Annotated in this window: 51 protein-coding genes and 1 tRNA gene (1 of these 52 running past the window's edge); 14 read left to right on the forward strand and 38 right to left on the reverse strand. The window is 72.0% G+C overall.

Features of this window, described 5'->3' with window-relative positions; all coding sequences use genetic code 11:
* Positions 1-84 precede the first annotated feature (84 nt).
* Positions 85-1,026, reverse strand: a complete 942-nt coding sequence (locus AB0K65_RS00910; RefSeq protein ID WP_365712911.1) for an NADP-dependent oxidoreductase — start codon at positions 1,024-1,026, stop codon at positions 85-87.
* A gap of 155 nt (positions 1,027-1,181) precedes the next feature.
* Between AB0K65_RS00910 and AB0K65_RS00915 the strand changes: the two genes are divergently transcribed.
* Together AB0K65_RS00915 and AB0K65_RS00920 are read left to right on the forward strand one after the other, a co-directional pair.
* Positions 1,182-2,705 carry a substrate-binding domain-containing protein gene (locus AB0K65_RS00915; RefSeq protein ID WP_365712913.1) on the forward strand — a complete coding sequence of 508 codons (1,524 nt, stop codon included), beginning with the start codon at positions 1,182-1,184 and terminating at the stop codon, positions 2,703-2,705.
* A gap of 46 nt (positions 2,706-2,751) precedes the next feature.
* Complete coding sequence (locus AB0K65_RS00920) at positions 2,752-4,683, forward strand: serine/threonine-protein kinase (RefSeq protein ID WP_365712915.1); 1,932 nt, start codon at positions 2,752-2,754, stop codon at positions 4,681-4,683.
* 43 nt (positions 4,684-4,726) lie between these two features.
* Here the strand turns inward: AB0K65_RS00920 and AB0K65_RS00925 are convergent, their stop codons facing one another.
* The 3 genes from AB0K65_RS00925 to AB0K65_RS00935 all read right to left on the reverse strand — a co-directional run bounded on the left by AB0K65_RS00925 (position 4,727) and on the right by AB0K65_RS00935 (position 6,729).
* A complete protein-coding gene (locus AB0K65_RS00925) occupies positions 4,727-5,086 on the reverse strand; it encodes a hypothetical protein (RefSeq protein WP_365712917.1) in 360 nt (119 codons plus the stop codon).
* Positions 5,083-5,712: a DUF6232 family protein gene (locus AB0K65_RS00930; RefSeq protein WP_365712919.1), complete on the reverse strand. Its 630-nt coding sequence runs from the start codon at positions 5,710-5,712 to the stop codon at positions 5,083-5,085. Before AB0K65_RS00930 ends, AB0K65_RS00925 begins: the two co-directional genes overlap by 4 nt.
* A 99-nt stretch (positions 5,713-5,811) precedes the next feature.
* On the reverse strand, positions 5,812-6,729 hold the full coding sequence (locus AB0K65_RS00935) for a LysR substrate-binding domain-containing protein (RefSeq protein ID WP_365712921.1): 918 nt from the start codon (positions 6,727-6,729) through the stop codon (positions 5,812-5,814).
* A gap of 103 nt (positions 6,730-6,832) precedes the next feature.
* Between AB0K65_RS00935 and AB0K65_RS00940 the strand changes: the two genes are divergently transcribed.
* Positions 6,833-7,666 (forward strand): oxidoreductase, encoded by an 834-nt coding sequence (locus tag AB0K65_RS00940; protein WP_365712923.1) that lies wholly within the window; start codon positions 6,833-6,835, stop codon positions 7,664-7,666.
* 124 nt (positions 7,667-7,790) lie between these two features.
* Here AB0K65_RS00940 and AB0K65_RS00945 read toward each other — a convergent pair whose 3' ends face one another.
* The gene (locus AB0K65_RS00945; RefSeq protein ID WP_365712926.1) at positions 7,791-9,074 is read right to left on the reverse strand and encodes an adenylosuccinate synthase; all 1,284 of its coding nucleotides are present in this window, start codon (positions 9,072-9,074) and stop codon (positions 7,791-7,793) included.
* A gap of 142 nt (positions 9,075-9,216) precedes the next feature.
* Between AB0K65_RS00945 and AB0K65_RS00950 the strand changes: the two genes are divergently transcribed.
* Entirely contained in the window at positions 9,217-10,047 is an 831-nt protein-coding gene (locus tag AB0K65_RS00950) for a diacylglycerol kinase (protein ID WP_365712928.1), read from the forward strand.
* 174 nt (positions 10,048-10,221) lie between these two features.
* On the opposite strand, the gene AB0K65_RS00955 is transcribed toward AB0K65_RS00950, so the two are convergent.
* From AB0K65_RS00955 to AB0K65_RS01035, 17 genes are all read right to left on the reverse strand, one after another.
* Positions 10,222-11,409, reverse strand: coding sequence for a cytochrome P450 (locus AB0K65_RS00955; RefSeq protein ID WP_365712930.1), 1,188 nt, complete (start codon positions 11,407-11,409; stop codon positions 10,222-10,224).
* A 9-nt stretch (positions 11,410-11,418) separates the two neighbouring features.
* Entirely contained in the window at positions 11,419-12,078 is a 660-nt protein-coding gene (locus AB0K65_RS00960) for a response regulator transcription factor (RefSeq protein ID WP_365712932.1), read from the reverse strand.
* Entirely contained in the window at positions 12,075-13,394 is a 1,320-nt protein-coding gene (locus AB0K65_RS00965) for a histidine kinase (protein ID WP_365713618.1), read from the reverse strand. Before AB0K65_RS00965 ends, AB0K65_RS00960 begins: the two co-directional genes overlap by 4 nt.
* Before the next feature lie 89 nt (positions 13,395-13,483).
* The gene (locus AB0K65_RS00970; RefSeq protein ID WP_365712934.1) at positions 13,484-14,353 is read right to left on the reverse strand and encodes an alpha/beta hydrolase; all 870 of its coding nucleotides are present in this window, start codon (positions 14,351-14,353) and stop codon (positions 13,484-13,486) included.
* A 103-nt stretch (positions 14,354-14,456) separates the two neighbouring features.
* The gene (gene kynU / locus AB0K65_RS00975; protein WP_365712936.1) at positions 14,457-15,743 is read right to left on the reverse strand and encodes a kynureninase; all 1,287 of its coding nucleotides are present in this window, start codon (positions 15,741-15,743) and stop codon (positions 14,457-14,459) included.
* Complete coding sequence (locus AB0K65_RS00980; protein WP_365712938.1) at positions 15,736-16,584, reverse strand: tryptophan 2,3-dioxygenase family protein; 849 nt, start codon at positions 16,582-16,584, stop codon at positions 15,736-15,738. Before AB0K65_RS00980 ends, kynU begins: the two co-directional genes overlap by 8 nt.
* Before the next feature lie 109 nt (positions 16,585-16,693).
* Positions 16,694-17,491: a DUF3152 domain-containing protein gene (locus tag AB0K65_RS00985; RefSeq protein ID WP_365713620.1), complete on the reverse strand. Its 798-nt coding sequence runs from the start codon at positions 17,489-17,491 to the stop codon at positions 16,694-16,696.
* 388 nt (positions 17,492-17,879) lie between these two features.
* Complete coding sequence (locus AB0K65_RS00990; RefSeq protein ID WP_365712940.1) at positions 17,880-18,293, reverse strand: DUF3151 domain-containing protein; 414 nt, start codon at positions 18,291-18,293, stop codon at positions 17,880-17,882.
* A 161-nt stretch (positions 18,294-18,454) separates the two neighbouring features.
* Entirely contained in the window at positions 18,455-19,936 is a 1,482-nt protein-coding gene (locus tag AB0K65_RS00995) for an MFS transporter (protein ID WP_365712942.1), read from the reverse strand.
* A 72-nt stretch (positions 19,937-20,008) separates the two neighbouring features.
* A complete protein-coding gene (locus AB0K65_RS01000; protein ID WP_365712944.1) occupies positions 20,009-21,982 on the reverse strand; it encodes an Ig-like domain-containing protein in 1,974 nt (657 codons plus the stop codon).
* A 118-nt stretch (positions 21,983-22,100) separates the two neighbouring features.
* Positions 22,101-23,261 carry a MalY/PatB family protein gene (locus AB0K65_RS01005; protein ID WP_365712946.1) on the reverse strand — a complete coding sequence of 387 codons (1,161 nt, stop codon included), beginning with the start codon at positions 23,259-23,261 and terminating at the stop codon, positions 22,101-22,103.
* A 74-nt stretch (positions 23,262-23,335) separates the two neighbouring features.
* Entirely contained in the window at positions 23,336-24,358 is a 1,023-nt protein-coding gene (gene fbaA, locus AB0K65_RS01010; protein WP_365712948.1) for a class II fructose-bisphosphate aldolase, read from the reverse strand.
* 213 nt (positions 24,359-24,571) lie between these two features.
* Positions 24,572-25,111: an orotate phosphoribosyltransferase gene (gene pyrE / locus AB0K65_RS01015; protein WP_365712950.1), complete on the reverse strand. Its 540-nt coding sequence runs from the start codon at positions 25,109-25,111 to the stop codon at positions 24,572-24,574.
* A gap of 123 nt (positions 25,112-25,234) precedes the next feature.
* A complete protein-coding gene (locus AB0K65_RS01020; protein WP_365712952.1) occupies positions 25,235-26,026 on the reverse strand; it encodes an aldose 1-epimerase in 792 nt (263 codons plus the stop codon).
* A gap of 19 nt (positions 26,027-26,045) precedes the next feature.
* Positions 26,046-26,966 (reverse strand): SRPBCC family protein, encoded by a 921-nt coding sequence (locus AB0K65_RS01025; protein ID WP_365712954.1) that lies wholly within the window; start codon positions 26,964-26,966, stop codon positions 26,046-26,048.
* 213 nt (positions 26,967-27,179) lie between these two features.
* Positions 27,180-28,817, reverse strand: coding sequence for a polyamine aminopropyltransferase (locus AB0K65_RS01030; RefSeq protein WP_365713622.1), 1,638 nt, complete (start codon positions 28,815-28,817; stop codon positions 27,180-27,182).
* Between the two features lie 96 nt (positions 28,818-28,913).
* On the reverse strand, positions 28,914-29,432 hold the full coding sequence (locus tag AB0K65_RS01035) for a DUF2617 family protein (protein WP_365712956.1): 519 nt from the start codon (positions 29,430-29,432) through the stop codon (positions 28,914-28,916).
* 698 nt (positions 29,433-30,130) lie between these two features.
* On the opposite strand from AB0K65_RS01035, the gene AB0K65_RS01040 reads away from it, so the two are divergent.
* Positions 30,131-31,312: a pyridoxal phosphate-dependent aminotransferase gene (locus AB0K65_RS01040; protein ID WP_365712958.1), complete on the forward strand. Its 1,182-nt coding sequence runs from the start codon at positions 30,131-30,133 to the stop codon at positions 31,310-31,312.
* A 264-nt stretch (positions 31,313-31,576) separates the two neighbouring features.
* On the forward strand, positions 31,577-32,629 hold the full coding sequence (locus AB0K65_RS01045; RefSeq protein WP_365712960.1) for a glycosyltransferase family 39 protein: 1,053 nt from the start codon (positions 31,577-31,579) through the stop codon (positions 32,627-32,629).
* Positions 32,630-32,665: 36 nt separating this feature from the next.
* On the opposite strand, the gene AB0K65_RS01050 is transcribed toward AB0K65_RS01045, so the two are convergent.
* Positions 32,666-33,199: a YbjN domain-containing protein gene (locus AB0K65_RS01050; RefSeq protein ID WP_365712962.1), complete on the reverse strand. Its 534-nt coding sequence runs from the start codon at positions 33,197-33,199 to the stop codon at positions 32,666-32,668.
* A gap of 152 nt (positions 33,200-33,351) precedes the next feature.
* Positions 33,352-35,937: an ATP-dependent chaperone ClpB gene (gene clpB / locus AB0K65_RS01055; protein ID WP_365712964.1), complete on the reverse strand. Its 2,586-nt coding sequence runs from the start codon at positions 35,935-35,937 to the stop codon at positions 33,352-33,354.
* Between the two features lie 97 nt (positions 35,938-36,034).
* Between clpB and AB0K65_RS01060 the strand changes: the two genes are divergently transcribed.
* The gene (locus tag AB0K65_RS01060) at positions 36,035-36,448 is read left to right on the forward strand and encodes a pyridoxamine 5'-phosphate oxidase family protein (protein ID WP_365712966.1); all 414 of its coding nucleotides are present in this window, start codon (positions 36,035-36,037) and stop codon (positions 36,446-36,448) included.
* Positions 36,449-36,632: 184 nt separating this feature from the next.
* Here the strand turns inward: AB0K65_RS01060 and AB0K65_RS01065 are convergent, their stop codons facing one another.
* Together AB0K65_RS01065 and AB0K65_RS01070 are read right to left on the reverse strand one after the other, a co-directional pair.
* Positions 36,633-36,953, reverse strand: coding sequence for a (2Fe-2S)-binding protein (locus AB0K65_RS01065; RefSeq protein ID WP_329118791.1), 321 nt, complete (start codon positions 36,951-36,953; stop codon positions 36,633-36,635).
* On the reverse strand, positions 36,950-37,228 hold the full coding sequence (locus AB0K65_RS01070) for a hypothetical protein (RefSeq protein ID WP_365712968.1): 279 nt from the start codon (positions 37,226-37,228) through the stop codon (positions 36,950-36,952). The genes AB0K65_RS01065 and AB0K65_RS01070 overlap by 4 nt, the downstream gene beginning before the upstream one ends.
* Before the next feature lie 128 nt (positions 37,229-37,356).
* Here AB0K65_RS01070 and AB0K65_RS01075 point away from each other — a divergent pair, with 128 nt between their 5' ends.
* Both AB0K65_RS01075 and AB0K65_RS01080 read left to right on the forward strand, forming a co-directional pair.
* Positions 37,357-38,340, forward strand: coding sequence for a helix-turn-helix transcriptional regulator (locus AB0K65_RS01075; RefSeq protein ID WP_365712970.1), 984 nt, complete (start codon positions 37,357-37,359; stop codon positions 38,338-38,340).
* 2 nt (positions 38,341-38,342) lie between these two features.
* Complete coding sequence (locus AB0K65_RS01080) at positions 38,343-38,816, forward strand: hypothetical protein (RefSeq protein ID WP_365712972.1); 474 nt, start codon at positions 38,343-38,345, stop codon at positions 38,814-38,816.
* Positions 38,817-39,055: 239 nt separating this feature from the next.
* On the opposite strand, the gene AB0K65_RS01085 is transcribed toward AB0K65_RS01080, so the two are convergent.
* The 4 genes from AB0K65_RS01085 to dnaK form a co-directional block, all read right to left on the reverse strand.
* Positions 39,056-39,508 carry a helix-turn-helix domain-containing protein gene (locus AB0K65_RS01085; protein ID WP_365712974.1) on the reverse strand — a complete coding sequence of 151 codons (453 nt, stop codon included), beginning with the start codon at positions 39,506-39,508 and terminating at the stop codon, positions 39,056-39,058.
* A gap of 4 nt (positions 39,509-39,512) precedes the next feature.
* Complete coding sequence (dnaJ, locus tag AB0K65_RS01090) at positions 39,513-40,694, reverse strand: molecular chaperone DnaJ (protein ID WP_365712976.1); 1,182 nt, start codon at positions 40,692-40,694, stop codon at positions 39,513-39,515.
* An 80-nt stretch (positions 40,695-40,774) separates the two neighbouring features.
* On the reverse strand, positions 40,775-41,428 hold the full coding sequence (grpE, locus tag AB0K65_RS01095; RefSeq protein ID WP_365712978.1) for a nucleotide exchange factor GrpE: 654 nt from the start codon (positions 41,426-41,428) through the stop codon (positions 40,775-40,777).
* Entirely contained in the window at positions 41,428-43,272 is a 1,845-nt protein-coding gene (gene dnaK, locus AB0K65_RS01100) for a molecular chaperone DnaK (protein WP_365712979.1), read from the reverse strand. Before dnaK ends, grpE begins: the two co-directional genes overlap by 1 nt.
* Positions 43,273-43,496: 224 nt before the next feature.
* On the opposite strand from dnaK, the gene AB0K65_RS01105 reads away from it, so the two are divergent.
* The 3 genes from AB0K65_RS01105 (at position 43,497) to AB0K65_RS01115 (ending at position 47,516) form a co-directional block, all read left to right on the forward strand.
* On the forward strand, positions 43,497-44,063 hold the full coding sequence (locus AB0K65_RS01105; protein ID WP_365712980.1) for a sugar transferase: 567 nt from the start codon (positions 43,497-43,499) through the stop codon (positions 44,061-44,063).
* A gap of 143 nt (positions 44,064-44,206) precedes the next feature.
* Entirely contained in the window at positions 44,207-46,465 is a 2,259-nt protein-coding gene (locus AB0K65_RS01110) for a (Fe-S)-binding protein (protein ID WP_365712982.1), read from the forward strand.
* A 184-nt stretch (positions 46,466-46,649) separates the two neighbouring features.
* Positions 46,650-47,516: a Yip1 family protein gene (locus tag AB0K65_RS01115; protein ID WP_365712984.1), complete on the forward strand. Its 867-nt coding sequence runs from the start codon at positions 46,650-46,652 to the stop codon at positions 47,514-47,516.
* 97 nt (positions 47,517-47,613) lie between these two features.
* Here AB0K65_RS01115 and AB0K65_RS01120 read toward each other — a convergent pair whose 3' ends face one another.
* The 3 genes from AB0K65_RS01120 to dcd all read right to left on the reverse strand — a co-directional run bounded on the left by AB0K65_RS01120 (position 47,614) and on the right by dcd (position 50,245).
* Positions 47,614-48,993 carry a VWA domain-containing protein gene (locus AB0K65_RS01120; protein WP_365712987.1) on the reverse strand — a complete coding sequence of 460 codons (1,380 nt, stop codon included), beginning with the start codon at positions 48,991-48,993 and terminating at the stop codon, positions 47,614-47,616.
* 165 nt (positions 48,994-49,158) lie between these two features.
* Complete coding sequence (locus tag AB0K65_RS01125; protein WP_365712990.1) at positions 49,159-49,656, reverse strand: phosphoribosyltransferase; 498 nt, start codon at positions 49,654-49,656, stop codon at positions 49,159-49,161.
* Between the two features lie 13 nt (positions 49,657-49,669).
* Positions 49,670-50,245, reverse strand: a complete 576-nt coding sequence (dcd, locus tag AB0K65_RS01130) for a dCTP deaminase (RefSeq protein ID WP_365712993.1) — start codon at positions 50,243-50,245, stop codon at positions 49,670-49,672.
* A 391-nt stretch (positions 50,246-50,636) separates the two neighbouring features.
* Between dcd and AB0K65_RS01135 the strand changes: the two genes are divergently transcribed.
* A tRNA-Gly gene (locus tag AB0K65_RS01135) sits at positions 50,637-50,707 on the forward strand.
* 86 nt (positions 50,708-50,793) lie between these two features.
* On the opposite strand, the gene AB0K65_RS01140 is transcribed toward AB0K65_RS01135, so the two are convergent.
* Positions 50,794-52,068: a M23 family metallopeptidase gene (locus tag AB0K65_RS01140; RefSeq protein WP_365712995.1), complete on the reverse strand. Its 1,275-nt coding sequence runs from the start codon at positions 52,066-52,068 to the stop codon at positions 50,794-50,796.
* A 195-nt stretch (positions 52,069-52,263) separates the two neighbouring features.
* Positions 52,264-53,058: an alpha/beta hydrolase gene (locus AB0K65_RS01145; RefSeq protein WP_365712997.1), complete on the reverse strand. Its 795-nt coding sequence runs from the start codon at positions 53,056-53,058 to the stop codon at positions 52,264-52,266.
* Between the two features lie 139 nt (positions 53,059-53,197).
* Between AB0K65_RS01145 and AB0K65_RS01150 the strand changes: the two genes are divergently transcribed.
* Positions 53,198-53,821 (forward strand): TetR/AcrR family transcriptional regulator, encoded by a 624-nt coding sequence (locus AB0K65_RS01150; RefSeq protein ID WP_365712999.1) that lies wholly within the window; start codon positions 53,198-53,200, stop codon positions 53,819-53,821.
* Positions 53,822-54,123: 302 nt separating this feature from the next.
* Here AB0K65_RS01150 and AB0K65_RS01155 read toward each other — a convergent pair whose 3' ends face one another.
* From AB0K65_RS01155 to AB0K65_RS01165, 3 genes are all read right to left on the reverse strand, one after another.
* A complete protein-coding gene (locus AB0K65_RS01155) occupies positions 54,124-55,113 on the reverse strand; it encodes a LuxR C-terminal-related transcriptional regulator (protein WP_365713002.1) in 990 nt (329 codons plus the stop codon).
* Between the two features lie 430 nt (positions 55,114-55,543).
* Complete coding sequence (locus AB0K65_RS01160; RefSeq protein ID WP_365713004.1) at positions 55,544-55,759, reverse strand: DUF6243 family protein; 216 nt, start codon at positions 55,757-55,759, stop codon at positions 55,544-55,546.
* A gap of 340 nt (positions 55,760-56,099) precedes the next feature.
* Positions 56,100-56,237 carry the end of a LuxR C-terminal-related transcriptional regulator gene (locus tag AB0K65_RS01165; RefSeq protein WP_365713006.1) on the reverse strand. The gene runs 858 nt beyond the window's last position, so 138 of the gene's 996 nt are visible here — the last part of the coding sequence; the start codon falls outside the window, past its right edge; its stop codon occupies positions 56,100-56,102.

The raw sequence follows: 56,237 nt of genomic DNA on the forward strand, positions 1-56,237 counted from the left end.
CCCAAGCCGGGCTCTCACACCAAGAACGCGGGCACCCCAAGCCGGGCTCTCACACCAAGAACGCGGGCACCCCAAGCCGGGCTCTCACACCAGGAGCACCAGGCGACCCGGGCGGTGGCCCGCCTCGACGCGGCGGTGGGCCTCGGCCGCGAGTTCCAGGGGCATCACATCGGCCACCCGCGTGACCAGCTCGCGCGAGGCCACCAGCTCCAGCGTCTCCTTCAGCCGGGCGGCGTCCGGCGTGCCGCGCACCGCCGTCACCGAGATGCCCCGTTCGGGGGTCGGCATCCGCTCGGCCGAGGCCGAGACGAAGACGCCGTCGTCCTTCAGCACCGGCAGCAGGGGGTCGCCGATCAGCGCGGCGTCGAAGACGCCGTCCACACGCTCCGGAGCGGCCGCCAGGAGCTGGGTGATCACGTCTTCGGGCGCCCCGCGGCGCACGGTGTGCTCGGCGCCGAGGACCCGCAGCTCGGCCTCGTCCCCCTCGTTCGCGACGGCGAGCACCCGGTGCCCGGCGGCGGCCGCGTGCTGCACCGCGAACCGGCCCACCACCCCGCCCGCGCCCGTGACCAGCACCACCGAGTTCGACGGGAGGCGGAGCAGATCGACCGCCTGCTGGGCGGTCAGCGAGGAGAGCGGCACCGAGGCCGCGGTGGTGAAGTCGACCTCGTCGGGCACCGGGGCCAGCCAGGCCGGCTCGACCTGGATGATCTCCGCGTAGGTGCCGGCGCCGGTGCGCTCCTCCGCCCAGGGCACGAACCCGGCCACGCGCGTGCCGACGGGCATGCCCGGGGCGGGGTCCATGAGGGTGCCGGCGAAGTCGGAGCCCAGGACGAACGGCGGCGCGAGGTCGCCCAGACCCGCCGCGAACCGTCCGGAGCGGATCTTCAGATCGGTCTGGTTCACCCCCGCGGCCTTCACCCGGACCCGGACCCGCCCAGGGGCGTCGGCGGTCTCCGGCTCGGGCCGGCGGGCCATTCTCAGCACCTCGGGGCCGCCGTAGGCGGTCACTTCGACGACACGCATGGGGTTCCTCTCCGACGGGGCCCCCTCGTGGCCATTACACCCACGCCCCCGGCCCCCAGCAACAGCAGCGCCGCCACCTGAAGGAAGGGAGAACTCCAGGTGGCGGTGGGCGACACCGCCCCCGCGCTCGCACAGACGTCCGTACCGTCCCGGCCATGGAGTGGATTACCGCAGAGAACGTCATCGCCGTGGTCACCGCGCTCATCGGTGTCCTCGTCTCGGCCGGTGTCGTCGCCTACGAGCGCTTCATGCAGCGGGGCCGGCGGCTCGGCTACCGCGTCCAGCTCAACACCCCCCTGCGCGACGGCGACCAGACCGTCGGGGACATGACCGTGCGGGTCGGCGAGGTCGGCGGCACGGACGGCTCGACGCTCGTCCTGCTGAGGATCGAGAACGACGGCCTGAAGGACATCCACCACGCGGACTACGAGCGGTCCGACGGCTTCGAAGGGCTGAGGGTCACCTTCGACGACAAGACCGTGCAGGCCGTCGTCGCCACCGTCCCGCAGCCCTTCGAGCGGATCAGACGGCACCTGGAGGCGGAGCCCCGGCTGCGCAAGGAGGGCAACGCGGTGCTGATGCCCAAGGTGGCGCTCGGCCGCAAGCAGTACTTCAAGCTGCTCGTCCTGCTGTCCGGCCGGGTGGACCTCGACGAGATCGAGCTCACCGGCACGCTCCGGGAGACGGACGTCCACCGCAACCACAGCAGGAGCGTCGACGACCGGACGCCGACGTTCAGTCCGGCGGCCCGCAACATCGCCCTCGTCCTCGCCGCCTGTGTGGTCACCCTCGCCACGATCATCGTGCGCAACGAGACGCCGCCGCCCATCGGCTGCGCCCGGGGCACCCTCACCATCACCGGCTCGACGGCGTTCGCGCCGGTGGTGCGGGAGGCGGCGAAGGCGTACGAGAAGGACTGCGAGGGCGCCACCGTCCTGGTCGACGCCCACGGGTCGACGGCGGGCATCCGGGAGCTGGCGGCGGCCGGGGCCGCGGGCGGGAAGGGCTCCCCGGCCGTCATCGCGCTCTCCGACGGCCCGAAGCCGGGCGGCTATCCACAGCTGCGGGAGAACAGGGTCGCCGTCTCCCTCTTCACTCTCGTCCTCCACGACGGGACGGCGGTCGACGACCTGTCGACCGAGGACGTCCGCCGCCTGTACCGGGGCGAGATCACCGACTGGAGCGTGCTGGACGGAGGCCCGAGCCGGCGGGTCCTGCTGGTCAGCAGGGATGCCAGCTCCGGCACCCGCGAGGTCTTCCAGCGCCGGGTGCTCGGCCGCAACGAGCCGGCGAACTCCTCGCGCGACTGCGAGACCCAGGACGACCCGGAGGCGCGCGTCCTGCGCTGCGAACTCGACAGCACGGAACAGGTGCTCGCCACCGTCGCCCGGCTGCCCGGCGCCATCGGCTACGCAGAGCTGCGCGCCGCCGGCGGGCGCAAGGGCCTGCACCGGATCGCCATCGACGGCCGCCTCCCCTCCGTGGACGAGATCGGCGAGTCGACGTACCCGTACCGGGAGATCGAGTACGCGTACACCTGGGGGCAGCCGGCCGCCGGCTCGCCGGCCTCGAGCTTCCTCACCTATCTGAGCCGCGGCGGAGGCCAGGACGTCGTCCGCGCCCAGGGCCACCTGCCGTGTGCGACGCCCCAGGGCCTGCGGATCTGCGGGGAAGGCTGAGCCGGCCACGAGAACCGTCGGGTGCCGTCTGGCATCCTCTTTCGACGTGGAGCCATTGAACCCGGAAGACCCGGTCGGCATCGGCCCGTTCCGTCTGCTCGGCCGCCTGGGGGTCGGCGGGATGGGACGGGTGTTCCTGGCCCGTTCGGCCGGCGGCCGGACGGTCGCGGTGAAGGTCGTGCACGCGGAGCTGGCCGCGCAGGAGGAGTTCCGGCGCCGGTTCGCCCGCGAGGTCGCCGCCCTGGAGCGGGTCGGAGGCACGGGGACGACCCCGGTGCTGGGTTCGGACACGGCGGCCGAACCGCCGTGGGTGGCCGTCGGCTATGTGCCGGGGCCCTCGCTGCGGGAGGTCGTGGGCGAGGAGCCCGGGCCGCTGCCGGCGGCGAGCGTACGGGCGCTGGCCGCCGGGCTCGCCCGGGCGCTCACCCACGTCCACGCGGCGGGGCTCGTCCACCGCGACCTCAAGCCCTCCAACGTCCTGCTCACCGTCGACGGCCCGCAGATCATCGACTTCGGCATCGCCCGCGCCGTCGACACCGTCACCGACGGCGGGCTGACCAGCACCGGAGCGGTGGTCGGCTCACCCGGCTTCATGTCGCCGGAGCAGGTGCGGGGCGAGAAGCTGACGCCGGCCTCGGACATCTTCTCCCTCGGCTCGGTCCTCGCCTACGCGGCCACGGGCCGTTCCCCGTTCGGTACGGCGGACAGCGGCGTCCACGCCACCATGTTCCGCATCGCCCACGACGAACCCGACCTGACGGGGCTGCCGCCCGAACTGGCCGGGCTGGTACGGGCGTGCCTCGACAAGGACCCCTCCGGCCGTCCCGAGGCGTCCGAACTGGCCGGGACTATCACGGTCGCCGACCCCTGGCTCCCCGCCGACCTGCTGGCCCGCCTCGGCCGGCACGCTGCCCGGCTCCTGGAGGCGGAGACGGCGGCGGAGACGACCGCGGGGGCGCGCACCGACGGCGCCCCGGTGCCGGGTGGGGCGCTCACGCGCGGCGGCCCGACCCGCCATGTCCCCTCCGGACGGGGTTCCGGCGACGAGCCGACCCCCCTGCCCGCTCCCGGGCCGCCGCGTCGCCGCGGCAGGGCCATGGTCGCGGCCGCGACCGCGCTCGCCGCCGTCGCCGCGGCGGCCGGCCTCGCGTACGTCTTCCGGCCGGATCCGTCCACCGGGTCGGAGGAGCAGAAGAACCGGGCCCGCGGCGAGACCGGCAGCGTGGCGGCCCGCCCGGCCGGCATCGTGCCGGCCGCCTTCCTCGGTGCGTGGGAGGGCGTGATGCGCGGCTCCGCCGACCATCCCAGGGAGACCGCCCGGATCGAGATCACGCAGGGCGCGGCGGGGGCGAAGAGCGTCGTGTACGTCCAGGTCACCGACGAGCGGCTGTGCATGGGGCGCTCGCGGCTCGTCTCCGCCGACGAGGACAAGGTCGTCCTGGGCGAGTCCGACGTGACCACCAGCGTTCCCGCCCAGCGCTGCGCCGCCGCCGCCCATCAGACCCTCAGCCTGCGCTCGCCCGAGGTCCTCGAGTGGACCTCGGGCACCGCGCGGGCCACCTTCCGCAAGGCGCGGACCGGCACGGACATCGTCCCCGCGCGGTTCGTGGGGGCCTGGAAGACCGAACCGGACCCGCTCGTCTTCGGCCCGGACGCCGACCGCTACTCCGACGAGCTGACCATCACCCAGGGCCCCGTGGGGGCGCCGCTCTTCCGCTTCCAGCGCGGATTCCCCCGCCTGGACGACGAGGGCGATCCCACGCCGGATTCGGTCGACTGCTCCTCCACGGCGCTCCTGGCCGGCGCCGGCACCCCCCTGATCATGGGCCCGCACACCTCCGACCCGGACTCCTCGGACCGTGACTGCGAGCACGACGGCACGGCCGGCTATGTGGCCATGGACCGCTTCAAGGGCCGCGACCGGCTGCTCGTGTACCCCATGCTCGACGGCGAGCCGAACGAGTACTACCGCCGCTGAGGGCTGCCACGGGAGCGGCCGGGACGGCCGCGGTCGGCGGTGCTCACGCTCCGATGAGTTCCAGGACGGCCCGGACGGAGTCCAGGACGGGCTGGCCGATGGCCCCCGCCGTCGCCGCGATGCCCGCGACGGTCATGAGGGCGCGACGCCGGTCCTCCGGCGGTGTGTCGGACACGGGAGCGGTGAGGGCCGGAAGCGCCTCGTCGATGGACTGCGCCGTCGCGGACGGTACGTTGCCGCGCAGTTCCCGGACGAGCTGGAGCAGCTCCGCCACGGCCGCCTCGAGGGCGGGAGAGGATGCCTGCGCGCCGACCGTGCCCGACTGGTGGTTGACCATGCCGGTGTTGTTCGTCCCGCCGTGCATGTTGACGGTGTTGCCGTAGTAATAGTTGTTCTCGCTCATGCGCCGGCCATCCCCACGTTGCCCGTTCCGCCGTACATGTTGACGTTGTCGCCGAAGTAGTAGTTGCTCGGGCTGATCGTCAGCGTCTCCACCCGCACCTGGAACTCCGTCTCCGGGTTCTCGATCGCGTGCGCGATGGAGTGGACGAGCCGGCGCAGGTGGTCGGGGTCGTGCGCCGTGACCAGAGCGGTCGACGGCCCGGACGTCTCCACGGCCAGGACGAAGTGGGACTGGGCGGACAGCACGGTGATCATGTCCACCAGGGCGTAGACCAAGACGCCGAAGGCCAGGAGCCAGACCCAGGTGAGGACCGTCTCGGCCCCCTCGCTGCCCATGGTCGCCAGCCCGCCGAGCAGGGTGAGCACGGCCGCCACCGAGAGCGTGAGCGCCACCCGCTTCAGGAAGCGCAGGACGGCCTCCTTGCGGCGGGGGTGCAGGGTGAAGGTGTAGACGCGGGCGATGTTCTGGAGCGGATAGGCCGCGCCGCCCACCCATAAGAGCCGCTTGCTGATGCTCAGATCGATGCCGTTCCCCGGCATCGCCGCCGGGAAGGGCGGGTGCTGCGGCGCGTGCCGGGGCGGAGGCGGTGACGGTGGTTTCGGCGGCGGTGCCCCGGTGGTGTCCATGGTTCCCCCTGAGGGTGGACCCGTTGCGTCGGGTCCGGTCGTCGGCTGAAGCCCCCATTAAGTACCCGACATGATCTCCGCACAAGGTGGATTTCCGCCTCAGGGCCGCTGACCTGCGGGCATGTTGACGCCCGCGGCCGCCGCGCGGGCGTAGTCGCGGACGAGGGTCCGGGGGTCGTCGGCACGCCAGGCGAGGGCGAAGCGGGTCGGGGCCACGCCGTGGACGGGAAGGGTGACGACACCGCCGCGGGTGAGCAGGGGCGCGTTGCCGGCGGCCACCAGGCAGATGCCGAGACCGTCGACGAGGGCCTCGTAGGTCTCGTCCGTACTGGCGATCTCACCGCCGACGACCGGCGGGCGCCCTTCGCGGGCGTCCAGGGCGAGCCAGTGGGCGCGCAGTTCGGGAGCGTGCGCGGGGAGGGCGAGGAAGGGCTCGTCGAGCAGCTCGGCGAAGTCGACGCTTTCGCGGCCGGCGAGCGGATGCGTCTCGGGAAGGGCCACCAGTCGCGGCTCGGAGGCCACCACGACCCAGCGGAAGCGCTCCGGCGCGGCGAGCGGCAGCCAGACGAAGGCCACGTCACTCGTGCCGTCGGCGAGGCCGGCCGTCGGGTCGTCCCAGCCGACCTGCCGGAGCCTCAGCCGCGCCCGCGGGTGCGTCGCGGTGAAGCGGGAGCGGATGGCGGGCAGCAGGCCGCCCCGGCCGGGGCTGGTGCTCATCCCCACGACGAGCGTGGCGTCCGCGGCCTCCTTGGCGCGCCGGGTCGCCGCCCACGCCTCGTCCCAGGAGGCGAGCACCGCGCGGGCGTGCGGGAGCAGGGCCGCGCCGACGGACGTGAGCCGCACCCCCTGCCGGCTCCGGTCGAAGAGGGGGGCGCCGAGCTGTCGTTCCAGGGCCCGTATCTGCTTGCTCAGCGCGGGCTGCGAGACGAAGAGCCGTTCGGCGGCCCGGGTGAAGTGGAGCTCCTCGGCGACCGCGACGAAGTACCGCAGCTCCCGCCCGTGCACGTCCGTGGTCATGCCCATGGGTTATCACGACGGATCTTGGACGGGCAACAGCCTCCGGCCGCAGGCTTGTTGGCGACCGGACATCCGGCGAGGACACGGACGAGGGAGTACGGACATGAGCAAGGTCTGGCTGATCACCGGCGCCAACAGCGGCTTCGGGCGCGCCTTCGCCGAGGCCGCGGTCGCCGCCGGCGACGTCGTGGTCGCCGCGGCCCGTCGCGCCGGCACGCTGGACGACCTGGTCGCCGCCCACCCCGACCAGGTCGACGCGGTCACCCTGGACGTCACGGACACCGCCGCGATCGAGACGGTCGTCCGCGACGTCGTCGAGCGGCACGGGCGCGTCGACGTGCTCGTGAACAACGCGGGACGCACGCACGTGGGGTCGGTCGAGGAGACCGGCGACGCCGATCTGCGCTCCCTCTTCGACCTGCACGTCTTCGGCCCGGCGGCGCTGACCCGCGCGGTGCTGCCCTCCATGCGGGCGCGCCGCTCGGGCGCGATCGTGCAGCTCAGCAGCGTCGGCGGCCAGATGTCGATGGCCGGCTTCGGTGCCTACAGCGCGACCAAGTTCGCCCTGGAGGGGATGTCCGAGGCGCTGGCCGACGAGGTGCGCCCGCTGGGCATCGACGTCCTGATCGTGGAGCCGGGCGCCTTCCGCACGGCCCTGTTCGGCAGCCACACGCTCAGCGGGGACGACATCCCCGACTACGCGGCGACGGTGGGGGCGACCCGGCGGTACGTGGAGACCGGCGGCGGTACGCAGGCCGGTGACCCGGCGAAGGCCGCGGCGGCGGTCCTCAAGGCCCTCGACGCGGAGCGCACCCCGCTGCGGCTGGCCCTCGGCGACGACGCGATCGACACCATCCTGGGCCACCTCGACCAGGTGCGGGGGGACCTGGAGGCATGGGACGAGGTGGGCCGGGACACCCGGCTGGAGGAGCGCTGACGGTGGCGCGAGGACCCGGCGAGCGGTGACGGACGGGCGAGGCCCGGAAACCGGGGCCGGACGCGCGAGGGCCCGCACCCCGGGGATCGGGGTGCGGGCCCTCGCGTACGTGCTCCCGCGCGTCCTACAGGAACGAGTTGATCTCGATCGTCTCGGTGCGGCCGGGGCCGACGCCGATCGCGGAGATCGGGGCGCCCGACATCTCCTCCAGGGCCTTCACGTACGCCTGCGCGTTCTTCGGCAGGTCGGCGAAGGTCTTGGCCTTGCTGATGTCCTCGGACCAGCCCGGCAGCATCTCGTAGACCGGCTTCGCGTGGTGGAAGTCGGTCTGCGAGTACGGCAGCTCCTCGACGCGCTTGCCGTCGATCTCGTAGGCGACGCAGACCGGGATCTGCTCCCAGCCCGTCAGCACGTCGAGCTTGGTGAGGAAGAAGTCGGTCAGGCCGTTGACGCGGGTGGCGTACCGGGCGATGACCGCGTCGAACCAGCCGCAGCGACGGTCGCGGCCGGTGGTGACACCGCGCTCGCCGCCGATGCGGCGCAGCGCCTCGCCGTCCTCGTCGAACAGCTCGGTCGGGAACGGGCCGGCGCCGACACGCGTCGTGTAGGCCTTGAGGATGCCGATGACCCGGCTGATCTTCGTCGGGCCCACGCCGGCGCCGGTGCAGGCGCCGCCGGCGGTCGGGTTCGAGGAGGTGACGAAGGGGTACGTGCCGTGGTCGACGTCCAGGAGAGTGCCCTGGCCGCCCTCGAAGAGCACGACCTTGTCGTCGTCCAGCGCCTGGTTGAGGATCAGGGTGGTATCGGCGACGAAGGGCCTGATCTGCTCCGCGTACTGGAGCATCTCCTCGACGATCTGCGCGGCGTCGATGGCGCGGCGGTTGTAGAGCTTGGCGAGGAGCTGGTTCTTGCCCTCGAGCGCCGCCTCGACCTTCTGGGTGAGGATCGACTCGTCGTAGAGGTCCTGGACCCGGATGCCGACGCGGTTGATCTTGTCGGCGTAGGTCGGGCCGATGCCCCGGCCGGTGGTGCCGATCTTGCGCTTCCCGAGGAACCGTTCCGTCACCTTGTCGAGGGTGACGTTGTACGGCGTGATGAGATGCGCGTTACCACTGATGAGGAGCTTGGACGTATCGACGCCACGCTCGTTCAGCCCGCTCAGCTCGGAGAGCAGGACCGCCGGGTCGACGACGACACCGTTTCCGATCACCGGGGTGCACCCCGGGGAGAGGATTCCGGAAGGGAGAAGATGCAGCGCGTACTTCTGGTCGCCTACGACGACGGTGTGGCCGGCATTGTTGCCGCCCTGGTAACGCACCACATAGTCAACGGATCCACCGAGGAGGTCGGTGGCCTTTCCCTTGCCCTCGTCACCCCACTGAGCACCGAGCAGCACAAGTGCGGGCACAGGCGTACACCCCTTCCGGGCGGGGCATGTCAAGGTCAGCGGGCGTCCGCCGCCTCACCGGTGTGCCCCGGAATAGACGAAGCCCCTGGCGCAATAGCGCAAGGGGCTCTTGCACAAAGATGCTACCCGAGGAAGGACCGAGGTGTCGGCTCACGACCAGCTGCTGGTGGTCATCGACCCGGTCGCCCGCCGAAGTGACGGCGAGTCCGTACGGATCGCGAAAGATGTCCTGTGTGCGGGAGCGGAAGCGAAGATCTGCCTCCCGAACAGCCCGGAGGAGTTCTCCCGGGCCCTGGCGCGGCGGGGGTCGCGCCGCCCCGTGGTGGTCGGGGACGACCGCACCCTGCTACGCACGGTGACCCTGCTGCACCGGGAGCGTGAGCTCGCGCACGGGGAGCTCTCGTTCGTTCCGATCGGCGCTCCGGGTTCCCTCGAAGTGACGCACGCCCTCGGCGTGCCGCAGAGCGCGGTGGCGGCGGCCCGCGCGGTCCTGGACGGGGCCGTGCGCCGCCTGGACCTCCTGGTGGACGACAGTGACGGGGTCGTCCTGGGCGATCTGCGCGTCCCGGCGGTGCCCGGCGACGCCCTGGGTCTCGCCCCGCCGACCGTCTGGGGCACCTGCCGCTCACTGGTCCGCACCCTGGTGCGGCCCTCTCCCGCCCATCCGGTGGTCCGCACGTACCGGCTCCGGGTGGAGGCGGACGGCGTCCTGCTCAGCGACGTGAACGCGCCGGTGGAGGGGTTGACGGTCCGCTCCCTGGGCGGGATGGCCGACGTCACGGTGCTTCTCCCGTCCGCGCCGGCCTTCCACACCACCGCGCACGTCCTCACGGTGTCCGGCCCGGACTTCCGCTACCAGGCCGACTCCGTGGTGGCGGGCCCCGTGCGCCGCCGGACCTGGACGGTGCTGCCGGGGGCCTGGGGCCTGACGCTGCCGAAGGAGGCGAGGAAGCCGCAGGACGCGAGGAGCTAGCCCTCCCCCGGAGCGGCTCGGGGGTGCCGGGGCGGCCCCGAGCCGCCCCGGGAGGCACACCGGCCCGGCTCGGTACCCGGCCGTCACGGCGGCCCCGGCCGGCCCGGAGGCTCTGGCCCCGGCCCGGCTCCGTACCCCCGCTCCGTACCCCGGCCCGGCTCCGTGCCCCCGGCGTCACACCTCCACGAGCAGTTCGTCGAAGCCGCGGATCACGTAGCCCGGCTTCCACGTCGGCTCCGCGGCGAGGCGCAGCCCCGGTGCCCGGCGCAGCAGCTCGCCGAAGACCGCCGTCAGTTCCAGCCGGGCCAGCGGGGCGCCCAGGCAGTAGTGGATGCCGGCGCCGAAGGTGATGTGCGGGTTGTCGGCGCGGGAGAGGTCCAGGACGTCCGCCGTCGGGCCGAAGCGGGCGGGGTCCCGGTTGGCCGAGCCGAAGAGGAGGGCGACCTCCGAGCCGCGCGGGATCACCTGACCGCCGATCTCGATGTCGTCGAGGACCCAGCGCTCGAACATCTGGAGCGGGGTGTCGTACCGCAGAAGTTCTTCCACAGCTGTGGACAACTTTCCGGGTTCCGGACGGGCGTCCTGGCGGAGCAGCGTCCACCAGCCGTTGACCGTGGTGTTCACCGTCGCCTCGTGGCCGGCGTTCAGGAGCAGGACACAGGTGGAGATCATCTCCTGTTCCGTGAGCTCCTCCACCCCGATGAGCGCGGAGATCAGATCGCCGCCCGGGGCCCTCCGCCGCCGGGCGATCAGCTCCCGCAGATAGTCCGAGAACTCGATCGACGCCCGTACCGCCCGCTCCGCCGTCTCCGGGGACGGGTTCAGCTCGAACATCCCGCAGATGTCGGCCGACCAGGGCCGGAGCCGGTTCCGCTCCTCGTCCTCCTCAGGGATCCCCAGCATCTCGGCGATCACGGCGACGGGCAGCGGCTCGGCCACCTCGGCGAGCAGGTCCCCGCCTCCCCGGGAGACGAGGCCCCCGACCAGATCCCCGGCGAGCCGCCCCACCATCGGCGCCAGGTTCTCCACCGTCCGCGGCGTGAACGCCTTGGAGACGAGCCGCCGGATCCGCGTGTGGTCCCCGCCCTCCAGGTCGAGGAGACCCTGGTCGTTGAGGGTGTGGAACGGTTCGTGCGCGGCCGGGGGCGCCTCGCGGCCGAACTCCTCGTGGGTGAAGCGGTGGGTGTAGGTGCGGCCGAGCCGCCGGTCCCGCAGCAGCGCCGACACGTCCGCGTGGTGCGGGATCAGCCACTGCCGGGTCGGCGCGAACCAGTGCGCCCTGCCACGGGCCCGCAGCTCGGCGTACGCGGGATAGGGATCGGCGACGAACTCGGGCGACCACGGGTCGAAGGCAAGGTCCATGGCCGGACGCTACCCGCCCACCCGCACCAGCCTCGCCTCGTACGCGAAGACCGCCGCCTGCGTCCGGTCGCGCAGCCCCAGCTTCACCAGGATCCGGCTCACATGCGTCTTGATCGTCGACTCGGCCACCACCAGGTGGTCCGCGATCTCCGCGTTGGAGAGCCCTTGCGCGATCAGCACGAGGACCCCCGTCTCCCGCTCGGTCAACTCCCCCACCTGCGACAGCGCCGGCTGCCTGGGCGACTCGACCGCCTTCGCGAACTCGGTGATCAGCCGTTTGGTGACCGTCGGGGCCAGCAGCGCCTCCCCCGCGGCCACCACCCGTACCCCGTCCGCGAGCTGCCGCGCCGAAGCGTCCTTGAGGAGGAAGCCCGAGGCCCCGGCGCGCAGCGCCTGGTAGACGTACTCGTCGAGGTCGAAGGTCGTCAGGACCAGCACCTTGGCGTCGGCGTCCGCGGCCACGATCTCGCGGGTCGCCTCGATGCCGTTCATCTCCGGCATGCGGATGTCCATGAGGACCACGTCCGGGCGCAGCGCCGCGACCTGCGCGACCGCCTCGCGGCCGTTGACGGCCTCGCCGACCACCTCGATGTCCGGCATCGCCCCGAGCAGCACCGAGAAACCCTCGCGGACCATCATCTGGTCGTCGACGATCAGTACACGGATCACTGCTCGGCCTCCTCGCGCGCCACCGGGACGAACGCCGTGACCTCGTAGCCGCCGTCCTCGGTGGGCTCGGCCGTCATCTCGCCGTTCAGCATGGTGACACGTTCCCGCATGCCGGTGATCCCGTGGCCCGCCCCGGGGGAGGGCCGGGAGACGCCGCGTCCGGGTCCGTTGACGATCCGCAGCCCGAGCCCGCCGAGGACGTAGGCGACCTCGACCCTCGCCCCGGCGCCCGGCGCGTGCCGCAGCACGTTGCTCAGCGCCTCCTGGACGATCCGGTACGCGGACAGCTCGACCCCCTGGGGCAGCTCGCGGACGGCGCCGGTCACCGTCTTCTCCACGTCGAGCCCGGCGTCGCGCACGTTGGCGACCAGCCCGTCCAGGTCCGCGAGGGTGGGCTGCGGGGCGTCGGGCGCCTCGTAGTCCTCCGCGCGCACGACCCCGAGGACGCGCCGCAGCTCCGTCAGGGCCGCCACCGCGTTCTCGCGGATCGTGACGAACGCCTGCTCCAGCTCCGGCGGCGGGTTCTCCACCCGGTAGGGAGCCGCCTCCGCCTGGATGGCGACCACCGACATGTGGTGCGCGACCACGTCGTGCAGCTCGCGGGCGATGGTGGTGCGCTCCTCCAGGAGGGTGCGGCGGGAGCGCTCGTGCGCGGTCACGGTCTGCTGGGCGGTGACCTCCTGATCGGCCTGCCGGCGGACCTGGACGACGGTGACGACGAGGAGCGCGAGGGCGGCGACGAAGAGGAGCGGCGCAGCGTCGGTGGTGTCACCGCCCATCCCCAGGAAGAACTCGGCGAAGACCGCGTATCCGCAGGTCATCAGCCACATCCAGGCGGCGGTACGGGGCCGGGTGCGGGCGGCGACCACCGTCATGACGATGACGTGCGCGGCGAACATGTTCGGCGACCAGGGCCAGCCGTCCCCGAAGCCGCCGACGAACCCCAGGAACGGGGTGGCGGCCAGCGACGCCCAGAAGGCGAGCACCGGGCGGACGAGGGTCATCAGCACGATCAGCGCGGGCCCGAAGGCGTAGACCGCCATCAGCGGAGGCGCCGAGCCCTCGGCGGCGGCGGCGCCGATCAGGAAGACGAGGAAGGCGCAGCCGGCGACCACCGCGTGCGGGGTCCATCCGGCCCGGGCGCGTATCCGGTCCGGGAGCCGCCTCGCGATCCGCCCGTCCAGTGCCGCCATCGGCAGCGGGCGGTAGGCGAAGGCGTTGCGGAAGAGGTCCTTGCGCAGCCCTCCGAGCGCGCCCTGGGCCAGGCGGAACTCGGGGCTGCGGCTCTGTTCACGGGTCTGGGTCACGCCGTCCACGGTAGGCGGGCCGGGGGGCGCGGTCGTCACCAGGAATATGGATCCTTCCGCCTCCCCCCTGAGTACTACCGGGGATGACGCGCCGAGGGTCAGAACGCGAGCTGGGCGATCTCCTCCGCCACCACCGCGCACGCGTCCGCCGCCGGGTCGATCAGCGGGAAGTGGCCGACGTCCTGCAGGAGCGTGAACCCGACCGTCTCCCCCGCCTTGGCCGCCGCGTCCACGTACGCCTCCGCCACGGCCTGCGGGACGACGACGTCGTCGCGGCCCTGGACGATCGTGGTCGCGATCCCGGTCGGCAGCAGCAGCGCCGGATCCGCGCATCGCGCACGTACGTCGAACTCCCCTTCACCGCCCAGGAGTTGAGTCACCGCGCCACCGCAGACGGCCAGCTCGACCGCCCGGTCGAAGTGGGCGATGGGGGCCAGGGCGACGACCCCGCGCAGCGAGGGCGGGGCCGGCAGCCGCCAGGGCGAGTCCGCCGGGACGACGTGCCGGGAGGCGGCCCACAGGGCGAGGTGGCCGCCCGCGGAGTGGCCGGTGAGCACGATCCGCCGCGGGTCGGCCTGCGGCAGGTGCTCGGCGGCCAGCCCCGGGACGGCGTCGAGCGCGGCGGCGACGTCGTCGAAGGTCTCCGGCCAGCGTCCGGCGACCGGGGCCGTACCGCCCTGCCGGGGGATGTCGCTGCCGCGCCGGTACTCGACGTTGGCGACGGCGAAGCCGCGACGGGCCAGGAAGTCCACGAAAGGAGTCAGATGCCACCGGTCGTACGGGGCCCGCCACGCGCCGCCGTGCAGCGCGACGACGAGCGGAGCCCGCTGCCGGCCGTCCCGCGGCGCGTAGAAGTCGACGATCTGGTCGGGGTGTTCGCCGTAGGCGGCGGACGCGTCGGGGGCGACGGCCGGGTGCGAGAAGGCCGATGCCTCTTCGGCTGCGTCGCGCGCGGCGGGGTCCGGCATGCTGTTCCAACCTCTCGGGGACGGGGCCGAATTGGCCTGACCTGCGGGGACCGTACCAGGACCGGGGCCCCCGCAGATCGAGCGATCATCGGACCTTCGGCCCTCAGTCGGAGACCGCCTCCGAGAGGACCCCCGCACCCGCCTTCCCGCGCCCGTCGGCGGGAGCGTCGGCGCGCGCCTCCGGCGAGCCGTGCGGCGGCACGTCCGCCAGGACCTCGGCGAGGACCCGGGCGGCCCGTTCCACGTCCGCGAAGCCGACGTAGAGCGGGGTGAATCCGAACCGCAGCACGTCCGGGCGGCGCAGGTCGCCGACCACCCCGCGCCGGATCGTCTCGGCCATGACGGCGGGCGCCTCCGCGCAGCGCAGCGCCACCTGGCTGCCGCGCTCACCGTGCTCCGCGGGGGTGAGGGACTCGACCCGGTCCGCCGGCGCGTACTCCCGTACGCACTCCAGGAAGAAGTCCGTCAGGGCGAGCGACTTGGCCCGCACGGCGTCGAGGGAGACGTCCTCCCACACGTCCAGCGCCGCTTCGAGCGCCAGCATGGAGAGGATGTCCGGGGTGCCGACGCGGCCGCGCCGCGCGCCCTCGGCCGGGCGGAAGCCGGACGTCATGCCGAACGGGTCGGCGTGCGAGTTCCAGCCGGGGAGCGGCGAGTCGAAGGCGGCCTGGTGGCGTTCGGCGACGTACAGGTAGGCCGGCGAACCGGGCCCGCCGTTCAGGTACTTGTACGTGCAGCCGACCGCCAGGTCGACGCCGTGGACGTCCAGGCCGACGGGCAGCGCGCCCGCGCTGTGGCACAGGTCCCAGACGGCGAGCGCGCCCGCCGCGTGCAGCGCCGCCGTGATGCCGGGCAGGTCCTGGAGGCGGCCGGTGCGGTAGTCGACGTGGTTGACGAGTGCGCAGCTCGTGCGGGGGCCCACCGCGGCCGGGATGCCGGCCGGGTCGACGGGCACCAGCCGGCGGCCGGTCATCCGGGCCGCCGACTCGGCGATGTACCCGTCGGTGGGGAACGTCGTCGCGTCGACGAGGATCTCGTCCCGGTCGTCGCCGGCCAGCCGGACGGCGCCCACCACGGCCTTGAAGACGTTCACGCTGGTCGAGTCGCCGACGACGACCTGGCCCGGGGCGGCGCCGACGAGCGGGGCGAGCCGGTCGCCGATCCGCTCGGGCGCGGTCCACCAGCCGCTCTCGTCCCAGGACCGGATGCGCAGCTCGCCCCACTCGCGGGTGAGGACGTCCGCCATCCGGCCGGGGACGTGGGCGGGCAGGGCCCCGAGCGAGTTCCCGTCGAGATAGACGACCTCGTCGAGGGCGAACTTCTCGCGCAGCTTGCCGAGATCGTCCTCGGCGTCGCGCCGCAGCGCCTTCTCGCGCAAGGACTCAGACATGGCTGCGGGCCGTCCACAGCTCGGGGAACACGTTCTTCTGGGCCCGCTTCTCCAGCCAGGCCACGCCCGCGGAACCGCCCGTGCCCGTCTTGGAACCCATGGCACGCCGGGTCGCCACCAGGTGGTCGTTGCGCCAGCGCCAGACCAGCTCGGCGACATCGCTCAACGCCTCGCCGAGGCGTACCAGTTCGCCGTTCTGGTCGGGGTCGGCGTAGATCCCGGCCCAGACCCGCTCGATCTCGGGCGACGCCTCGTACCTCTTCGACAGGTCGCGGCCGAGGACGGCGGCCGGCACGGGCAGACCGCGCCGGGCCAGCAGCCCGAGCACCTCGTCGTAGAGGCTCGGCTCCTGGATCGCCTTCTCCAGCTCCGCGTGGACCCGGGGCGCGCCGCGGTGCGGCACCAGCATCGACGCGGACTTCTCGCCGAGCAGGAACTCCATCCGGCGGTACATCGCCGACTGGAAGCCGGAACCCTCGCCGAGGGCCCCGCGGTAGGCGTTGAACTGGGCCGGGGTGAGCTGGGCGAGCGGCCGCCAGGAGTGGTTCAGGGCCTCCAGCTCGCGCACGGAGCGCTTCAGCGCGTCCATCGCCACGGGGACGCGGTCCTCGCGCAGCGCGCGGCCGGCGGTCTCCCACTCGTGGACGATGACGGTGAACCACAGCTCCATGACCTGGGTGGTGACCAGGAAGACCATCTCGCCCGGATCGTCGGAGCGCAGGTGCTGGAGGTGGGTGAGGACGTCCGCCTGGACGTAGTCCTCGTACGGCGTCGTGCCCGCGAAGTCGAGGTTCGGGTCATCGACCGAACCGGCTCCAGAGGCATCGGGGAAGGTGGACATTTCTGTCTCCTCGATACGTATTACCGGGTAGCGGTCCGCTCCTTCCGTGTGGCAGTGGAGCCCCGGTCCCCTCGGGTGCGCGAGCTGCGTCGCACGCGTCCCCTCCGCATCATGACACGATCGGACCGCTGATGTAGCTACCGTCTTCGTCATACGGAAACGCGTTCGACTTGCATCCGTGGAGGCCCTTGATCTGCTGCATCATCACGGGCGCGAGCTTCCCCTCGCCGGGACAGCCCATGTGCGTGCGGATGCCGATCTCGTGGCCGACCTCGTGGTTGATGATCAGGTGGCGGTACGCGGAGGGCGGGCCGGCGAAGGTCGGGGAGCCCAGCATCCAGCGCCGGAGGTTCACCACGACACCGCTCGTGGTCTCGCAGTTCAGCTCGCCGCGGGTGTTGAGGCCGTTGGCGAGGCAGAGCCTGTCGGCGGTGTCCGGGGTGGCGATCCGGATGACGAAGTCGGCGTTCCCGGTGACCAGCTGAAACCGGCCACGGCCGTGGGCCGCCCAGCCCTGGGGGTGGGCGAGGATCCGCTCGATCTCGGCGGCGGCCTCACGTGCGGAGAGGGCGATGCCGTCCTCGACCTGGACGCGGTAGCGGCGCAGCGAGCCTCCTGTGCCGACGGGGGCGCCGGAGGCCCGGGCGGTGGTGAAGGTCCCGGCTCCGCTGGTGGGGACCGTCGGATGACCGGGCTTCGGCGTCGGCTTCGGCTGGGGCTTCGGGGAGGTCGTCGGCTTGGGCGGGGGCGTGGGCGCCGGCGGCGTGGGGCGGGGCGCGGTGGTCGTGGCCACCGGGTCCGGCGGCGGGGCGGCCGCGGCGCCGGCGCTCCGGTCGTCCTGGAGGTGGGCGAGGGCGGCGCCGCCGCCGAGGGACAGGGCGACCAGGCCGAGCACGAGGAGGAACAGCCGCGCCACGGGGCGCCGTCCGGCCCGGCCTCGTCCTCGGCGGCGGTCCGGCGCTCGTCGCCGTCCAGCGGGTGCGGCCGCGCGCTTGCCCAAGACAGAATTCTCCCCTGCGTGTGCCGGGATGGGGGAGAGGGTGGGGCCTCTGCGCCGGCGGCTCGGTCCAACGGTCCGAAGGATCGTAACCGCCCTTTCGAACGCGCTTCGAACGACCGCCGGACTATGACCGGTTTTGACGGGCGGGGGGTCCGGGAGGCGGCGCCGACGCGGCGGGCCCCGGAGCGGCGGGGCGCGGCCCGCGGGTGGGGCTCGGGTCCGGCGGAGACGTGTCACCCCGGGCGCGCGGTGTCGCTCGCCCGGGGCGGGTGCCGTCTCGTACGGAAGCGCGGGCTCAGCCGAGGGTGTCGGCCGCCGTCTGGGAGGAGTCGCGCAGGAAGGTCGAGCAGCGCTCGTACTCGTCCTTCTCGCCGATGTCGCCCGCCGCCCGCGCCAGCGCGTGCAGGGCCCGCAGGAAGCCGCGGTTCGGCTCGTGCTCCCACGGGACAGGGCCGTGGCCCTTCCAGCCGCTGCGGCGCAGCGCGTCGAGGCCCCGGTGGTATCCGGTACGGGCGTAGGCGTACGACTCGATGACCCGGCCGCCGTCGTAGGCCTCGTCGGCGAGCTGGGCCCAGGCGAGCGAGGAGGTCGGGTACTTCGCGGCGACGTCCGCCGGCGCCGTGCCGCTCGCGAGCAGTTCGCGCGGCTCGGGATCGTCGGGCAGGTGGGTGGGGGGCGGTCCGCCCAGCAGGTTCTCGTGGAGTGCCATGGCCCCAGTCTGCCTCAGCGCCGCCGCCCGGTGGTCGCCGGATTCGCCGCCGCCCGGCCCCGGCACGCCCCGCCCGGCGATCGCCGCGTCCCCCGGCGCCCCCCCGTCCGGCTCAACGGTCGCCGCCCGGACGATCGCCGGACCGGCCCTGCCCGCCCGGCTCACCGATCGCCGGAGCGCCCCCGCCCGTCCTGCTCGCCGGACCGGCCCCGCTCCCCCGGCTCCAGCGGCGGCGCGGTCACCCCGCAGTGCACCCGGCACCCCGGATGGCATTCCGCGGCCGCCTTCGGGTTCCGGACCGTCGCCCACGCCAGCACCGCGCCGGCCACCAGCAGCCCCGCGCACATCGGCATGGCCCGCCGGAAGGTCTCCCCGAACTCCTCCGCCGAGCGGTACGCCTCCGGGCCCATGCCCGCCAGCGTCGGCAGCGCCGCCACCGCGAGCAGCCCCGCCGCCCTCGCGGCCGCGTTGTTGATCCCGCTCGCCAGACCCGCCCGGGAGACGTCCACGGACGACAGGACGGTCGCGGTCAGGGGCGCGACCAGGGCGGTCATCCCGAGGCCCAGCACGAGCAGCGCCGGCAGCACGTCGCTCACGTAGGAGGCGTCCTCCCCCACCCGCAGCATCAGCAGCATCCCGCAGGCGCAGAGCAGCGGCCCCACGGTCAGCGGGATCCGCGGTCCGATCCTCTCCCCCAGCTCACCCGACTTCGCCGACAGCAGCAGCATGAGGACGGTCGTCGGCAGCAGCGCCGTGCCCGCGCCGAGCGCGGTGTAGCCGGACACCACCTGGAGCTGGAGCGCGGCCAGGAAGAAGAAGCCGCCGAACGCCGCGTACACGCACAGCGTGACCAGATTGACGACCGTGAACTGCCGGGACGCGAAGATCGAGGGAGGCACCATCGGCTCCTCCCGCCGCCGCTCGAGGGCCACGAACCCGGCTCCGACCGCGAGTCCCAGCGCTCCCGCCCACCACGCTTCGGCGATCAGCGCATAGGTGACGAAGGCGAGCGCCGCCGCACCGAGCACGGCACCGGCGACGTCGAAGCGGCCGTGGGCGCTCTCGTCCCGCGATTCGGGGACGTGCCGCAGGGCCACCGGCACGCACAGCAGGGCCAGGGGCACGTTCAGCAGGAAGACCCACCGCCAGCCGGGCCCGTCGACCAGCCAGCCGCCCACGAACGGGCCGACGGCCGCTCCCACGCCGCCGAACCCCGACCACAGCCCGACCGCCCGTGCCCGGTCGTCCTTGTGGAAGCTGGCCTGGATCAGGGCGAGGGAACCGGGGGTGAGCAGCGCGCCGCCGATGCCCTGGAGGGCGCGGGCGGCGATCAGGATCCCGGCGTTCGGGGCGAGCCCGCACAGCAGCGACGCGGCCGCGAACCACACCACGCCGACGACGAACACCTTCCGCCGCCCGTACCGGTCGCCGAGGGCGCCACCGAGCAGGATCAGGGCGGCGAGCGTCAGCATGTAGGCGTTGACGGTCCACTGGAGGTCGGCCATGTCCGCGCCGAAGTCCTCGCCGATGTGGGGCAGGGCGACGTTGACGACCGTGGAGTCGAGCAACGCCATCCCGGAGCCGAGGACGGTGGTGAGCATGATCCATCGCCCGGTTCGCGAGGCGAGCCTGATGTCCTCCATGCCTGCATGCTGCCCCGAACGCGAAGGCCCCGCCCGCCGGACGGCGGACGGGGCCTGGAACGGCCGGACGGCTCAGCGCGTGAAGTTGAAGTACTTCCACGGGCCGTAGACCGTGGCGTTCACGTTGTCGCCTGCGGCGCCGTCGATGTACGCCGAGCGGACGCGGAAGCTCATGCCGGCCGCCCCGTCGCCGTCGAGCGTCACGTACGACTTGCCGTCGGACGCGAGCCGGAAGTACTCCGACCCCCCGTCACGCCAGGCACCGGCGTAGTAGTACTGCAGGTCGAGGCGGGTGTGGCGGTCCGGATAGGCGTTGTGCCACGTCGTGATCAGCGCGTCGGCCGACTGGCGGTAGGTCTGGTGCCAGACGTTGCCCAGCTTGGTCCACTTGTAGTGGCGCGAGAGCGCCGTCGTGACGCCGGCCCGGGTGTAGACACCGGACTTGGCCGAGGCGTACGCGTTGCGCGCGTCGCCCGTGAAGACCGCCGTCACCGTGGTGTCGCGGCTCATCCACATCGTCGCGGACAGCTTGCCCACCGAATTGACCGTGCCGCGCTTGAGCAGCCGCTTGGGCTCGGGGCCCCACGGGTCGGCCCAGATCTCCACGGTGCGGTTCTTGTACGTCGGGCCGAGGGTGGCCGTGTACGTCACGTTGGTGCCGTAGTTGACCGTCAGGCCGTTCCGGTCCAGCGTCAGCGCCGTCTTGACGTGCGACACCTTGACGAGGGCCGTTCCCGAGGCCGCGGCGTGCGCGGTGCCCCCGGCGTACGTCACCTTGTAGGTGACGTTCCCGGCCGCGGTCGGGGTGTCGGTGAGCGAGAACGCCCCTCCGGCCGAGAGCGTCGTGGTGCCGAGCGCCTTGCCCTGCGGCGCCTCGACGTCGTACCGGGTCACGGCGACGGTCGTCCCGGCCGGCAGCGGCCGGGTGGCGGTGACCGTGCCGGTCACCGTCAGCGGCTTGGCACGGGCCGCGGTCGCCGGTGCCTTGACCGTGATGACCGGCAGCGCCTTGGTGGAGTCGTCGTACACGCGCAGGGTGCGCACGCCGTAGCTGTTCTCCGAGACCGCGAACAGCTTGGCGGCGTCGGGAGCCCAGGCCAGGGCGCCCGGCAGCAGGGTGTCGGCGCCGCTGTTGCCGCCGGTGTTCGGGAAGTCGTACTGCCGCACCGGCTTCGCCGTGCCCGGCTCGAAGACGTGGATGTCCGGGTCGTACCAGGAGAACGTGCCGCCCGCGATGCTTCCGTTCGGCGCGATGGCCACGGAGTTCGGGTAGGGGTTGCTGGTGTACTGGATCTGCTCGGACAGGTCCGCGGTGGAGAACGCCGGGTGGTGGTACGGCGCGCCGCTGGACGTGATGACCTGCTGCCCGTCCGGCGTGACGTCCAGCTCCTGGAGGCTGCCGTTGACCGACTTGCTCGCCTTCACGGCGGGGACGCCGGCCGAGACGTCGTAGACGGCCAGGGTCGTCGGCGACGAGTCCCTGTCCCCGACGGCCAGCACGTGCGGCGCCGCGGGGTCCGAGCCGAGCAGCAGCGTGGCACCGCTGGACCACAGACCACCCTCGACCTGGTCGAGGGCGACGACCGGCTCGCCGCCGGTCAGGTCGAGCGAGCCGACCTCGGCCCCGGCGTAAGCGAACCAGAGCTTGCCGCCGGCCTGGGCGAGAGCGCCCTGCACGTCGGCGCCCACGGCGTACGACACGGCCTGAGCGGTCTGGGTGTCGACCTCGACGATCGCGTCCTTGCCGGCCACGGCCGCGTAGACGCGGGAGGAGTCGGCGGAGAGTTCCAGGCTCTTCACGCCGGGCAGGTCCACGACGGTCGTCAGGACCGTGCCCGCGTAGTCGGTGACGACCAGCTTGCCGCCGGTCGGGTCGCTGATGAAGACCTTCTGGTGGACGCCGTCGACCACCATGTCGCCCACGGACGACACCGGCAGGACCTTGCTGCCGTCGGCAGCGGCGGAGCCCGCCGAACCCGCGACGAGCGCCGCGGAGCTGAAGAGAACCGCGAGCGACGTCGCGGCGGAAAGAGTGCGCTTGCGCACGATGATGTGACCCCCCAATGGTCCCCGGCCCCGTTACGTCAGGGGCCGGTGAGCGAAGAGTAGATCACCGCGCGGACAGCCCGCCTCCCGGTATCCGGTGAGCGCTCTCCCCCTACGGTCAGCGGGACCGCAGCCTGCTCGCCGCTCTCACCAGGGCGTCCACGCCCCGTTCCGCCTTCGCCCGGGGGCAGCCCACGTTGAGCCGGACGAAGCCCGGGGTTCCGTACACCCCGCCCGGCATGATCGCGACCTTCTCCGTCTCGATCAGCTCGCGCTGGAGCGCGCTCTCGTCGATGCCGAGCGGTCGCAGATCGATCCATGCCAGATAGCCGGCCTCCGGCGGCGACCACTGCACCCCCGGCAGGCCCTCGGACAGCCGCCCGGCGAGCATCCGCATCGTGCCGGCCAGATACGCCCGCAGTTCGTCCAGCCAGGGCCCGCCCCGCCGGTACGCGGCGATGTGTGCGGTCAGGGAGAGCACGGCCGGAGAGGCGAGCCCCTCGCCGGTCTCCATGCGCCGGATGAAGGTCTCGCGCTCGCCGGGGTCGCCGATGATGCCGTACGAACCGGTCAGCCCGGGGAAGTTGAACGACTTCGTCCCGGACGTCACCACGGCCCACCGCCGGCCGCGCCCCGCCTCGGCGAAGCGCGTCCAGGGCAGATGGCGCCGGCCCTCGGCCACCATGTCCGCGTGGATCTCGTCGCTGACGACCGCGACGCCGTGCCGCTCGGCGAGGGCGGCGAACCCCGCCAGTTCGTCCTCCCGCCACACCCGGCCCGTGGGGTTGTGCGGCGAGCAGAGCAGCAGCATTCGGGTGCCGGGCCGGGCCAGCTCCGCCTCCAGCGCCTCCTCGTCACCGATCGCCACGCCCCGCAGCTCCCGGCCGAGGCCGGTGACGGCCTTACGGAAGCCGTCGTAGGTGGGGGTGTGCACGGCGACGCCGTCCCCGGGCTCGGTCCACATCCGCAGGAGCTGCGAGAGCTGGTTGAGCACGGAGGGGGCGTAGACCAGCGCCTCCGGGTCGATCTCGGTGTCGTACCGCGTCGCGTACCACTCGCGTACGGCTTCCCGGAACTCCCCGAGACGCCAGTCGGTGTAGCCGAAGACCCCGTGGTCCACGCGCGCGCGCAGCGCGTCGAGGACGGCGGGCGGGGAGGCGAAGTCCATGTCGGAGATGGTGAAGGGCAGCAGCTCGGGGACGCCGAAGCGGTCCGCTATGCCGTCCCACTGGACGGACCAGGTACCGCGCCGGTCCGTCTCCCGGTCGAAATCGAACACCACGCCTCACTTCCGGATACGACGACGGGCCCGGCACCACTCTCGTGGTGCCGGGCCCGGTCGCACAACAGCGGTTACTTCAGCTTCGTACCGGTCGAGCGCAGCGCCGCGCACGCCTCGGTCACGCGCTTGGCCATACCCGCCTCGGCCAGCTTGCCCCAGGTCCGCGGGTCGTAGGTGGACTTCGTGCCCACCTCGCCGTCGACCTTGAGCACACCGTCGTAGTTCTTCAGCATGTGGTCGGCGACCGGACGCGTGAAGGCGTACTGGGTGTCGGTGTCCAGGTTCATCTTCACGACGCCGTTCTCCAGCGCGGTGGCGATCTCCTCGGCCGTGGAGCCGGAGCCGCCGTGGAAGACGAAGTCGAACGGGGCCGCCTTGCCGAACTTCTCGGCGACGCCCGCCTGGAGGTCCTTCAGCAGCTCGGGACGGAGCACGACGTTGCCCGGCTTGTAGACACCGTGGACGTTGCCGAAGGAGGCGGCCAGCAGGTAGCGGCCCTTCTCGCCCAGGCCCAGGGCCTCGGCGGTACGGATGGCGTCCTCGACGGTGGTGTACAGCTCGTCGTTGATCTCGTGGGTGACGCCGTCCTCCTCGCCGCCGGTCGGGGTGATCTCGACCTCAAGGATGATCTTGGCGGCGACGGCCTTGGCCAGCAGTTCCTGACCGATGGCCAGGTTGTCGGCGAGGGTCTCGGCGGAGCCGTCCCACATGTGCGACTGGAACAGCGGGTTGCGACCGGCCTTGACGCGCTCGGCGGAGATGTCGAGCAGCGGGCGGACATAGCCGTCCAGCTTGTCCTTCGGGCAGTGGTCGGTGTGCAGCGCGACCGTGATGTCGTACTTCGCGGCGACGATGTGCGCGAACTCGGCCAGGGCGACGGCGCCCGTGACCATGTCCTTCTTGTACTGGCCACCCAGGAACTCGGCGCCGCCGGTCGAAATCTGGATGATGCCGTCGCTCTCGGCCTCCGCGAAGCCGCGCAGCGCAGCGTGCAAGGTCTGGGACGAGGTCACGTTGATGGCCGGGTAGGCGAACTTGCCTGCCTTCGCCCGGTCGAGCATCTCGTTGTAGACCTCGGGGGTTGCGATGGGCATTCGTCCGCTCCTTGTGATGTGCGGTGTGTGCGTGGCGTGCTTGACCCTGACCTGGGGCGACGTCATCGTCGGGGCCCATCTTTCCAGACTCTCGTCCGGAGACCACGACGAAGGGGTGGAGTGTTTCACGTGAAACACTCCACCCCTTCGAAAAACCCCAGGTCAGAGGCGGTACAGAGGCGCCCCCGGGGCTACGTCACGACTTCGCGTCGGTCAGACGAGCCCGAGGTCGCTCAGCTGGTATCCGGTGAGGTACGGCAGCCCCGCCTCGGCGATCGCGCCGGCCGCGCCCCGGTCCACGATCGTGGCCACGGCGACGACCTCACCGCCCGCCTCGCGCACGGCCTCCACCGCGGTCAGCGGCGAGCCGCCGGTGGTGGAGGTGTCCTCGACGACCAGGCAGCGCTTGCCCTTGACCTCCGTGCCCTCGATGCGGCGCTGCATGCCGTGCGCCTTCTGCGCCTTGCGGACGACGAAAGCGTCCAGACGCTGACCGCGCGCGGCGGAGGCGTGCAGCATGGAGGTGGCCACCGGGTCGGCGCCCAGCGTCAGCCCGCCGACGCAGTCGAAGTCGAGCTCCGCGGTGAGGTCGAGCATGACCTGACCGACCATCGGCGCGGCCTCGCCGTCCAGAGTGATCCGGCGCAGATCGATGTAGTAGTCGGCTTCCCGCCCCGAGGAGAGGGTCACCTTGCCGTGCACCACGGCCTTGTCCTTGATCTGCTGGAGCAGGTCAGCACGTACGTCAGTCATGACCACGAGCTTAGGGGGTGACCTGTCGGTCGGGCCGGTCGAGATCCCCCGCTCGGACCCTCCGGGCCTCGCGGCGGGTGCCCAGCCGGCGCCGGCCCGCCGCCGCGATGTCGTCGGGGCCGCTCAGAGCCGCCGCCAGGCGAAGGTCGCCGAGATCTCCAGGGGATCGATGGGGGTCACGTAGCGCGGGTGGGTGTTGAGGCCGTTGGGCGGCCCTGACTGCGGCTCCACGCAGACCGCCTCCTTCGGCTCGTCGTAGACGACGACCCAGGGGGACCGGCTGGTCACCTTCAGCTCCAGCTGCTCCGGCCAGGTGAGGGTGACGTCGACGCCGTCGGGCATGCCGAAGCAGTCGTCCCAGGGGCCGGGGAGGGGGTCGGTCCTCCGGCCGGTGGGGAGGTGGTCCGCACCCCGCTCCTCCTGCCAGGCAGCGGTGAAGTCGATCCGCACGTCCTGGCCGTCGCCGCCCAGATTCCGCAGGAACCATGGGTGCCAGCCGGCCTGGGCCGGGAAGCTGTCCCCGGCCGTCTCCACGCCGAGCGTGAGCGTGAGGCCGTCCTCGGTCAGCTCGAAGAGCTGGGTGACCCGCCCTTCGTACGGCCACGGCGCCGCGAGGTCGTAGGCGAAGGCGGCCTCGCGCTCACCGGCGCGGGCCGTCCTCCACGCCGTGTCACGGCCGGTGCCGTGGATGGCGTGCGGGGGCGCGTTGAGGGGCAACTGGTGGCTGGTCGCGCCGTCCTGGAAGCGCCCGTTCGCGGTGCGGCCACACCACGGAACCATCGGGAAGCACCCGTACCGCTCCCCCTGCCGCAACAGCTCGGTGCCGCCGATGCGCAGGCTCTCGATCCGGCAGCCGTTGTCGGGGTCGATGGTCAACTCGGCGTCGCCCGCCGTCAGTCGCGTCTGCTTGGTCACGGTCCGACCTTAGACGGGATCAGTGGCGACGGCGCAGGGCTCGGCCGACGACGACCGCGGAGGCGAGGGCGAGTGCGGCAGCGGGGGCGAGCCAGCGCAGGGTGGCGCCTGCGCTGCTGGAGTCGGGGGCGGGGACGGGGGCGTACCGGCCGCGCGGCGGGGCGTGGTCGACCTCCTCAGCACTGCGCCCGATCATCGTCCGGCGGGCGTGCGCGGCCTCTGCGGCGGCGGGTTCGGCGGGGTACTCCACCGGCGCGTCCTCGAAGTCGTCGCCCAGGAGGGGGTCGAGGGAGGGCGGCGGGACGGGAGTGTCGTAGACCGACGGCCGGTGTGGTTCCTCCACGCCGTCGTCGACACCGTCACTGTCGCTGTCGGCCTCGTCCTCCGCGTCCGGCCCGGACAGGTCAGGACGGGCGCCTGATCCGGCCGGCGCGGCCTCTGCGGCGTCGGCGTCCTCGTCCGCTTCCAGGTCCGCGTCCGTCTCGTCGGTGGCGGCGTCGGTCCGGAGGTGGGCGACCGCCGCGGCGGTCAGGCTCTCCGCGAGCCGGTCGCAGAGCCGGGCACCGGCCGAGGCACGCGTCTCCTCGGACAGCTCGGCGAGGCGGCCGTCCGCGGTCAGGGTGCCGCTGAAGGCGAGCGAGGTGCCGTCCTTCACCGGCGTGAGCCTCAGCGTCAGGGACAGCTTCGCCGAGCCCTTGCCCCGCACCTCCGTGCCCTCGCCGTCGACGGAGAGGACCCCGTCGCGTTCGGTCAGCCGGAGGGCGCCCCGGTAGGTGATCGTGTGACCGCCGGCCCGGACTTTGAGGCGGCCCGAGAGCGGGCCCGCCTCCGCGTCGGCGTCCTGCTGGAGGCCGGGGACGCAGCGCGCCACCCGAGCCGGGTCCGTCAGCGTCTCGCGCAGGACCTCGGCCGGAACCGGAACGAACACCTCATGCTCCATGGAAACCGAGCCTACTCAGCCCCGGTCGCTGCGTCGCCTGTTTCGACGGCCACGGCACGCCGTCGCGCGCGGCGGCAGCCTCCGAACCCGCCGGAGCCGCACGGCCCGTCCGAGGACCCGACGGCGCGGCGGCAGCCTCCGGAATGCCCGCTTACCGCCTCGCCGCCCGCGGTCAGCCGCCGGATCTCCGCCGACCGGCTTCCCGGCCCGCGGTCAGCCGCCGTAGCGCGGGTGGACGAGCGTCGAGGGAGGCAGGTCGCCGGTCCGGGTCCGCTCCACCCTCCGCGCCTCCGCTTCCAGTCCGCCCACCGTGACGGACCGCAGCCCGGGCGCGTCGGCGGCGAGGCCCAGGGCGGGCGGGTAGGGGCCGGGGGCGGCGAGAAGGTATCCCCGGTCCGTCGTCCCGGCGCCCTCACGGCCGGGGCGTCCGACCCGGTCCGGGCCCCCGGCGAAGCCGCTGCCGCCCCCGCTCGCCCCGTAGGGCCGGACCGCGAACCCGGCGGACCGCAGGGTGGCCTCCACGGTCCAGAAGGTGCGGGGGCGGCCGGAGGCCGGGCCCGCGTGGACGACGAGCCGTCCGCCGTCCGCGAGGATCCGGGCGGCCAGTCCGTAGAACTCCTCCGAGTACAGCTTGGTGCTGGAGGTGATCCCCGGATCGGGCAGGTCCGAGACGATCACGTCGTACCGCGGCTCGGGCACCGGCTCCGAGCCCGTCCCCGCCCCGCGCAGCCAGTGGAAGGCGTCGGCGTGGACCACCCGCACGCGCGGGTCCCGCAGGGCGTTGCCGTTGAGCGCGGAGAGCTGGGGGTCGGTCCGGGCGAGGTGGACGACTCCGGGGTCGAGCGCGAGGACGGTGACCGAACGGACTGCCGGATACCGCAGCACTTCGCGCGCGGCGAGGCCGTCTCCGCCGCCGATGACGAGCACGCGCGCGTGGGGTCCGTTCATCGCGGGGTGCACCAGCGACTCGTGGTGGCGGTACTCGTCCCGGCCCCCGCCCCTGAGCCGTCCGTCGAGGAAAAGCTCGGGCGGCCCGCCGTGCTCGCCGGTCAGCACGACCTCCTGCATCCCGGTGCGGACGGCGACCCGCACGCCGTCGCCGTAGACCGCGCGCCGGGCCGCCTGCTCGAAGTCGTCGACGAGGACGGTCGCGGTGGCGAGCACGGTGAGGACGGTGAGGTTGGCAGCGATCAGCAGTGCCCGGGACCGGGCGGTCAGGTCCCGCCGGAACAGCCACAGCACGAGGCCGCCGCCCGCGACGGCGTTCACCGCTCCGGTCACCAGCGCCCCGGTGAGCTGGCCGAGCCAGGGAAGCAGGAAGAAGGGAAACGCGAGGCCGCCGACCAGCGCTCCGACGTAGTCCGCCGCGAAGAGGTCGGCCACCGTCCCGGCGGGGTCGTCCTGGTCCCGCGCGCCGGGGGCGCGCGCCGACTCGGCCCGCTGGATCAACGACATCAGGAGCGGGATCTCGGCGCCGATGAGCACCCCGATGGCGAGCGAGAACGCCACCAGGACGTACCGGGACTCGCCGAGCCAGGCGAACGCGGCGTACAGCACGAGCGCGGAGCAGCCCCCGATCAGCGCGAGGGCGGCCTCGACCAGGCCGAAGCCGACCGCCGCGCGACAGCGAAGCCGCTTGGCGAGCAGCGACCCCAGGCCCATCGCGAAGACCATCACGGACAGCACGACGGACGCCTGGGTGACCGAGTCGCCGATCAGATACGAGGCGAGCGCGACCAGCTCCAGTTCGTAGACCAGTCCGCAGGCCGCGCAGACGAAGACCACCACGAGAACCGGAGACCGCACCGCACTCGGCCGAACAGGCGGCCGCGTCACCCTTCGGGGAGGCATGGTGACAGGCGGATCGATCATGCACGTAACGCTACGTCACGCCCGTATCGCTTCTTGTCACCCACACGAGTGCACCTGACGCACCCGAGGGGCGCATCAGAGTGCGGCAGGCATACGAACGCCGATCCGTGTCCGGGTGACGACCAGCTGCCCTTCCTGGGGGTACGCGTGCCAGGTGCGCCACCGCACCTGGCCCTCGTGGCGCTGCGCCAGCATGGCCGTGAAGGCGTGCGGCGAGCCGGGGAACGTCCCCGCGAGGCCGTTCGGGTGGTCGGCGACGAGCGCGAGCAGCTCCTGCGCGCGGCCCGCGAAGGAGCCGTGCGACAGCGTCTCGACGCGCGCCGCGAATTCGTAGTCCCACTCGCCCACCCGCTTGGAGACGCCCAGCGGCAGCGGCGTACTGCTGCCGGGCATGCAGGCCACCGTCTCCGAACAGCTGCGGCCCTCTTCTTGCAGAAGGACCTGGTGGGAGGCGCCGAGCAGGCGCAACTGCAGTTTCGCTCCGGCCAGTTCGAGATCGAGGACGGCGAGGGCGGGCAGCGGCTCGCGCCCGAGCGCCCACGCCAGGTCGGCCGCGCGCGTGTCGGTGTAGGAGGTCTTCAGGGTCGTGAGCATGGGTCGGCTCCGCAAACACGGTTTGACGGGTGGGCCGGGGGCGCCCCGGAGAAGGGTCCAACGGGAGTGGGGGATCGCCGACTCGGGTCCACACACGGTCCGAGGGCTGGATGTTTCCAACAGCGAGGGAATCATGAACTGCGGGAAGCTCACAGCGTTTTTACCCAACTTGACGTGGTTTCCATCCCCTCGGGGGCCCCACGGTTCAACTGTTCAAGACGAATCGACAGCGCGCCTTCAACAAGAAGGAGCCTGGGGGACGTTGGCCCCACCAGACTCCCGCGCCCCACCAAGCCTCCTCGGGTGGCGGGGGCGACCGCCCCGTGCCGGTCGCCCCCGCCGCCCCCGGAGCGGGCCGCGCCCCGGGCCGCTCACCCCGTCCCCGCCCCGGGGCGGGCCGTCCCCCCGGTGGTCAGTCGCCCCCGCCGCCGCCTCCGCAGCCGCTCCCGCAGGACGAGCCGCACGACGAACCACCGCCGTCGGAACCGCCACCGCCCTCCCACCAGCCGCGCCGCCGGCCGCGCGACCGGCTCCGCCCGCCCCGGCCGGAGACCACGCACACCCCGACGAGGAGGACCACACCCGCGATCAGTAGTACTTCCATTCGTTTCACCCCCGTGTATTCGCTGTGGAGGGGGGATGCCCTTCCCCGTCTTCGCCCAAAGCGCACTTGAGGAACTCCAGAGCTTCGGCCCAGGATGGCCGCCATGACACGACCGCCGCTCAACCGCAGGCTCGCCGAGTTCGGGACGACGATCTTCGCCGAGATGTCCGCACTGGCCGTCAAGACCGGGGCGATCAACCTCGGCCAGGGCTTCCCCGACACCGACGGCCCCGAGGAGATCCGGGAGGCCGCCGTCCGGGCGCTCCGCGACGGGCGCGGCAACCAGTACCCGCCGGGGCCCGGCGTCCCCGAGCTGCGCACCGCCGTCGCCGAACACCAGAGCCGTCGGTACGGACTGGAGTACGACCCCGACGCGGAGGTGCTGGTCACGGCGGGCGCGACCGAGGCGATCGCCGCCGCCCTGCTCGCCCTCGTGGAGCCGGGCGACGAGGTGATCGCCCTGGAGCCGTACTACGACTCGTACGCCGCGTGCGTCGCGATGGCGGGCGGGACCCGCGTGCCCGTCACCCTCCGTCCCGCGGACGGGCGTTTCGTCCTCGCCCTGGAGGAGCTGCGCGCCGCCGTCACCGACCGGACCCGGCTGATCCTCCTCAACACCCCGCACAACCCGACCGGCACCGTCCTCACCCGCGCCGAACTCGCCGCGGTCGCCGAACTGGCGGTCGAGCGCGACCTGCTCGTCGTCACCGACGAGGTCTACGAACACCTCGTCTTCGACGAGGCCGTGCACATCCCCCTCGCGAGCTTCCCCGGCATGCGGGAACGTACGGTCACCATCGGCTCGGCCGGCAAGACCTACTCCTTCACCGGCTGGAAGGTCGGCTGGCTCACCTCCACCCCGGCGCTGACCACCGCGGTCCGCTCCGCCAAGCAGTACCTCACGTACGTCGCCTCCGGCCCCTTCCAGTACGCGATCGCCGAGGCGCTGCGCCTGCCGGACACGTACCTCGACGGCCTGCGCGCCGACCTGCTCGCCAAGCGCGACCTGCTGAGCGACGGCCTCGCCGCCGCCGGCTTCGACGTCTACCGCCCGGCCGGCACCTACTTCGTCACCGCCGACATCCGGCCCCTCGGCGAGACCGACGGCATCGCGTTCTGCCGCTCCCTCCCCGAGCGCGCCGGCGTGGTCGCCATCCCGAACGCCGTCTTCTACGACCACCGTGACGCCGGGGCCCCCTTCGTCCGGTTCGCCTTCTGCAAGCGGCGTCCCGTCCTGGAGGAGGCGGTCGGCCGCCTGAAGGCCCTGGCGCCCTGACCACCCGCCCCGGCCCTCTGAGCCGGGAATCTTTCACCCGGGTGGGCCCGTCGCACTCGCGCGCCCCCTCCGTGCCGCGCGGATTGTCAGGTAGACCGATTTGTCGGGCCGACCTGATTCCCGCGCGCACGGAGGTGCACCCTGTCCGCCGAGACTCTCGACCGCCCGGCGACCGCCGGCGTCCGCAGCGTCCCCCGCTCGCGGGCGGCCCTGCACCGGGCCGCGCCGGCGCTCGGGCTCTTCGCCGCCGCGCGGCTCACCGGGATGCTCGTCCTCGCCCTCGCCGCCTGGCACACCGGCCGCTCGCCGCGCGCGCTGCTCGCCAAGTCCTGGGACTCCGACTGGTACGTCCGGATCGCCGCGCACGGCTACGGCAGGACCCTGCGCTGGCCCGACGGCGTGGTCCAGTCCGACCTGGCGTTCTTCCCGCTCTACCCGGGGCTCGTCCGGTCCCTCACCACCGTCCTGCCGGTCGCCGGCGGCACCGCCGGCCTGCTCCTGTCCTGGCTCGCCGCGGGGGCCGCCGCCTGGGGCGTCTACCTGGTCGGCGAACGGCTGTACGGGCGCCGCGCGGGAGTCGTCCTCGTGCTGCTGTGGGGTCTGCTGCCCCACTCGATCGTGCTGACCATGGCGTACACCGAACCGCTGATGACGGCCTTCGCCGCCTGGTCGCTGTACGCGCTGCTCACCCGCCGCTGGCTGTGGGCGGGCGCGCTCGCGTCCCTGGCCGGGCTCTCCCGGCCCAACGGCATCGCCGTCGCGGCCGCCGTCCTGGCGGCGGCCGGCTACGAGCTGTGGCGGCGGCGCGGGCGGGTGGACGGGGCGGTGTGGGCCGCCGCCGCGCTGGCCCCCGCCGGGTGGCTCTCGTACCTGCTGTGGGTCGGCGCCCGCCGGGGCGACCTGCTCGGCGGCTACTTCGCCGTCCAGGACGGCTGGACCTCGCGCTTCGACTTCGGCGAGGGCGCGCTGCGCTTCGTCCGGGAGATGCTCAAGGGGCCGACGCAGTTCGGTTTCGCGATGGCCCTGGTGATCACCGCGGCCGGTGTGGTGCTCTTCGCGCTGCTCGCGGTGGCCGAGCGCCCGCCGCTGCCCGTGCTCGTCTACACGGGCGTGCTGGTCCTCATCGCCGTCGGCGGCTCCGGCTTCTTCGAGTCCAAGCCGCGCTTCCTGGTGCCCGCGTTTCCGCTGCTCCTGCCGCTGGCCCTCGCACTGACGAGAGCCCGGCCGAGGGCCGCGATCGTGGTGATCACGGCCCTGGCCGGGCTCTCGTTCGGCTACGGCGTCTATCTGCTGACGCTCGCGCACATGGCGCTCTGAGGCCCGCGCCCGGGCCCGCGAGTCCGGCGTGCGGTCCTACTCGGACTCGCCGGACTCCTTGTCCTCGGGGGACTCCAGGCCGAACTGCTCCACGAGCCACTTGTCGAACTCGATCGACGCGCGGACCCAGCTGACCGTGGAGGACACGAAGTGCTCCAGGGCGACGCCGGTGCCGATCAGCATCTGCGCCTCGCCGATGAGGCGGAGGGTCGCGGAACCGTCCTCCTCCTCGTGCAGGTGGGTGTAGACCTTGGGCCACAGGGTGCGGCGGTTCCAGTCGTCGATCGCGTCGAGGATCCTGACGCGGTCGTCCGCCGAGTGCGGGCGGTCGTAGAACGTCCGCACCGAGAAGACCTTCTGCTCGTCCTCACCGCGGAACATGAAGTACGTGCGGAATTCCTCCCACGGCGCCGCGAGGTCACCCTCGTCGTCGACGACGTACTTCAGCTCCATCTGGTCGAGGAGCTGCTTGACCAGGTCCTGGTCGGGGACGACGGGGCCCGCCGGTCCTGCGGCCTGAGGCTGGGGCTGGCCCCCGAAATTCGGAATCGAGGACGGGTCGATGCTCACCGTGAATATCCCTTCGTACGGTTGCCGCCATCCTCTCCCATGCCGGGCGGTCCGTGGCAAGCCCCGCCTCCCGCGATCCGCTGCGGGCTGACAAGATCTGCTCCCCATGGCGGAGAGGCGGAGCCGTCCGTGACCGGGTCAGGCCACCGCTGTCACGTCGCCGGTCCCACGATCAGACCGTCCTCGAAGCGGTCGACGCGCACGGTGTCGCCGTCCGTGATCTCGCCCGCGAGGATCTCCTTCGCGAGCCGGTCGCCGATCGCCGTCTGGATCAGGCGGCGCAGCGGGCGGGCGCCGTACGCCGGGTCGTTGCCCTCGTCGGCCAGCCACTCCAGCGCCGCCGGGGTGACGTCGAGCGTGAGCCGGCGTTCGGCGAGCCGCTTGGCGAGCCGGTCGATCTGGAGCCGGGCGATCCGGCTCAGTTCGGCCTTGTCGAGGGCCGAGAAGACCACCAGGTCGTCGAGACGGTTGAGGAACTCCGGCTTGAAGGAGGCCCTCACCACCTCCAGGACCCGCTGCTTCTTCTCCTCGGCTCCGGTCAGGGGGTCGACCAGGTACTGGCTGCCCAGGTTCGACGTGAGGATCAGGATGGTGTTGCGGAAGTCCACCGTCCGGCCCTGGCCGTCGGTGAGCCGGCCGTCGTCGAGGACCTGGAGCAGGACGTCGAAGACCTCCGGGTGTGCCTTCTCCACCTCGTCCAGCAGGACCACGCTGTACGGGCGGCGGCGGACCGCCTCCGTGAGCTGGCCGCCCTCCTCGTAGCCGACGTAGCCGGGGGGCGCGCCGACGAGCCGGGCCACGCTGTGCTTCTCGCCGTACTCCGACATGTCGATGCGGACCATGGCCCGCTCGTCGTCGAAGAGGAAGTCGGCGAGCGCCTTCGCCAGCTCGGTCTTGCCGACGCCGGTGGGGCCGAGGAAGAGGAAGGAACCGGTGGGGCGGTCGGGGTCGGCGATACCGGCGCGGGTCCGGCGCACGGCGTCGGAGACCGCCTGGACCGCCTCGGTCTGGCCGATCAGGCGCCGGCCCAGCTCGTCCTCCATCCGCAGCAGCTTCTGCGTCTCGCCCTCCAGGAGGCGGCCGGCCGGGATGCCGGTCCAGGAGCCGACCACGTCCGCGATGTCGTCGGAGCCGACCTCGTCCTTGACCATGGTGTCCTTGGCGGCCTCCTGCTCGGCCTCACTGGCCTCCTCCAGCTCCCGCTCCAGCGAGGGGATCTCGCCGTACAGCAGCTTGGAGGCGGTGTCGAAGTCTCCGTCGCGCTGGGCGCGCTCGGCCTGGCCGCGCAGCTCGTCGAGCTTCTCCTTCAGCTCGCCGACGCGGTTGAGGCCCTGCTTCTCCTTCTCCCAGCGGGCGGTCAGACCGCGCAGCTCCTCCTCCTTGTCGGCGAGGTCGCGGCGCAGCTTCTCCAGGCGCTGCACGGAGGCGGGGTCGCTCTCGTTCTTCAGCGCCAGCTCCTCCATCCGCAGCCGGTCCACGGCGCGCTGGAGCTCGTCGATCTCGACGGGCGAGGAGTCGATCTCCATCCGGAGCCGCGAGGCGGCCTCGTCGACGAGGTCGATGGCCTTGTCGGGCAGGAACCGGGAGGTGATGTACCGGTCGGAGAGGGTGGCGGCGGCCACCAGCGCGGAGTCGGCGATCTGGACCTTGTGGTGGGCCTCGTACCGGCCCTTGAGACCGCGCAGGATCGCGATGGTGTCCTCGACCGTGGGCTCGGCGACGAGGACCTGCTGGAAGCGCCGCTCCAGGGCGGGGTCCTTCTCGATCCGCTCGCGGTACTCGTCGAGGGTCGTCGCGCCGACCATGCGCAGTTCGCCGCGGGCCAGCATCGGCTTGAGCATGTTGCCCGCGTCCATCGCCGAGTCGCCGCCGGCGCCCGCGCCGACGACGGTGTGCAGCTCGTCGATGAAGGTGATGATCTGCCCGTCGCTGGCCTTGATCTCGGAGAGGACGGTCTTCAGGCGCTCCTCGAACTCGCCGCGGTACTTCGCGCCCGCGACCATCGCGCCGAGGTCGAGCGCGACCAGGCGCTTGTTCCGCAGGGACTCGGGGACGTCGCCCTTCACGATCCGCTGGGCGAGGCCCTCGACGACGGCGGTCTTGCCGACGCCGGGCTCGCCGATGAGGACCGGGTTGTTCTTGGTCCGGCGCGAGAGGACCTGGACGACGCGCCGGATCTCCTGGTCGCGCCCGATGACGGGGTCCAGCTTTCCTTCCCGCGCGGCCGCCGTGAAGTCCGTACCGAACTTCTCCAGCGCCTTGTACTGACCCTCCGGGTCGGGTGTGGTCACCCTGCGTCCTCCCCTGCTCTTCTCGAACGCGTCCAGGAGGCTCGTGGCACTCGCCCCCTGCTGGGCGAGGAGTTCGCCCGTCCGGCCGCCCTTCGCCGCGATCCCGATCAGCAGGTGCTCGGTGGACAGGTAGTCGTCCCCGAGCTCCTTGGCGCGCTGGTCGGCGTCGGCGATGACGGCGAGCAGGTCGCGGCTGGGCTGCGGCGGCGCGACCGTGGATCCGGTCACGCTGGGCTGGGCGGCGAGGAGCCGCTCCGCACCGGACCGTACAGCGGCCTGGTCGGCGTCGACGGCCGCGAGCAGGTCGGTGACGTTCTCGTTGTCCTGGCCGGCGAGCAGCGCCAGGAGGACGTGCGCGGGGGTCAGGTCGGGGTGGCCCTCGGACACGGCGCGGCTGCTCGCGGCGTTGAGGGCGTCCCGGCTCTTGTTGGTCAGTTCGGCGTCCACGTGCGGTCTCTCCTCCTGTCACAGCGGGCTGGCCTCGTATGACTCATACAGCGTACACAAAGTTGAGTCTATTCCACTCAAGGATAGCCTTGGCGGCATGGCGACTGACCCGAGGAACCCGGACGACTCGTACCTCAGCTTCTGGCGGGACTACCACATGTGCACCCTGACCACGCCGCGCCCGGACGGGACGCCGCACGTGGTGGCGGTCGGGGTGACCTACGACCCCGAGGGCGGCGAGAACGGCATCGCCCGGGTGATCACCAACAAGCACAGCCACAAGGTGGCCAACGTCCTGGCGGCGGGCCCCGAGGGCGCGCGCGTGGCGGTCTGCCAGGTGGACAAGGGGCGCTGGGCGACCCTGGAGGGCGTGGCCCGCATCCGTACCGAGCCGGAGGTCGTCGCGGACGCGGTGAACCGCTACGCCGAGCGCTACGGCCGGGTCCCGACGCCGAACCCGGACCGGGTGGTCATCGAGATCGCCCTGACGCGGGCGATGGGCCGGGCCTGAGGCGGACCTCGCCGGCAGCCGGGGGCATCCGTCCCCGCACCCGGGCGGCCTCGTCCCCGGACGGGCCCGTGAGCCCGGCGGCCCCGTACCCGGACAGCACAACGGCGCCATCGCGTTTCAGGTCCGCGATGGCGCCGCTGTGTGGGGGAAGCACCTGAGCGATCTACAACGACGGGGGAATCGCTCAGGCACTGCGGGGGGTGGCGGTGATGGTCTCGGGCTCGAGCAGCTGGTGGTCACGCTGATCGAGATTGACGAAAATCATGCCGTACCGGATGGCACAGCGGACCGGCTGCGGGGCGCCACGCGGCCTCCGCAGGCACCGGTAGGCGCGGACGTCCTCGTCCTGCTCACGAGCGACGACGATCGGTTCTCCGAAGAGAGTGACCATCAACGAATCACCACGGTGGGGAATGGCCGTGACGAGGTCGATGAAATGCCACCCGGATCGGTAGGCCGAGGCCATCTCCCGCCGGAAGACCCGGTCGTCCGGCGGCACGGTCATGCGTCCGCGCCCGCCGGGATGGAGTCCCACGTCGGCTCGCGCTCGACGGTCTTCACGGAGTCCCACGTGGGCTCCCCCTTGACCGTCGGCACGAAGTCCCATGTGGGCTCCCCCGCGACCGTCGGCGTGGAGTCCCACGTCGGTTCGCCCGGGGCGGCGACAACGTTGTTCGCGGGCGGTGTGTCCCACGTCGGCTCGCCGTCGAGGGCGAGAGCGCCGAGGGCAGCCGCAGCAGCGAAAGCTATGGCGCCAAGTGCACGAACCATCCTGGTCATGGCCGATCTCCACCTCTTTTGATCATTACCTCCTCCCCCGCGAATAAGACGATGGCTCACTCCGAACCCTTCCACCAGCGATGCCAGGCATCATGTTCCTGTAATTCAGGACCCTGAGGGGGGTGCAAATGGAGCCGAAGCAGGGTGATACCGACACACGGCACGGTCCGGGCGAGCTGTGCGACGCCGGAAAACGTGTGTACGCGACCGCTTTGCGGGCCGGACGGATCGCCCGGGCGGAGGTCGAACCCGTCCCCTGCCTGATCGAACTGTCGCTGCTGCACCCCGACCCGGACGACTCCCAGTGGCTGCGGCCCATCCCGCCGTCCATCGCGTTGAACAAGCTCATACACCCCATCGAGCGGGAGATCCAGCAGCGCCGGCAGCTGGCCATCTCGCTGGCGGACACGTTCGAGCCATTCATGACGATCAACGCGCCCGACCCGTCGGCCACCCAGGCGATCACCGTCCTGGAGGGCCTCAGCCTCATCAACGCCACGCTCGACCGGGTCATCAACGAGTGCACCGAGGAACTGCTCACCATCCAGCCGGGCAGCGGGCGCAAGCCGGAGGTCGTCCAGGCCGGCCTGCGACGGGTGGAGCCCCTGCTCGACCGCGGGATCCGCATGCGCACCCTCTACCAGCACACCGCGCGCCACCACTCCGCCACCATGGGGTACGTCGAACGGATCGCGCCGTACGGCCTCGAGGTGCGCACCCTCGAGGAGATCATCGACCGGCTGATCATCGTCGACCGCAAGATCGCGTTCGTGCCGGCCCGATCGGACCGGCGGGTGGCACTCGAACTGCGCCACGAGGGCCTGGTCCAGTACCTCGTCGGCGTCTTCGACCAGTTCTGGCTGCACGGCGTGCCGTGGGAGGAGGAGATCCCCTACAGCCCGTCCGTGGACGGCATCGGCGGAGTCCAGCGCTCCATCGCCAAGCTCCTCGTCGAGGGCCACGTCGACGAGGCCATCGCGCGCCGCCTCGGCATGAACGTCCGCACCTGCCGCGCCCACATAGCCAAGCTCGCCGCCGCCCTCGGCAGCGGCAGCCGGGCGCAGCTCGGCTTCCTGATCGCCCAGTCCGGGATCCTGGAGCAGGACGGCTGACGATGTACGTACGGATCGACCTGGACGGCCCGGCCGGAAGGCTGCGGGTGTCCGGCCACGGACTGCCCACCGTGGAGCTGGTGCGGGCGGCGGGCGCCCGCACGAACCGCCTGGTGCCCATCGGCACCCGTGACCGCGCCGCTCTCGCGCTCAGCGTCGACGGGCGGCCCGCCCGCATCCGCCCGGCCCGGGGCCGCCTGCTGCGGCGGTCCTACCGCGTGGACGCCACGGTCCTGGGCGCCCGCTACCGCCTCCTCCCCTGCTCGCACGTGGCCAGCCGGCTCCTGCGCGACGGCCGCCGCCTGGGCACCCTGGAGTCCTCGGGGGACGGCAGGGTCGCCGCCGACTGGACGGCGCCGGCTGCCCCGAGCCCCCTGGACATCGCCGTCGGCACCGCCCTCGCGGCCGCCTTCGGCACGGGCGCGGCGCCCTCCTGGGAGACGGTCGGGGACATCGTGGGCGAACTGATCCCCTGAGCCGTCCCCGCGGGCGGGAACGAGCCGGTCCGCCGGCCCTTGGGGCGGGCCCGAGGCCGCGAGGGCCCGCGAGAGTCCCTCGGCGGGCCCGAGAGGCCCCCTGACCCGCATGAGGGCCCCGGGGGGACCCCCGGCCGCGCGAAGGCCCCCTCCGCGCCGGGAGAGCCGGAACGGAGGGGGCCTTGGCGTCGTGGGGGTGCCGGAGCCTCAAGGTCCTCCCGAGCGGCGTCGCGCCCGGGTCACTCGCCGCGCTTGGGGCGCCAGACCACCAGCGCGCTCGCCTGCTGCACGTCCTGGTACGGCACGAGATCGCGCCGGTACGAGGCGTGCACCTGCGCCTCGCGCTGCTGCATCGCCATCGCCGCGCCCTCCACGGCGGCCGACAGTTCGGCCACGCGGGCCTGGAGGGCCGCGACCTGGTTCTCCAGCTCGATGATGCGCTTGATACCCGCCAGGTTGATGCCCTCGTCCTGCGACAACTGCTGCACGGTGCGCAGCAGTTCGATGTCACGGGCCGAGTAGCGCCGGCCGCGCCCGGCCGTACGGTCCGGGGAGACCAGGCCGAGACGGTCGTACTGGCGCAGGGTCTGCGGGTGCAGACCCGACAGCTGGGCCGCCACCGAGATGACGTACACCGGTGTCTCGTCGGTCAGTTCGTACGGATTGCGGCTGCGCCCCGGTCGGATGTCCATCGCGTCAAGCTCCCTTCGCGGCCTGGAAGAGTTCTGCTCTGGGGTCCTCGCCCGCCGTCGCCTCGCGGTACGTCTCGAGGGCTTCGCGGGCCTTGTCGTCCAGCTCCTTGGGCACCGCGACCTCCACCGTCACCAGCAGGTCGCCCCGGGTGCCGTCCTTGCGGACCGCGCCCTTGCCGCGGGCGCGCATGGTCCGGCCGTTGGGCGTGCCGGCGGGCAGCTTCAGCGTGACCGCGGGTCCGCCCAGGGTCGGCACCTTGATCTCGCCGCCGAGCGCCGCCTCGTCGAAGCTGACGGGCACGGTGACGGTGAGGTTGTCGTCCTTGCGGCCGAAGACCGGGTGCGTGTCGACGTGGACGACGACGTACAGGTCGCCGCCCGGGCCGCCGCGCTCGCCCGGCGCACCCTTGCCGCGCAGCCGGATCCGCTGACCGTCGGAGACCCCGGCGGGGATGCGGACCTGCATCGTGCGCGAGGACTTGGCCCGGCCGCTGCCCTTGCAGACCTCGCAAGGGGTCTCGGCGATGAGGCCGCGCCCCTTGCAGTCCACGCAGGGGTCGGTGAGCGAGAAGGAGCCGCTGCCGCCGCGCGAGACCTGGCCGGTGCCGACGCAGGTCGGGCAGACGCGCGGTGTGCCGTTCTTGTCGCCGGTGCCGGAACAGGCCTTGCAGGGCTGCTGGGAGGACATCCGGAGGGGCACGGTGGCGCCGTCCACGGCCTCGGTGAAGCTGAGCGTGACCTCGGACTCGATGTCCTGGCCGCGGCGGGGCTGCGTCCGCGCACCGGCGGGGCCGCCCGCGCCCCGGTTGAACAGGCCGCCGAAGACGTCTCCGAGGCCGCCCCCGAAGCCGCCGGCTCCGGCCGGGCCCTGGGCGCCTCCGAAGAGGTCGCCCAGGTCGAAGTTGAACGTTCCGCCCGCGCCGCCCGGCCCGGCACGGAACCCTCCGTTGCCGAAGAGCGCGCGGGCGTCGTCGTACTCCTTGCGCTTCTTGGGGTCACCGAGGATGTCGTTCGCCTCGGAGATCTCCTTGAAGCGCTCCTCCGCCTTGGTGTCGCCCTTGTTGGCGTCCGGATGGTTCTCGCGGGCGAGCTTCCGGTACGCCTTCTTGATCTCGGCGTCGGTGGCGTCCTTGGGGACGCCGAGAACCTTGTAGTAGTCCTTCTCGACGAAGTCCTTCGTGCTCATCGACGTCCCTCCTCCCGGACGATCTTCACGTCGGCCCGCAGGGGGTGCGATCCGGCTCCGCGTGTGCTCGCGGGGTCGTGTCACGCACTCTCTTCGGGGCCACCGCTCTCCTCGTCTGCCGACTTCTCTTCCTTCGCGGCCGGCGTCGCCCCGGGCTGGGGCTCGGCGACCGCCACGCGGGCGGGCCTGATGGTCCGCTCGCCGATTCGGTACCCCGGCTGCAGGATCGCCACGCAGGTCGTCTCGGTGACGTCCGGCGCGTACGAGTGCATCAGGGCCTCGTGGATCGTCGGGTCGAAGGGCTCGCCCTCCTTGCCGAACTGCTGGAGTCCCATCTTGGCGACGACGGTCTCCAGCGATTCGGCCACCGACTTGAACCCGCCCACGAGTTCGCCGTGGTCCCGGGCCCTGCCGACGTCGTCGAGCACGGGCAGGAGCTCGGACAGGAGGCTCGCGATGGCGATCTCCTTGACCGTGACCCGGTCCCGCTCCACGCGGCGGCGGTAGTTCTGGTACTCGGCCTGGAGCCGCTGGAGGTCCGCGGTGCGCTCGCCGAGCGCGCTGCGGAGCTGGTCCAGCTGGGCCGTCAGGCCGGCCGTCTGGGCTGCGTCCCCGGCCGGGGCCGCCGAGCCCTCCTCCTGCGAGGGGGTCTCGGCGGCCTCGACGGCGTCGTCAGATTCGGCGCCGGAGGGGACGTCGGGCTTCTCCTCGAAGCCCGGGGTCTCCTCCGTCATCAGACAGCGCCGCCCTTCGGCTTCTCGTCGTCGACGATCTCGGCGTCGACGACGTCGTCGTCGGCCTTGGCGTCGGCGCCCGGGGCCTCGCCGCCCGCGGCCTGCGAGGCCTGGGCGTCGGCGTACATCGCCTGGCCGAGCTTCTGGGAGACGGCCGCGACCTTCTCGGTGGCCGTACGGATCTCCGCGGTGTCCTCGCCCTTGAGCTTCTCCTTCAGCTCGGCGACGGCGGTCTCGACCTCGGTCTTGACGTCCCCGGGGACCTTGTCCTCGTTGTCCTTGAGGAACTTCTCCGTCTGGTAGACGAGCTGCTCGCCCTGGTTGCGGGACTCGGCGGCCTCGCGACGACGGTGGTCCTCGTCCGCGTACTGCTCGGCCTCCTGGCGCATCCGGTCGACCTCGTCCTTCGGCAGCGAGGAGCCGCCGGTGACGGTCATCTTCTGCTCCTTGCCCGTGCCCAGGTCCTTCGCGGTCACGTGCATGATGCCGTTGGCGTCGATGTCGAAGGCGACCTCGATCTGCGGGACGCCACGCGGCGCCGGCGGCAGACCGGTCAGCTCGAACATGCCGAGCTTCTTGTTGTACGCCGCGATCTCGCGCTCGCCCTGGTAGACCTGGATCTGCACCGACGGCTGGTTGTCCTCGGCCGTCGTGAAGATCTCGGACCGCTTGGTCGGGATCGTGGTGTTGCGCTCGATGAGCTTGGTCATGATGCCGCCCTTGGTCTCGATACCGAGGGACAGCGGAGTGACGTCGAGGAGCAGGACGTCCTTGACCTCACCCTTCAGCACACCGGCCTGCAGGGCGGCGCCGATGGCGACGACCTCGTCCGGGTTCACACCCTTGTTGGCCTCCTGGCCGCCGGTCAGCTCCTTGACGAGCTCGGCGACGGCGGGCATACGGGTGGAGCCACCGACGAGGACGACGTGGTCGATCTCGGAGAGCTGGATGCCCGCGTCCTTGATGACGTTGTGGAACGGGGTCTTGCAGCGCTCGAGCAGGTCGGCCGTGAGCTGCTGGAACTGCGCCCGGGTGAGCTTCTCCTCCAGGTGCAGCGGGCCCTCGGCGGAGGCCGTGATGTACGGCAGGTTGATCGACGTCTCGGTGGAGGACGACAGCTCGATCTTCGCCTTCTCCGCGGCCTCGCGCAGACGCTGGAGAGCCATCTTGTCCTTGGCCAGGTCGACGCCGTGACCGTTGGCGAACTGCTTCACCAGGTAGTCGACGACACGCTGGTCCCAGTCGTCACCACCGAGGTGGTTGTCACCGTTGGTGGCCTTCACCTCGACGACGCCGTCGCCGATCTCCAGGAGGGACACGTCGAAGGTGCCGCCACCGAGGTCGAAGACGAGGATCGTCTGGTCGTCCTTGTCGAGGCCGTAGGCCAGGGCGGCCGCGGTCGGCTCGTTGACGATGCGCAGGACGTTGAGGCCCGCGATCTCACCGGCCTCCTTCGTCGCCTGGCGCTCGGAGTCGTTGAAGTACGCCGGGACGGTGATGACCGCGTCGACGACCTTCTCGCCCAGGTAGGCCTCGGCGTCGCGCTTCAGCTTCTGCAGGATGAAGGCGCTCATCTGCTGCGGGTTGAAGCTCTTGCCGTCGATGTCGATCTTCCAGTCGGTGCCCATGTGGCGCTTGACCGACCGGATGGTCCTGTCGACGTTGGTGACCGCCTGGCGCTTGGCGACCTCGCCGACGAGCACCTCACCGTTCTTCGCGAAGGCGACGACGGACGGCGTGGTCCTGGCGCCCTCGGCGTTGGTGATGACGGTGGGCTCGCCGCCTTCCAGAACGCTGACGACGGAGTTAGTCGTGCCCAGGTCGATGCCGACCGCACGTGCCATTTCGATTCCTCCAGCTACCGACTTGAGTGGAACTGACTCAAGGATGCACCACGGGCCCCATCGCGTCAACAGACCTGAGCGTCCCCCACTCAACTCTTCGCCCTGCGGATGGCTCAAAGAGCCGCCCGATCAGGGCTCGGGCGCGTCGGTCCCCCGGCCCGGACACCGCTCCGTGAGAGAGTCCGATACCTCACGAATATCCCACGAAAGGGTGTGGTGGGGGCATGACGGCCAAGCGCGCACTCGACCTCATGGGCGGACTCACCCTGCTGCTCCTCCTGTCCCCCCTTCTCCTCGGCGTGGCCCTGCTCCTCGCCGCGCGCCCGGGGGCCGGGGCGCGGCGCCCGCGCCCCGGCCGGGCACCCGGACGGGCCCCCGGCGAGGAGGAGCGCCCCGGCGCGGTGCTGCGTCGGCGGACGATGGCCGGCCGCCAGGGCAGGACGTTCCGGATACTGACCTTCCGCACACCGGGACCGCTCGCCGCGCTGCCGCTGCTGCTCCACGTCGTCCGGGGCGAGATGTCCCTCGTGGGCCCGTGCCCGCTGGTCCCGGGCCACCGCGAATGCGCGGGCGAGGGCCGCCGCCGTCTCTCCGTACGCCCGGGGGTCACCGGCCTGTGGCAGGTCAGCGGCCGTTCGGAGCTGCCGTGGGAGGAGCGCGCACTGCTCGACCTCCACTATGTGGACCACCACTGGCTCGGCATGGATCTGGCCATCCTGGCGCGTACGCTTCCAGCAGTCCGCAGACGTCGCGCGACGGCGGGAGCCACTCCGCCGGCAAGGCTTGCCTGAGCGACACAGATCACCGCGGGCGCCGCTACAGCGGGGCGCCCCTAAGCGGTAATCTCAGCACGGACTGAATAAGTTACCGCTTAGTAGTGCCACACTCGGCAGTGTCGGCACTCCGCCTCGCAGGCCCGCCCGAGGAGCCCCTCATGCAACTCGCCGCGATCGTCGTGTCGATCGTCATCACGGTGGTGGCCGTCGCGCTGTTCGGGCGCGCCATCGCGCAGATCTACCGCTTCGTGAAGCTCGGTCAGCCCGTCCCCACGGGCACGCGCACCGGCGACCCCACGCAGCGCACCCTCACCCTGGCCAAGGAGTTCCTCGGCCACACCCGCATGAACCGCTGGGGCATCGTCGGCGTGGCGCACTGGTTCGTGGCGGTGGGCTTCTTCTCGCTGCTGCTCACCATCGTCAACGCCTTCGGCCAGCTGTTCCAGGCCGACTGGCTGATCCCGGTCATCGGTGACTGGCTGCCGTACGAGATCTTCACCGAGTTCCTCGGCCTGATGACCGTCCTCGGCATCCTGACCCTGATCGTGATCCGGCAGCTGAACCGGCCGGGCGGGGCGGGCCGCAAGTCCCGCTTCACCGGGTCCAAGACCGGTCAGGCCTACTTCGTCGAGGCCGTCATCCTGATCGTCGGCGTCTGCATCATGACGCTGCGCGCCCTCGAAGGCGTCCAGCACCACGTGACGAGCTGGGAGCCCGGCTTCTTCGCCTCGTACCCGCTGATCGCGCTCCTCGACGGTCTCGACCTGAGCACGATCCAGCACCTCACCTACTTCTTCGCGGCGCTCAAGATCGTCACGTCCTTCACCTGGATGATCACGGTCTCGCTCAACACGAACATGGGTGTGGCCTGGCACCGCTTCCTCGGCTTCCCGAACATCTGGTTCAAGCGCAACGCCGACGGCTCCACCGCCCTCGGCCCGCTCCTGCCGATGACGACCGCCGGCAAGGAGATCGACTGGGAGGACCCGGCCGAGGACGCCGTCTTCGGCGTCTCCCAGGTCGAGCAGTTCTCCTGGAAGGGCATCCTCGACTTCTCCACCTGCACCGAGTGCGGCCGCTGCCAGTCGCAGTGCCCCGCCTGGAACACGGGCAAGCCGCTCTCCCCCAAGCTCCTGATCATGTCGCTGCGCGACCACGCGCACGCCAAGGCCCCGTACCTGCTGGCCGGCGGCGGCAAGGACATGGAGGGCAACGAGCGGGCGTCCGAGGAGCAGCTGAAGGACGTCCCGGCATCGGCCCTCGCCGAGGCCGAGCGGCCGCTGATCGGCACCGCCGAGGAGAACGGCGTCATCGACCCGGACGTCCTGTGGTCCTGCACCACCTGCGGCGCCTGCGTCGAGCAGTGCCCGGTCGACATCGAGCACATCGACCACATCGTCGACATGCGCCGCTACCAGGTGATGATCGAGTCCGCCTTCCCCTCCGAGGCCGGCACGATGCTGAAGAACCTGGAGAAGAAGGGCAACCCCTGGGGCCTGGCCAAGAAGCAGCGCGTCGAGTGGACCAAGGAGGTCGACTTCGAGGTCCCGATCGTCGGCAAGGACGTCGAGGACCTCACCGAGGTCGACTACCTCTACTGGGTCGGCTGCGCCGGCGCCCTGGAGGACCGGGCCAAGAAGACCACCAAGGCCTTCGCCGAACTGCTGCACATGGCGGGCGTCAAGTTCGCGATCATGGGCGGCGAGGAGAAGTGCACCGGTGACTCGCCCCGCCGCCTGGGCAACGAGCCGCTGTTCCAGCAGCTCGGCCAGGAGAACGTCGCCATGCTGAACATGGCGTTCGGCGAGGACGACGAGGACGAGTCGACCAAGAAGCCGAAGTCGGCGAAGAAGATCGTCGCCACCTGCCCGCACTGCTTCAACACGATCGCGAACGAGTACCCGCAGCTGGGCGGCGAGTTCGAGGTCATCCACCACACGCAGCTGCTCCAGCACCTCATCGACGAGGGCAAGCTGATCCCGGTGACACCCGTCGACGGACTGATCACCTATCACGACCCGTGCTACCTGGGCCGCCACAACAAGGTCTACACGCCCCCGCGCGAGATCATGTCGGCCGTCCCCGGCCTGCGCCAGCAGGAGATGCACCGCCACAAGGAGCGCGGCTTCTGCTGCGGCGCCGGCGGCGCGCGGATGTGGATGGAGGAGCGGATCGGCAAGCGCATCAACAACGAGCGCGTCGACGAGGCCCTGTCCCTCGACCCGGACATCGTCTCCACCGCCTGCCCGTTCTGCCTCGTCATGCTGACCGACTCGGTCAACGGCAAGAAGAACGACGGCAAGGCCAAGGAGTCCGTGCAGGTCGTGGACGTGGCCCAGCTGCTCCTCGACTCGGTGAAGAAGCCGGTCGAAGAGCTGCCGGCCGAGCCCGAGCCGGAGCCGGAGCCCGCGCAGTAGTCCCGTCACCGCCGTCCGTACGAGAGGGCCGTCCCGCGATCCGGCGGGGCGGCCCTCCGTCGTCTCCGGGGCCCGCCCCGCGCCCCCGACAGCCTCGGGCGCACCCCTTAGGGGATGTCACAGCTCAGCGGCAAGGTCGGTGCCGATCGGGCCCCTCGCCGCGCGACCGGGTACGTTCGATGACGTGGCTGGATTCAGGAACGGACGCGGCCGGGACAACCGCCCCCCGCAACAACGACCGCAGCAGGCGCCGAACGGGTACAACGCGGCCCCGCCGCCGTACCCGCAGCAGCAGTGGCCCCAGCAGGGCCCCGGCGGACAGCAGTACGGGCAACAGCAGGCGTACGGCGAGCCGGAGTACTTCGGCGACCCCCACGCACCACACCCGCAGCACGCCCCGCGGTCCCACCCGGGCGCGGCGGACAACCCGGGCCACACACGGGCGTTCAGCATCCACGACGACCCGTACGGCGACGGCGCCTCCTACCCGGCCGCCCCCGCCCCCACGGGCCCCCGGCTGCCCTGGAAGGCCCTGCTGAGCGGCATCGTGCTGCGCCCGGCGCCGACGTTCCTGCAGATGCGGGACTACGCCGTCTGGGGCCCCGCGCTCGTCGTGACCTTCCTCTACGGCCTGCTCGCCATCTTCGGCTTCGACCAGGCACGCGACGAGGCGATCAACGCGACCCTGTCGACGGCGATCCCGTACGTCCTGATGACCGGCGTCGGCTTCGTCGTCGGCGGACTGATCCTGGGCGCCGTCACCCACACGCTGGCCCGCCAGCTCGGCGGCGACGGCTCCTGGCAGCCGACCGTGGGCCTCTCGATGCTGATCATGTCGATCACGGACGCGCCCCGGCTGATCTTCGCCATGTTCCTGGGCGGCGAGAACGGCCTGGTGCAGGTGCTCGGCTGGATCACCTGGCTGGCGGCCGGCGCGCTGCTCACCGTCATGGTGAGCCGCTCGCACGACCTGCCCTGGCCGAAGGCGCTGGGCGCGTCGGCGATCCAGCTGGTCGCACTGCTCTCGATCATCAAGCTGGGCACGCTGTAGGACACACCACGAGGCGTACGAGAGGGGCCCCACCGGCTGCGGTGGGGCCCCTCTCATGCGCCCGGGCGTCCCGTAGGCCCGAAGCAGCCGGTTCCGTTCACAGGATGCCCGCCTGGCGCGCGGCGGTCGTCCAGCTCGGGAACTCGGACAGGATCCGGTCGTACAGCTCCTGGTCGGGGACCGTGCTGATGTCGTCGACAGCGAAGAAGCCGACATTGTCGACGCGACGCCCGTGCAGGGAGTCGAGCCGTTCCAGCACTCCGTAGTCGGACCGGCCGAGCCCGACGAACTGCCAGAAGATCGGCTCCTCCACCGCCGCGCGCAGCTCCTGCTCGATCTCGGCGTTGCGATGCACTCCGCCGTCGGAGAAGAACAGCACCAGGGTGGGGGCGGGCGTGGGATTTCGCGCGACGTGGGAACGCACCTGCGCGATGACCCGCTGCTCCTCGTTCTGGATGCCCACGGTCCGCATGTCGACCTGCCCGGCTTCCAGCCCCTTCGGCCTCCTGTTGCGACGGAAGAGACCCACTTGTCCGACGCGTACGTGCAGGCGCAGCCATTCCGGCAGTTCACCGAGCCGGAGATCGGGCAGGCGGGCCGGCTGGGAGGCGAACGTCCACGCCTGCATCTCACCGTCGTCGTCCAGCTGCGCGGCGATCGCGGCCATCCGCTCCACCACGTCGGCCACGACACCCCGCGTGTACAGGAAGCTCATGGAGCCCGAAGCGTCCAGCACGAGGACGACACGCGCGACGATCCCCTCCGCGCCGTGCTTGCGCAGGCTGACCGCGACCTGTTCCTTGCGCAGCGACAGGCGCTTGCGCATGTCCACGGGCAGACGCTCCTCGCCCTTGCCGGGACGCGGAGCCGCCGACGACGCGCTCGGCGCCGGTACGGCGGTCGGGCCCCGCACGGCGGCCGCCGGCGGCACGGCGTCCGAGGACGGCTCGTCGACCGTGATGCCGAACTCCGTGGCCAGACCGGCGAGCCCCGCGGCGTAACCCTGGCCCACCGCCCGGAACTTCCACTGCCCCTGCCGCAGGTACAGCTCGCCGCAGATGAACGCCGTCTCGGTGTCGGCCTCCATGCCGAAGCGCGCCAGCTCGCTCCCGGACGCCGCGTCGAGCAGTCTCAGCACCAGCCCGGGCACCTGGCCGAAGGTCCCGCCGTCGGCCGAGGCGCACAGCGCGACGCGTTCGACCTCGGAGTCGAGCAGGCGGAGATCCACGGCCACGGTGTCGCTCGTGACGCCGTCGGCACTCCGCTTCCCCAGGTGGCTCACGGCTTCGGAGGCATGCCGCGGCTGGTTGTAGAAGACGAAGTCGCCGTCGTCCCGGACCCGGCCGGCCGAGGTCAGCAGCAGTGCCGAGGCATCGACGTCGGGCACGCCCGGCCCAGGGGACCAGACGAGCTCGACGCGCAGTGCCGGAGAGTCCACGGGGACGTTGGCCCCCTTGCCGAGGGATCGCGCTGTCATGGCCCCAGTCTGCCCAGTGCACGGCCCGAACGGCCGACGCTCCGGGACGACAGCGCGTCCGCGTCCGGCTGGGGCGGGGCGGCCGGGTCAGGGGGGCAGGTCAGGTCAGGCGGTCCAGGCGGCGCGGGTCGGGCGGGTCAGGTCAGGCGGCGCGGGTCGGGCGGGTCAGGCGTCGAGGATCTGGCCCTCGCGGCGGACGACAGGCGGCTCGACCGACCAGGGGAAGTTGATCCACTCGTCGGTCTTCTTCCACACGTACTCGCACTTCACGAGCGAGTGCGACTTCTCGTAGACGACCGCGGAACGGACCTCGGCGACGTGGTCGACGCAGAAGTCGTGGACGAGCTTGAGGGTCTTGCCGGTGTCGGCGACGTCGTCGGCGATCAGGACCTTCTTGTCGGAGAAGTCGATCGCGTTCGGGACGGGCGCCAGCATGACCGGCATCTCCAGGGTGGTCCCGACGCCGGTGTAGAACTCCACGTTCACGAGGTGGATGTTCTTGCAGTCCAGCGCGTAGGCCAGACCGCCGGCGACGAAGACGCCGCCGCGGGCGATGGAGAGCACGACGTCGGGCTCGTAGCCGTCGTCGGCGATGCTCTGGGCGAGCTCGCGGACGGCGATCCCGAAGCCCTCGTACGTCAGGTTCTCGCGTACTTCACTCATGACGACAGCCGCCTCACACCTGGGAGCGATGGAAGTTCAGGAACGAACGGGAGGCCGTCGGCCCCCGCTGTCCCTGGTAGCGCGAGCCGTACCGCTCGCTGCCGTACGGGAACTCGGCGGGCGAGCTCAGCCGGAACATGCACAGCTGGCCGATCTTCATCCCCGGCCACAGCTTGATCGGCAGGGTCGCGAGGTTCGACAGCTCCAGGGTCACGTGCCCGGAGAACCCGGGGTCGATGAACCCGGCGGTCGAGTGCGTGACGAGCCCGAGCCGCCCGAGGGAGCTCTTGCCCTCCAGGCGCGACGCGATGTCGTCTGGCAGCGAGATGACCTCATAGGTCGAGGCGAGTACGAACTCGCCGGGGTGGAGGATGAACGCCTCGTCGCCCTCCGGCTCGACCTCACGCGTCAGGTCGAGCTGCTCGACGGCGGGGTCGATGTGGGGGTAGCGGTGGTTCTCGAACACCCGGAAGAAGCGGTCAAGCCGCACGTCGATGCTCGAGGGCTGCACCATGGATTCGTCGTACGGGTCGATGCGTACCCGTCCGGCGTCGATCTCGGCCCGGATGTCCTTGTCTGAGAGAAGCACCCCCCCACGATACGCAGAGGGCGCGGCCCCGCCCCACTCGGGCAGGGACCGCGCCCCGGGCATCACCGCTGCTCAAGCTCCACGGGCACCGCATGCCGCAACCGCGCACACCGCGGACACCGGACGAGCCGCCCGGGCCCGATCCGCCCGGCCCCGAGCTGCTGCAGCGGGAACGAAGCGGTACTGAACACGTGCCCTTCGGCACAACGGACGACGGTGCGCTCCATCGAACCCATCAAGTCCCTTCCCCGACAAGTGGTGGACGAGACAGCCACATTAGGGGATCAAGAGGACACCGCTCCACGCGGCACTCCGCGAGGACGGGCTTCGCCGCGAACATCGGCATGGGGTACAGTGTCCGAGTCTGCGGTACCGATCTTCGGTCCGCCGCGCGGATGTAGTTTAATGGTAGAACATGAGCTTCCCAAGCTTATAGCGCGGGTTCGATTCCCGTCATCCGCTCTTCTACGAAGCCCCAGGTCAGCGACCTGGGGCTTCGTCGTCGTCCGGCGTCTTTGGGCGTCACGCGCTCCACGGCCGGGGAGGTGTCAGAACTCCAGCACCTCGCGGTCGAGCGGGTACCTGGCGCGGTGGGGGCCGTCGTGCGGCGAGGGGGTGATCGGCAGGACTCCGGTCGGCTGGAGGCCCAGGTTGTCGTCCCAGATCCGGGGTTCGACGTGGCCGAGGACGCGGAACTCCCGGAAGGTGAACGGCGGGCTGTCGGTCGGGAAGAACTCGGGCGTGGTCATCACCTGGAAGTGCAGGTGCGGCGTCGTCGAGTTGCCGCTGTTGCCGATCAGGCCGAGGACCCTGCCGGGTTCGACGTGGTCGCCTTCCCGGACCCTGAGCGAGCCGGGCTTCAGGTGGGCGTAGAGCAGGTAGCGGCCCGGCGCGACCTCCACGGTGACGTGGTTGCCGACGGTCTCCTCGATCGGCGGGACCGGCGGGGCGACGGGCGGCGTGTTGTCCGGGATCCCGTCCTGGACCTCCACGACCCTGCCGCCGGCCGCCGCCACGACCGGCTGCCGGTAGCTCAGGTAGCTGGTGAGCCGGGCGGGGTCGCCTTCCCAGGTCCGTCCCTGCTCGCCGACCCGGTACCAGTCGATCGCGAAGCGCTGCGGTACGTAGAAGCGCCCGTTGATCGGGCCGAGGCCCCGGCGGTGGTGGGTGTTGCCGCAGCACGACTCGCTGGAGTACCAGGTGCCGGGGCGGACCGGCGGGTCCAGGTTCATCGGCGCGGCGCGGTCGGTCGGGGTGACCTGGACCGTCTCCTCGAACGGGGAGGAGCCGGAGGCGGTGAGGACGGCACCCGAGAGGCGGTGTTCGAGGACCTCGGGCACCCGCCGGTCGCGGTCCAGGGCCAGGTCGATCCAGACGACCCACTGCTGGGAGCCCGGGATGAGGGTCGGTGTCGGCCCCGGGGGCGCCGGGGTGGAGCCGTCCGCACCCGGCAGGGGGTCACCGACCGGGTTGGCGGCATCGGCCAGCGCCTGGCCGCTCAGCGCGCCCACCACCCGGTGCGTGCGGGCGTCGCGGACCTCGACGCGGTCGAGCCGCACCTTCGCGGTGCTGGGCAGTGCGTTCGTGGTGAGCAGTTCGTACGAGAGGTGCGTCTTGCCGTCCGTGGCCCGGAAGGGCGCCGGTTCGGTCATCACCGCCGCCGTCAACGGGGTGAACTGCGGTCCGGGCGTCGGCGGGGTCGCGCCGGTTCCGAATCCGGGTGCCGCCGCGGCCGTCAGCATGCCGACCGCGAGGGCTGCGGTGACGAGCCCGCGACGCAGCGGGCTGCGGCCGGTGCGGTGGCGAGGGTCGTGCTCTGCCATGGTGCTCTTCCAGTCGTCGGGTCCGGGACCGTGGAGGGCACCGGCACGCCCCGCGCCGAGGCGCAGGCCCATGTAATCCGGGGACGGGCGCTCCCGGCGGGTGGCGCCGGAGTCGGGTGCCGAACTACACCCGTCCAGCCGCACCGGCCCGCCGCGCCGCGCCCCCGATGGGCGAACAGAGCTGGATCCGGCCTGTCACCCGGCGGTGAGGAAGGCCGTCAGGGCGGGGGCGAGGAGCTTCGGGTCGATGTCGTGCTCCTGGCCGGGGAAGACCTGGAGGGTGAAGTTGTCTCCGAGCGCGGCCAGTTCGCGTGCGCCGGTGAGCATGTGCGGGGCGCCCGCGTCACCACTGCCGACGAGGACCGGGACCGTCACCGTCCGCCAGCGGTCGCCGGACAGGGGGCGGCCGGACATGGTCTCGCCCATGATCCGCCCGTCGTAGGGCAGCGTGGGGGCGGTGGCCTCCATGCCGGCCCAGAAAGGGGCCTGCCGCATGCCGGCGACGACCTCGGCCGGCAGGCCGACGGCCGCGGTCATGAAGTAGGCCACCGCGTCGCCGTACGCGCCCCGGGCCACGAGTCCTTCCAGGTGGGCGACGTAGTCGGCGGGCAGCGGCGGACGGCTGTCGTCGGTGACGAAGGGCGGCTCGTAGAGGGCGAGCCGGGTCACGGCGCTGCCCCGGGCCGCGGCCTCCAGCGCCAGCACGGCGCCGGAGGACATGCCGAAGAGCATGGCCTCGCCGCCGGTGTGCTCGATCAGTGCGTCCAGGTCCTCGACCTCACGCCGTACCTCGTAGGACGGCCCGTCGCCGCTGTCCCCCCGGCCCCGACGGTCGTAGGTGAGCACCGTGAAGTGGTCGGACAGCAGATCCGCGAGTTCCGCGGAGGCGTGCCGTGTCATGAAGGCGCCGCCGACGAGCACCACCGCGGGGCCGGAGCCCCGCTCCTCGAAGGCGATGGCCGTGCCGTCGGCAGAGATGACCTTGTCCATGTGCGACAACCCCCATCAGGTACGCGGTCCGGCCGGAAGCCTCCACCGCTTCGGAACTGGACGGTACAGTACCCACTGCGGTACTGGTCAGTCCAGTACTCTTCGGGGGCGGGGAGACGACGGGCAAGAGGAGTCGACGATGGACAGCCGTTCGGCACGCAAGCACCAGGCGATCATGGACGCCGCGACCGCCGTGTTCCTGGACAAGGGGTACGCGGGAACGAGCATGGACGACATCGCGAAGCTGGCCGCCGTCTCCAAACAGACCGTCTACAAGCACTTCGCGGACAAGGAGAAGCTCTTCTCCGAGATCATCCTGGCGACCACCGACCGCATCGACGGGATGATCGAGCTGGTGGCCGACGTCCCCGCCACGGCCGACGGACTGGACGAGAACCTGACCCGTCTCGCCCGCCGGCTCCTGGCGGCCCTCACCCGGCCCGAGGTCATCCGGCTGCGCCGGCTGATCATCGCCAACGCCGACGCCTTCCCCGCGCTCGGAGCCGCCTGGTACGAGCAGGGCTTCGAGCGGGTCCTCGTCACCCTGGCCGCCACCTTCCGGCGACTCGACGACGAGGAAGTACTCCGCACCGACGACCCGGTGCTGGCCGCGCACCACTTCGCGGGGCTCCTGCTGTGGATCCCCGTGAACCAGGCCATGTTCCACGGCAGCGCCCGGCACGCGGAGGCGGACCTCGACCGCTACGCGACGGCCGGCGTGCGCACCTTCCTCGCGGCGTACCGCGCTCCGGTCACCTCGTGAGCGGTGGTGGCCACGCCCCATCGCATCGGCCGCACCGCCGTTCGTGCTGCGCCTGGTAACAATGCCGCGACGACCTGGGGCTTCGTCGTCGGCCGGACGTCCGCCCCTCTCCGGCTCTGCTGCGGCAGGCGGCGTCGGGTCCCCGCGGTCCGGGCGGTGCCCGGCGTTGTTCGGTTCTCCCGGCTGCACGCGAAGACCGGGCCGCCGCCGGGTCGCCGACGTCTGTCGAACCGCTCCCGCTGGGCGGCGATGGGGTGCACGGTGCACCTCCTTCGCACCACCCCGCGTTCCGCGCCTCCCGGTCAGCGGGCGGGGAGCCAGCCCTGCTGGACCGAGCGGACACCTGCCTCGAAGCGGCTGCGCGCCCCCAGTCGCTCCATGAGGTCACTCGCCAGGCGGCGGGCGGTGCGCGGGGACACGCCGAGGCGCGTCGCGATCGCCTCGTCGGTGCAGCCCTTGGCGAGAAGCTCGATCACACTCTGCTCCTGGGCGCTGAGCCCCCGCTCATTGACGCCGGCCGTATCACCAAGCGGCTGAGCGGCATCCCACACGCGCTCGAACAGGGCGCAGAGCGCCGTGAGCGTGCCCTGACCGGTCAGGACGACGGCGCCTGCCGCGGTGTCGTCGCTGCTCACCGGAATCACGGCGGTGGCCCGGTCGACCACGATCATGCGGGTGGGCAGCGAGGGGACGGTACGGACCTGGCCACCGAGTTCGGCGAGCCAGTTCAGGTACGCGACGGTATGGGGGCTGTTGCGGACGCTCTCGAGGTAGACCGTGCGCATCCGGACGCCGCGTTCCAGAAGGTCGCGGTTGAGCGGCTTGGCCGCCTCGATGTGTTCGGGCTTCTGGGCGCCGGCAGGCGCGAACGTCATGACCTCCTCGCGCATGTCCCGGGTCAGTCGCCTCAGGTGGTCACGGATCTGGTCGATGCCGATGAGCTGCTCGACGCCCGGGTGCATCTGGGCAGGGCGCAGATCGGCGTAGTCGGCGATGAGCTGGGCCGCTGCGATGCGGGAAGCCTCGACCTGCAGCTGCTGAGCGGCGAGCTCCTCCTGTTGCCGAGCCATCAGGATCTCCATCCCGATGTCGGGGGAGACAGCCCGCAGCCCTTCGTGTTCGCCGGACGGGCGCAGGAGAGACAGCTCGCTCAGGGTGTCCACGGCTTGGCGTACGACCGTCAGGGTCGTCCCGAGACGCTCGGCGAGGGCGCTCAGGCCTTCCTGTGGATGAGCGAGCATGCCGCGGTACACGGCTTCCGACATGGCATCAAGGCCGAGTGCGGTGCGCATGCGGTGCCCCCCTTGTGGCAGCTGGCGGTGATCGCACGACTGTATGGCAGCGCCGCGGGGCCAGGCAGGGGCTTACTCCGGCCACTGCCCGGAGTGACATCGATGGTGACCCGTGCACCTGTCACCCGCCCTGGGATCTCGTTTGTGGGGTGCCGGTTCACGCCGTGCTCAGGCCGCTGGAGCCGTTCGGTACGTACCCCGCGCCTGAGCCGGTGTTCCTCTCCGCCGCACGGTCCGACCGGCACGATCCTTGCGAGCCCCGTTCCACCAGCGTCTCTCCACCACGAAGCCCCGGGTCAGTGACCTGGGGCTTCGTAAGCTCCTGACCTCTTCGGACCCGCGCGCCATGCGCGTGCCCGTAAGAGTCCGGCCGCCGGGGCCGCTGCACCTGTGGCTGCCCGGTGGGCTGCCGCCCCGCGGCGGCATCGTGTCAGCTCTGCGCGGCGTCGTCGCCCGTCTGACCGGCGGCCTCGGCCGACTCCGCCTTCTCGCGCATCTTGCGCACCAGCTCCGCCTTCTTGTCGGCGGCACCCTGGCGGTCGAGGTTGCGGTGCGGGCCGTTGTTCTGCCGTTCGGCGCGGGACAGTCTCTTGCGCTGGCCGCCGCCCTGGCCCACGGGGTTGTTGATGTTCTTGCTCACGGTCATGGGTTCTCCCGGTAACGATGTGAAGTGATCTACGGATTCCTCGGTGGGGGACGGGCGCGGCGACGCCGGAGGGCGTCAGCGGGAGCCCGTCACGCTCTCACTCGTGAATCGGCGTCTGGAAGAACATGCCAAAGACGTTACCCGGTACCGCCGGCACCGCACGCCACGCATGCGCCGCCCCGACGGTGAGGGCGCCGGCGCGGGTGGCGGGGGCGGGTGCGTGCGCGTCCGCGTGATCGTTTCGACGCGGCACCAGGAGGCGGGACTTTCGAAACACGCCCCAGGCCGGCAACCTGGGGCCGCGTCGTCGTTCATGTCTGCCAGGGCCCCGCGCGACCCGTCAGGCCGACTGGGGAAGCCAGCCCCGCTGGACCGCGCGGGCACCCGCTTCGAAGCGGCTGCGGGCGCCGAGCCGGTCGATGAGGTCGGTGGCGATACGCCGGGCCGTGCGGGAGGAGACTCCCAGGCGTTTGGCTAT

It is taken from the genome of Streptomyces sp. NPDC053755 (assembly GCF_040677675.1).
In the GTDB taxonomy this organism is placed as follows: domain Bacteria; phylum Actinomycetota; class Actinomycetes; order Streptomycetales; family Streptomycetaceae; genus Streptomyces.

What these genes read in the sequence shown, in the direction of transcription:
- fbaA (WP_365712948.1), bottom strand. Translation starts at nt 24,358, where the DNA reads ATGCCCATCGCAACCCCCGAGGTCTACAACGAGATGCTCGACCGGGCG.
- AB0K65_RS01160 (WP_365713004.1), bottom strand. Translation starts at nt 55,759, where the DNA reads ATGACCGTGAGCAAGAACATCAACAACCCCGTGGGCCAGGGCGGCGGC.
- AB0K65_RS01080 (WP_365712972.1), top strand. Translation starts at nt 38,343, where the DNA reads ATGTACGTACGGATCGACCTGGACGGCCCGGCCGGAAGGCTGCGGGTG.
- AB0K65_RS00980 (WP_365712938.1), bottom strand. Translation starts at nt 16,584, where the DNA reads ATGTCCACCTTCCCCGATGCCTCTGGAGCCGGTTCGGTCGATGACCCG.
- AB0K65_RS01070 (WP_365712968.1), bottom strand. Translation starts at nt 37,228, where the DNA reads ATGACCAGGATGGTTCGTGCACTTGGCGCCATAGCTTTCGCTGCTGCG.
- kynU (WP_365712936.1), bottom strand. Translation starts at nt 15,743, where the DNA reads ATGTCTGAGTCCTTGCGCGAGAAGGCGCTGCGGCGCGACGCCGAGGAC.
- AB0K65_RS01120 (WP_365712987.1), bottom strand. Translation starts at nt 48,993, where the DNA reads ATGACAGCGCGATCCCTCGGCAAGGGGGCCAACGTCCCCGTGGACTCT.
- AB0K65_RS00995 (WP_365712942.1), bottom strand. Translation starts at nt 19,936, where the DNA reads ATGGAGGACATCAGGCTCGCCTCGCGAACCGGGCGATGGATCATGCTC.
- grpE (WP_365712978.1), bottom strand. Translation starts at nt 41,428, where the DNA reads ATGACGGAGGAGACCCCGGGCTTCGAGGAGAAGCCCGACGTCCCCTCC.
- AB0K65_RS01035 (WP_365712956.1), bottom strand. Translation starts at nt 29,432, where the DNA reads ATGCTCACGACCCTGAAGACCTCCTACACCGACACGCGCGCGGCCGAC.
- AB0K65_RS00940 (WP_365712923.1), top strand. Translation starts at nt 6,833, where the DNA reads ATGAGCAAGGTCTGGCTGATCACCGGCGCCAACAGCGGCTTCGGGCGC.
- AB0K65_RS01030 (WP_365713622.1), bottom strand. Translation starts at nt 28,817, where the DNA reads ATGCCTCCCCGAAGGGTGACGCGGCCGCCTGTTCGGCCGAGTGCGGTG.
- AB0K65_RS01075 (WP_365712970.1), top strand. Translation starts at nt 37,357, where the DNA reads ATGGAGCCGAAGCAGGGTGATACCGACACACGGCACGGTCCGGGCGAG.
- AB0K65_RS00970 (WP_365712934.1), bottom strand. Translation starts at nt 14,353, where the DNA reads ATGCCGGACCCCGCCGCGCGCGACGCAGCCGAAGAGGCATCGGCCTTC.
- dnaJ (WP_365712976.1), bottom strand. Translation starts at nt 40,694, where the DNA reads ATGAGCACGAAGGACTTCGTCGAGAAGGACTACTACAAGGTTCTCGGC.
- AB0K65_RS00990 (WP_365712940.1), bottom strand. Translation starts at nt 18,293, where the DNA reads ATGGCACTCCACGAGAACCTGCTGGGCGGACCGCCCCCCACCCACCTG.
- AB0K65_RS01085 (WP_365712974.1), bottom strand. Translation starts at nt 39,508, where the DNA reads ATGGACATCCGACCGGGGCGCAGCCGCAATCCGTACGAACTGACCGAC.
- AB0K65_RS00915 (WP_365712913.1), top strand. Translation starts at nt 1,182, where the DNA reads ATGGAGTGGATTACCGCAGAGAACGTCATCGCCGTGGTCACCGCGCTC.
- AB0K65_RS01110 (WP_365712982.1), top strand. Translation starts at nt 44,207, where the DNA reads ATGCAACTCGCCGCGATCGTCGTGTCGATCGTCATCACGGTGGTGGCC.
- AB0K65_RS01060 (WP_365712966.1), top strand. Translation starts at nt 36,035, where the DNA reads ATGGCGACTGACCCGAGGAACCCGGACGACTCGTACCTCAGCTTCTGG.
- AB0K65_RS00910 (WP_365712911.1), bottom strand. Translation starts at nt 1,026, where the DNA reads ATGCGTGTCGTCGAAGTGACCGCCTACGGCGGCCCCGAGGTGCTGAGA.
- dnaK (WP_365712979.1), bottom strand. Translation starts at nt 43,272, where the DNA reads ATGGCACGTGCGGTCGGCATCGACCTGGGCACGACTAACTCCGTCGTC.
- AB0K65_RS01040 (WP_365712958.1), top strand. Translation starts at nt 30,131, where the DNA reads ATGGCCGCCATGACACGACCGCCGCTCAACCGCAGGCTCGCCGAGTTC.
- AB0K65_RS00925 (WP_365712917.1), bottom strand. Translation starts at nt 5,086, where the DNA reads ATGAGCGAGAACAACTATTACTACGGCAACACCGTCAACATGCACGGC.
- AB0K65_RS00935 (WP_365712921.1), bottom strand. Translation starts at nt 6,729, where the DNA reads ATGACCACGGACGTGCACGGGCGGGAGCTGCGGTACTTCGTCGCGGTC.
- AB0K65_RS01155 (WP_365713002.1), bottom strand. Translation starts at nt 55,113, where the DNA reads ATGCGCACCGCACTCGGCCTTGATGCCATGTCGGAAGCCGTGTACCGC.
- AB0K65_RS01045 (WP_365712960.1), top strand. Translation starts at nt 31,577, where the DNA reads ATGCTCGTCCTCGCCCTCGCCGCCTGGCACACCGGCCGCTCGCCGCGC.
- pyrE (WP_365712950.1), bottom strand. Translation starts at nt 25,111, where the DNA reads ATGACTGACGTACGTGCTGACCTGCTCCAGCAGATCAAGGACAAGGCC.
- AB0K65_RS01140 (WP_365712995.1), bottom strand. Translation starts at nt 52,068, where the DNA reads ATGGCAGAGCACGACCCTCGCCACCGCACCGGCCGCAGCCCGCTGCGT.
- AB0K65_RS01145 (WP_365712997.1), bottom strand. Translation starts at nt 53,058, where the DNA reads ATGGACAAGGTCATCTCTGCCGACGGCACGGCCATCGCCTTCGAGGAG.
- AB0K65_RS01065 (WP_329118791.1), bottom strand. Translation starts at nt 36,953, where the DNA reads ATGACCGTGCCGCCGGACGACCGGGTCTTCCGGCGGGAGATGGCCTCG.
- AB0K65_RS01150 (WP_365712999.1), top strand. Translation starts at nt 53,198, where the DNA reads ATGGACAGCCGTTCGGCACGCAAGCACCAGGCGATCATGGACGCCGCG.
- AB0K65_RS01105 (WP_365712980.1), top strand. Translation starts at nt 43,497, where the DNA reads ATGACGGCCAAGCGCGCACTCGACCTCATGGGCGGACTCACCCTGCTG.
- AB0K65_RS00955 (WP_365712930.1), bottom strand. Translation starts at nt 11,409, where the DNA reads ATGGACCTTGCCTTCGACCCGTGGTCGCCCGAGTTCGTCGCCGATCCC.
- AB0K65_RS01025 (WP_365712954.1), bottom strand. Translation starts at nt 26,966, where the DNA reads ATGGAGCATGAGGTGTTCGTTCCGGTTCCGGCCGAGGTCCTGCGCGAG.
- AB0K65_RS00930 (WP_365712919.1), bottom strand. Translation starts at nt 5,712, where the DNA reads ATGGACACCACCGGGGCACCGCCGCCGAAACCACCGTCACCGCCTCCG.
- AB0K65_RS01125 (WP_365712990.1), bottom strand. Translation starts at nt 49,656, where the DNA reads ATGAGTGAAGTACGCGAGAACCTGACGTACGAGGGCTTCGGGATCGCC.